The organism is Pseudomonas sp. RIT-PI-AD (genome assembly GCF_025642785.1).
In the GTDB taxonomy this organism is placed as follows: domain Bacteria; phylum Pseudomonadota; class Gammaproteobacteria; order Pseudomonadales; family Pseudomonadaceae; genus Pseudomonas_T.
In genome coordinates, this window is the sequence record NZ_JANZKU010000002.1 from 1 (window position 1) to 57,671 (window position 57,671).

At 65.5% G+C, this 57,671-nt stretch carries 42 protein-coding genes (1 of these 42 running past the window's edge); 31 read left to right on the forward strand and 11 right to left on the reverse strand.

Annotation, left to right across the window (positions count from 1 at the left end; all coding sequences use genetic code 11):
- Positions 1-110: 110 nt before the first annotated feature.
- Positions 111-1,046, reverse strand: coding sequence for a hypothetical protein (locus OGL92_RS01905; protein WP_263139604.1), 936 nt, complete (start codon positions 1,044-1,046; stop codon positions 111-113).
- 314 nt (positions 1,047-1,360) lie between these two features.
- Here OGL92_RS01905 and OGL92_RS01910 point away from each other — a divergent pair, with 314 nt between their 5' ends.
- From OGL92_RS01910 to OGL92_RS01965, 12 genes are all read left to right on the forward strand, one after another.
- Positions 1,361-2,308, forward strand: a complete 948-nt coding sequence (locus tag OGL92_RS01910; RefSeq protein ID WP_263139606.1) for a sugar ABC transporter substrate-binding protein — start codon at positions 1,361-1,363, stop codon at positions 2,306-2,308.
- A 70-nt stretch (positions 2,309-2,378) separates the two neighbouring features.
- Entirely contained in the window at positions 2,379-3,923 is a 1,545-nt protein-coding gene (locus OGL92_RS01915; RefSeq protein WP_263139608.1) for a sugar ABC transporter ATP-binding protein, read from the forward strand.
- Between the two features lie 14 nt (positions 3,924-3,937).
- Complete coding sequence (locus tag OGL92_RS01920) at positions 3,938-4,921, forward strand: ABC transporter permease (protein WP_263139610.1); 984 nt, start codon at positions 3,938-3,940, stop codon at positions 4,919-4,921.
- 3 nt (positions 4,922-4,924) lie between these two features.
- On the forward strand, positions 4,925-5,968 hold the full coding sequence (locus OGL92_RS01925; protein WP_263139611.1) for a LacI family DNA-binding transcriptional regulator: 1,044 nt from the start codon (positions 4,925-4,927) through the stop codon (positions 5,966-5,968).
- 2 nt (positions 5,969-5,970) lie between these two features.
- The gene (gene rbsK / locus OGL92_RS01930; protein ID WP_263139613.1) at positions 5,971-6,900 is read left to right on the forward strand and encodes a ribokinase; all 930 of its coding nucleotides are present in this window, start codon (positions 5,971-5,973) and stop codon (positions 6,898-6,900) included.
- Complete coding sequence (gene rbsD, locus OGL92_RS01935) at positions 6,897-7,301, forward strand: D-ribose pyranase (protein ID WP_263139615.1); 405 nt, start codon at positions 6,897-6,899, stop codon at positions 7,299-7,301. Before rbsK ends, rbsD begins: the two co-directional genes overlap by 4 nt.
- Positions 7,302-7,415: 114 nt before the next feature.
- Complete coding sequence (locus tag OGL92_RS01940; protein ID WP_263139617.1) at positions 7,416-8,441, forward strand: nucleoside hydrolase; 1,026 nt, start codon at positions 7,416-7,418, stop codon at positions 8,439-8,441.
- A 243-nt stretch (positions 8,442-8,684) separates the two neighbouring features.
- Positions 8,685-9,302: a LysE family translocator gene (locus OGL92_RS01945; protein ID WP_263139618.1), complete on the forward strand. Its 618-nt coding sequence runs from the start codon at positions 8,685-8,687 to the stop codon at positions 9,300-9,302.
- 92 nt (positions 9,303-9,394) lie between these two features.
- On the forward strand, positions 9,395-13,186 hold the full coding sequence (locus OGL92_RS01950) for an amino acid adenylation domain-containing protein (protein ID WP_263139619.1): 3,792 nt from the start codon (positions 9,395-9,397) through the stop codon (positions 13,184-13,186).
- 43 nt (positions 13,187-13,229) lie between these two features.
- On the forward strand, positions 13,230-14,318 hold the full coding sequence (locus OGL92_RS01955) for a TauD/TfdA family dioxygenase (RefSeq protein WP_263139623.1): 1,089 nt from the start codon (positions 13,230-13,232) through the stop codon (positions 14,316-14,318).
- Positions 14,315-15,358, forward strand: coding sequence for a TauD/TfdA family dioxygenase (locus tag OGL92_RS01960; RefSeq protein ID WP_263139628.1), 1,044 nt, complete (start codon positions 14,315-14,317; stop codon positions 15,356-15,358). The genes OGL92_RS01955 and OGL92_RS01960 overlap by 4 nt, the downstream gene beginning before the upstream one ends.
- A gap of 2 nt (positions 15,359-15,360) precedes the next feature.
- Positions 15,361-21,765, forward strand: a complete 6,405-nt coding sequence (locus OGL92_RS01965) for a non-ribosomal peptide synthetase (RefSeq protein WP_263139632.1) — start codon at positions 15,361-15,363, stop codon at positions 21,763-21,765.
- Between the two features lie 299 nt (positions 21,766-22,064).
- On the opposite strand, the gene OGL92_RS01970 is transcribed toward OGL92_RS01965, so the two are convergent.
- Both OGL92_RS01970 and OGL92_RS01975 read right to left on the reverse strand, forming a co-directional pair.
- Positions 22,065-22,298 (reverse strand): DUF2498 family protein, encoded by a 234-nt coding sequence (locus tag OGL92_RS01970; protein ID WP_263139634.1) that lies wholly within the window; start codon positions 22,296-22,298, stop codon positions 22,065-22,067.
- 814 nt (positions 22,299-23,112) lie between these two features.
- Positions 23,113-23,607, reverse strand: a complete 495-nt coding sequence (locus OGL92_RS01975) for a hypothetical protein (protein WP_263139636.1) — start codon at positions 23,605-23,607, stop codon at positions 23,113-23,115.
- Between the two features lie 714 nt (positions 23,608-24,321).
- Here OGL92_RS01975 and OGL92_RS01980 point away from each other — a divergent pair.
- Entirely contained in the window at positions 24,322-26,943 is a 2,622-nt protein-coding gene (locus OGL92_RS01980; protein ID WP_263139638.1) for an Ice nucleation protein, read from the forward strand.
- A 342-nt stretch (positions 26,944-27,285) separates the two neighbouring features.
- The gene (locus tag OGL92_RS01985) at positions 27,286-28,332 is read left to right on the forward strand and encodes an NAD(P)-dependent alcohol dehydrogenase (protein WP_263139640.1); all 1,047 of its coding nucleotides are present in this window, start codon (positions 27,286-27,288) and stop codon (positions 28,330-28,332) included.
- 547 nt (positions 28,333-28,879) lie between these two features.
- On the opposite strand, the gene OGL92_RS01990 is transcribed toward OGL92_RS01985, so the two are convergent.
- Positions 28,880-30,295: a cytosine permease gene (locus OGL92_RS01990; protein WP_263139643.1), complete on the reverse strand. Its 1,416-nt coding sequence runs from the start codon at positions 30,293-30,295 to the stop codon at positions 28,880-28,882.
- A 404-nt stretch (positions 30,296-30,699) separates the two neighbouring features.
- Between OGL92_RS01990 and OGL92_RS01995 the strand changes: the two genes are divergently transcribed.
- A complete protein-coding gene (locus tag OGL92_RS01995) occupies positions 30,700-31,611 on the forward strand; it encodes a LysR family transcriptional regulator (protein ID WP_263139645.1) in 912 nt (303 codons plus the stop codon).
- A gap of 36 nt (positions 31,612-31,647) precedes the next feature.
- Here the strand turns inward: OGL92_RS01995 and OGL92_RS02000 are convergent, their stop codons facing one another.
- Complete coding sequence (locus OGL92_RS02000; protein WP_263139647.1) at positions 31,648-32,607, reverse strand: AraC family transcriptional regulator; 960 nt, start codon at positions 32,605-32,607, stop codon at positions 31,648-31,650.
- 133 nt (positions 32,608-32,740) lie between these two features.
- Here OGL92_RS02000 and OGL92_RS02005 point away from each other — a divergent pair, with 133 nt between their 5' ends.
- Positions 32,741-33,625 (forward strand): NAD(P)H-binding protein, encoded by an 885-nt coding sequence (locus tag OGL92_RS02005; protein WP_263139650.1) that lies wholly within the window; start codon positions 32,741-32,743, stop codon positions 33,623-33,625.
- 386 nt (positions 33,626-34,011) lie between these two features.
- On the opposite strand, the gene argE is transcribed toward OGL92_RS02005, so the two are convergent.
- From argE to OGL92_RS02025, 4 genes are read right to left on the reverse strand one after another with little or no spacing between them, the layout of a single operon-like run.
- Positions 34,012-35,181 carry an acetylornithine deacetylase gene (gene argE, locus OGL92_RS02010; protein WP_263139659.1) on the reverse strand — a complete coding sequence of 390 codons (1,170 nt, stop codon included), beginning with the start codon at positions 35,179-35,181 and terminating at the stop codon, positions 34,012-34,014.
- Positions 35,174-35,848: a DUF1028 domain-containing protein gene (locus tag OGL92_RS02015; protein WP_263139665.1), complete on the reverse strand. Its 675-nt coding sequence runs from the start codon at positions 35,846-35,848 to the stop codon at positions 35,174-35,176. Before OGL92_RS02015 ends, argE begins: the two co-directional genes overlap by 8 nt.
- 10 nt (positions 35,849-35,858) lie before the next feature.
- On the reverse strand, positions 35,859-36,269 hold the full coding sequence (locus tag OGL92_RS02020) for a RidA family protein (RefSeq protein WP_003182257.1): 411 nt from the start codon (positions 36,267-36,269) through the stop codon (positions 35,859-35,861).
- The gene (locus tag OGL92_RS02025) at positions 36,269-37,615 is read right to left on the reverse strand and encodes an NAD(P)/FAD-dependent oxidoreductase (RefSeq protein ID WP_263139678.1); all 1,347 of its coding nucleotides are present in this window, start codon (positions 37,613-37,615) and stop codon (positions 36,269-36,271) included. Before OGL92_RS02025 ends, OGL92_RS02020 begins: the two co-directional genes overlap by 1 nt.
- Before the next feature lie 622 nt (positions 37,616-38,237).
- On the opposite strand from OGL92_RS02025, the gene OGL92_RS02030 reads away from it, so the two are divergent.
- From OGL92_RS02030 to OGL92_RS02060, 7 genes are all read left to right on the forward strand, one after another.
- Positions 38,238-39,392: an efflux RND transporter periplasmic adaptor subunit gene (locus OGL92_RS02030; RefSeq protein ID WP_263139680.1), complete on the forward strand. Its 1,155-nt coding sequence runs from the start codon at positions 38,238-38,240 to the stop codon at positions 39,390-39,392.
- A 10-nt stretch (positions 39,393-39,402) separates the two neighbouring features.
- Positions 39,403-42,555: an efflux RND transporter permease subunit gene (locus tag OGL92_RS02035; RefSeq protein ID WP_263139683.1), complete on the forward strand. Its 3,153-nt coding sequence runs from the start codon at positions 39,403-39,405 to the stop codon at positions 42,553-42,555.
- Entirely contained in the window at positions 42,552-43,967 is a 1,416-nt protein-coding gene (gene adeC / locus OGL92_RS02040; protein ID WP_263139689.1) for an AdeC/AdeK/OprM family multidrug efflux complex outer membrane factor, read from the forward strand. The genes OGL92_RS02035 and adeC overlap by 4 nt, the downstream gene beginning before the upstream one ends.
- A 212-nt stretch (positions 43,968-44,179) precedes the next feature.
- Complete coding sequence (tcyJ, locus tag OGL92_RS02045; protein ID WP_263139693.1) at positions 44,180-44,977, forward strand: cystine ABC transporter substrate-binding protein; 798 nt, start codon at positions 44,180-44,182, stop codon at positions 44,975-44,977.
- Positions 44,974-45,642 carry a cystine ABC transporter permease gene (tcyL, locus tag OGL92_RS02050; protein ID WP_263139695.1) on the forward strand — a complete coding sequence of 223 codons (669 nt, stop codon included), beginning with the start codon at positions 44,974-44,976 and terminating at the stop codon, positions 45,640-45,642. Before tcyJ ends, tcyL begins: the two co-directional genes overlap by 4 nt.
- Before the next feature lie 5 nt (positions 45,643-45,647).
- A complete protein-coding gene (gene tcyN, locus OGL92_RS02055; RefSeq protein ID WP_263139696.1) occupies positions 45,648-46,430 on the forward strand; it encodes an L-cystine ABC transporter ATP-binding protein TcyN in 783 nt (260 codons plus the stop codon).
- Between the two features lie 226 nt (positions 46,431-46,656).
- Positions 46,657-47,055 (forward strand): hypothetical protein, encoded by a 399-nt coding sequence (locus OGL92_RS02060; RefSeq protein WP_263139698.1) that lies wholly within the window; start codon positions 46,657-46,659, stop codon positions 47,053-47,055.
- 135 nt (positions 47,056-47,190) lie between these two features.
- Here the strand turns inward: OGL92_RS02060 and OGL92_RS02065 are convergent, their stop codons facing one another.
- Positions 47,191-48,819, reverse strand: coding sequence for a methyl-accepting chemotaxis protein (locus tag OGL92_RS02065; protein WP_263139699.1), 1,629 nt, complete (start codon positions 48,817-48,819; stop codon positions 47,191-47,193).
- Between the two features lie 380 nt (positions 48,820-49,199).
- On the opposite strand from OGL92_RS02065, the gene OGL92_RS02070 reads away from it, so the two are divergent.
- The 6 genes from OGL92_RS02070 (at position 49,200) to OGL92_RS02095 (ending at position 55,741) form a co-directional block, all read left to right on the forward strand.
- Positions 49,200-50,108, forward strand: coding sequence for a glutamate/aspartate ABC transporter substrate-binding protein (locus OGL92_RS02070; protein ID WP_263139701.1), 909 nt, complete (start codon positions 49,200-49,202; stop codon positions 50,106-50,108).
- 198 nt (positions 50,109-50,306) lie between these two features.
- Positions 50,307-51,053, forward strand: coding sequence for an amino acid ABC transporter permease (locus OGL92_RS02075; RefSeq protein ID WP_263139703.1), 747 nt, complete (start codon positions 50,307-50,309; stop codon positions 51,051-51,053).
- Positions 51,050-51,718 carry an ABC transporter permease subunit gene (locus OGL92_RS02080; RefSeq protein WP_263139706.1) on the forward strand — a complete coding sequence of 223 codons (669 nt, stop codon included), beginning with the start codon at positions 51,050-51,052 and terminating at the stop codon, positions 51,716-51,718. Before OGL92_RS02075 ends, OGL92_RS02080 begins: the two co-directional genes overlap by 4 nt.
- On the forward strand, positions 51,715-52,449 hold the full coding sequence (locus OGL92_RS02085) for an amino acid ABC transporter ATP-binding protein (protein ID WP_263139713.1): 735 nt from the start codon (positions 51,715-51,717) through the stop codon (positions 52,447-52,449). Before OGL92_RS02080 ends, OGL92_RS02085 begins: the two co-directional genes overlap by 4 nt.
- 59 nt (positions 52,450-52,508) lie before the next feature.
- Entirely contained in the window at positions 52,509-54,422 is a 1,914-nt protein-coding gene (locus OGL92_RS02090) for a sensor histidine kinase (RefSeq protein WP_263139721.1), read from the forward strand.
- On the forward strand, positions 54,419-55,741 hold the full coding sequence (locus OGL92_RS02095; RefSeq protein WP_263139726.1) for a sigma-54 dependent transcriptional regulator: 1,323 nt from the start codon (positions 54,419-54,421) through the stop codon (positions 55,739-55,741). Before OGL92_RS02090 ends, OGL92_RS02095 begins: the two co-directional genes overlap by 4 nt.
- An 18-nt stretch (positions 55,742-55,759) precedes the next feature.
- Here the strand turns inward: OGL92_RS02095 and OGL92_RS02100 are convergent, their stop codons facing one another.
- The gene (locus tag OGL92_RS02100) at positions 55,760-56,659 is read right to left on the reverse strand and encodes a LysR family transcriptional regulator (protein WP_263139729.1); all 900 of its coding nucleotides are present in this window, start codon (positions 56,657-56,659) and stop codon (positions 55,760-55,762) included.
- Positions 56,660-56,767: 108 nt separating this feature from the next.
- Between OGL92_RS02100 and OGL92_RS02105 the strand changes: the two genes are divergently transcribed.
- Together OGL92_RS02105 and OGL92_RS02110 are read left to right on the forward strand one after the other, a co-directional pair.
- Positions 56,768-57,631, forward strand: coding sequence for an MBL fold metallo-hydrolase (locus OGL92_RS02105; RefSeq protein ID WP_263140257.1), 864 nt, complete (start codon positions 56,768-56,770; stop codon positions 57,629-57,631).
- 33 nt (positions 57,632-57,664) lie between these two features.
- Positions 57,665-57,671, forward strand: the start of a protein-coding gene (locus OGL92_RS02110; protein ID WP_263139732.1) for an SDR family oxidoreductase. It continues 683 nt past the right edge of the window; 7 of the gene's 690 nt are visible here — the first part of the coding sequence; it begins with the start codon at positions 57,665-57,667; the stop codon falls past the right edge of the window.

The following is a 57,671-nucleotide window of genomic DNA, read 5'->3' on the forward strand; positions in this document are numbered from 1 at the left end:
AGCCGCGCGCCTCAAGCAATTGGTGGACAGCTTCCGCATCTGAGGCGGTAAGCGCCAGGCGGCGACGCCCGGCCGGCCAAGGACCGGGCCGGACGCGCCGCGCAATCAGCCTAGTCGAATATCTTTCGATCCGGCTCGCGCGCCGGATCGCCGCAGGATTCCCGCGGCAGCAGGGTAGGCGGCGGGCACTGGCGCAGGTCGCCGACCAGCGCATCGGTGCGCTGCCGGTAATGCGCGGCGCTTTCACCCTCGGACGGCTCGCCCAGGGCGGTGACGAAGCGATATTCGATTTCCCGCAGCTTTCCGTTGGCGCTGAAGGTGCTCTGGTACTGGACGACCAGCCGCCGCGCCTGGAGATCGACGCTGACCAAGACCGGCCGCATGGGCACCGGAATCACCGCGCCGGACTTATACCTCAGCATCAGAAAGGGTTGGTCCGGCGACGGCAGCGCCAGGGTCTGGATGCGCCCATCCTCGGCTTTCAGGCGCAGGCGGGCACCGTCCGGCAAGTAGCTGTCCAGGCGATGGCCCTGGTCCACCCGGTGCGCGCCGACGCAGGGGACGAAGGTGTATTCCGGTTCCCGTGCGTGGGGGCCGGCGTACTTCATGCGCCCCTCGCTATCGGCGCTCAGGCTGCGCAGGGGCCGCGCGGCACCCCGGGCATCCTTGACCGCCAGCACCTCGCCGCCGCGGACGAACAGGCCGGTATAGGGGAACCAGGAGGTTCGCTGGTTCTCGCCGCCGCCATGGGGCTGGCAACTGCGGTCCTGGGCCGGATCGTCGCTCGCCTTCAGCGGCGGCTCGCCCACGTCGGCCAGGGTCAAGGTGCCGTCGGCGTCGATGTCGTAGGTGAGCTTGGTGAACGTCGACCAATAGCTGCCGGAGCTGTCCTGGGCCTGTAGCAGCACGAAGGCGAAGGGCGTGTAGTTGGTCTGCTCCGGCGCGGTCTGCGGGTCCTTGAGCGACGCGCAGGCCCCGAGCAGGGCCAGGGCGCAAAGCATCGCGGTCTGCCGAACAGGGGCGAGAGCGGGAAGGCGGGCGGTCATCGACGAAATCCTCATTCGGGAAAGGCATCTGGACAGGCGCGGGGATCGCTAGCAGCTCGATCGCCAGGAACGAAACGCTGCAGACTTCGGCCCCGAGGAGCCACCAAACGTTCCCTCCGGCGTGCACCCTGAATCGCGCGATGCGACCCGCCGGGTGAAGGGAAGGTCATGAAGAGGCGATTCTCGCCGATGGAAAAGCTGCCGGCCAGCATTTCGCCTGCGTTGACAAACCGCGGACAGCCCTCACATAGTTTCGCCACGCAAACGTTTGCCCCACGTTATTTCCCATAAGAACGACAAGAATGGAGTTCTCCATGAAACTGCCCGTCCCGGCGCGCCTTCTCGCCCTCGCTGTCCTCGCCACCCTGCCGTTTTCCCCGGCCCACGCCGAAGCGCCCGCCAAGCCGAAGGTCGCCCTGGTGATGAAATCCCTGGCCAACGAATTCTTCCTGACCATGGAAGACGGCGCCAAGGCCTACCAGAAAGAACATGCCGAGCAATTCGACCTGGTCTCCAACGGGATCAAGGACGAGTCGGATACCGCCAACCAGATTCGCATCGTCGAGCAGATGATCGTGTCCAGGGTCGATGCGCTGGTGATCGCGCCGGCGGACTCCAAAGCCCTGGTGCCGGTGGTCAAGAAGGCCATGGATGCCGGCATCCGGGTGGTCAACATCGACAACCGCCTGGACGCCGAGGTGCTCAAGAGCAAAGGCATCCAGGTACCCTTCGTCGGCCCGGACAATCGCAAGGGGGCGCGCCTGGTCGGCGAGTACCTGGCCAAGCGCCTGCAACCCGGCGACCAGGTCGGCATCATTGAGGGCGTATCCACCACCACCAACGCCCAACAGCGCACCGCTGGCTTCAAGGATGCGATGGAAGGAGCCGGCATGAAGATCGTCTCGGTGCAATCCGGAGCCTGGGAAATCGACAAGGGCAACGCGGTGGCCTCCGCCATGCTCAACGAGTACCCCGACCTCAAGGCGCTGCTGGCCGGTAACGACAGCATGGCGCTGGGTGCGGTCTCGGCGATCCGCGCGGCGGGCAAGGCCGGCAAGGTGCAGGTGGTCGGCTACGACAACATCAAGGCGATCAAGCCGATGCTGAAGGACGGACGGGTCCTGGCGACCGCCGACCAGTTCGCCGCCAAGCAGGCGGTGTTCGGCATCGAAGCGGCGCTGAAGGCGCTCAAGGGCGAAGCGTCCCAGGGCGACGCCGAGGGCGTCATCGAAACCCCGGTCGAGCTGGTCACCCAACCCTAATCAGAGCGCTTCGCGGACCGCCGCGCGGGCATCGCCCCGCGCGGCGTCTTGGCGAGCGCGGAGACCCGCCATGACGGCACGAGATCCCTTACTCAGGGTCAGCGGTATCGGCAAGCACTACGCGCAGCCGGTACTCGCCGATATCGACTTGACCCTGATGCGTGGCGAGGTGCTCGCGCTGACCGGCGAGAACGGCGCCGGCAAGAGCACCCTGTCGAAGATCATCGGCGGCCTGGTGCATCCCAGCACCGGCGACATGCAGTTCGAGGGCCGGCCCTATGCGCCGGCCAGCCGCGCCGACGCGGAGCGCCTCGGGGTGCGCATGGTGATGCAGGAGTTGAACCTGCTGCCGACCCTGAGCATCGCGGAGAACCTGTTCCTGGATAACCTGCCCAGCCGCGGCGGCTGGATCTCGCGCAAGCGCCTGCGCGAAGCGGCTACGCGCGCCATGGCCCAGGTCGGCCTGGAGGCGCTGGACCCGGACACGCCGGTCGGCGAACTGGGCATCGGCCATCAGCAAATGGTCGAGATCGCCCGCAACCTGATCGGCGACTGCCACCTGCTGATTCTCGACGAACCCACCGCGATGCTCACCGCCCGGGAGGTCGATCTGCTGTTCGAGCAGATCGCCCGGCTGCGCGAGCGCGGCGTGGCGATCGTCTACATTTCCCACCGCCTGGAAGAGCTGGCGCAGGTCGCCCAGCGCGTCGCGGTACTGCGCGACGGCCGCCTGGTGGCGGTGGAACCGATGCCGGAGAACGACAGCCAGCATCTGGTGAACCTGATGGTCGGCCGCGAGCTGGGCGAGCACATCGACCTGGGCCCGCGGCGGATAGGCGCGCCGCTGCTCAGCGTGCGCGGCCTGGGCCGCGCGGACAAGGTCCGCGACGTCTCCTTCGAGGTCCGCAGTGGCGAGATCTTCGGCATTTCCGGGCTGATCGGCGCCGGCCGCACTGAGCTGCTGCGCCTGATCTATGGCGCCGACCCCGCCGACAGCGGCAGCCTGGCCCTGGGCACGCCGCCGCGGGAGGTACGCATCGCCTCGCCGGCGGACGCGGTGAAGCAGGGCATCGCCCTGATCACCGAGGATCGCAAGGGCGAAGGCCTGCTGTTGCCGCACTCCATCAGCGCCAACATCGCCCTCGGCAACCTCGCGGAACTGTCCCGTCACGGCATCATCGACCACAAGGCCGAGACCGCCCTGGCCCAGCGCCAGATGGACGCCATGCGCATCCGCTGCTCGGGGCCGGGCCAGGCGGTGGGCGAGCTGTCCGGCGGCAACCAGCAGAAAGTGGTGATCGGCCGCTGGCTGGAAAGGGACTGCCAGGTGCTGCTGTTCGACGAGCCGACCCGCGGCATAGACGTCGGCGCCAAGTTCGACATCTATGCGCTGTTCGGCGAGCTGACCCGCCAGGGCAAGGCCCTGGTGGTGGTCTCCAGCGACCTGCGCGAGCTGATGCTGATCTGCGATCGCATCGGCGTGTTGTCCGCGGGGCGCCTGATCGACACCTTCGACCGCGACGACTGGAGCCAGGACGAGCTGCTGGCCGCCGCGTTCGCCGGCTACAACACCCGTGACGCGCTGCTCAGCGAACCCGCGGCACCCACCCCATGAGCCAGGATCCCCCGATGAAAACGACTTCCGCGACCGTCCCGGGCAAGCGCAGCGCCGCCTACCTCGGCCTCGGCACCTACCTCGGACTGGCCGGCGCATTGCTGGCGATGATCGTGCTGTTCTCCTGCCTGAGCAGCCACTTCCTTTCCTACGACACCTTCACCACCCTGGCCAATCAGATTCCCGACCTGATGGTGCTGGCGGTGGGCATGACTTTCGTCCTGATCATCGGCGGCATCGACCTGTCGGTGGGCTCGGTACTGGCGCTGGCGGCGTCGGCGGTGAGCGTGGCGATGCTCGGCTGGGGCTGGGGCGTACTGCCCTCGGCGCTGCTGGGCATGGTCTGCGCCGCGGCGGCCGGCACCCTGACCGGTTCGATCACCGTGGCCTGGCGCATCCCGTCGTTCATCGTCTCGCTCGGGGTCCTGGAAATGGCCCGCGGGGTCGCCTATCAACTGACCGACTCCCGCACCGCCTACATCGGCGATGCCTTCGCCTGGCTCTCCAACCCGCTGGCGCTGGGCATCGCGCCGTCCTTCCTGATCGCCCTGGCGGTGATCCTGGTGGCCCAGGCGGTGCTGACCCGCACGGTATTCGGCCGTTACCTGATCGGCATCGGCACCAACGAGGAAGCCGTGCGCCTCGCCGGCATCAACCCCAAGCCCTACAAGATCCTGGTATTCAGCCTGATGGGCCTGCTCGCCGGACTCGCCGCGCTGTTCCAGATTTCCCGCCTGGAGGCGGCCGATCCCAATGCCGGCTCCGGCCTGGAGCTGCAGGTGATCGCCGCGGTGGTGATCGGGGGCACCAGCCTGATGGGCGGTCGCGGCTCGGTCATCAGCACCTTCTTCGGCGTTCTGATCATTTCGGTGCTGGCGGCGGGCCTGGCACAGATCGGTGCCAGCGAGCCGACCAAACGCATCATCACCGGCGCGGTGATCGTCATCGCGGTGGTGCTGGACACTTACCGCAGCCATCGCGCCAGCCGTCGCGGCTAGCCCATGGCCACCCTCAAAGACGTCGCGGCCCTGGCGGGGATTTCCTACACCACGGTGTCCCACGTGATCAACAACACCCGCCCGGTGAGCCCCGCCGTGCGGGTCAAGGTGGAAGCCGCGATAGCCCGGCTCAACTACGTGCCCAGCGGCGTGGCGCGCTCGCTCAAGGCCCGGGCCACCTCCACCATTGGCCTGTTGGTGCCGAACGGCATCAACCCCTATTTCGCCGAACTGGCCAGGGGCATCGAGGATTACTGCGAGCGCAACGGCTACAGCGTGATCCTGTGCAATTCCGACGACGATCCGACCAAGCAGCGTAATTACTTGCGGATATTGCTGGAGAAGCGCATCGACGGACTGATCCTCGCCTCCGGCGGCGAGGACGCCGGTTTCGCGCAAGCCCTGGGTGCGGTGCGCATCCCCCGGGTGGTGGTCGACCGCGGACTGGACGGAGTGGAGGCCGACACCCTGCGCATCGACCACGAACTGGGCGGCTACCTAGCCACCCGCCACCTGATCGAACTGGGTCATCGCGCCATCGCCTGCATCTGCGGACCTGCCCACACCGGCGTGGCGAAGCTAAGGGTGCGGGGCTATCGCCGCGCCCTGGACGAGATCGGCCTGGCGCCGCCCGCCGACTATCTCCTGGAAACCGATTTCAGCAGCCCCGGTGGCTACCGCGCCGCCGCGCAACTCCTGGACGGCGCTGCGATGCCCAGTGCGATCTTCGCCGGCAACGACATGATCGGCATCGGCGTCCTGCGCGCCGCCGCCGAGCGGGGCCTGCGCGTGCCCGAGCAACTGTCGGTGATCGGCTTCGACGACATCCAGATGAGCCGCTACGTCTACCCCGCGCTCAGCACGGTCGGGCAGTCGATCCTGCGGCTCGGCGAAATGGCCGCCGAACGGCTGCTGGCCCTCATCGCCGCGCCGAGGGCGGATGCGAAAGGGCATACCCATATCGTCGCGCCGGCCCTGGTCCTGCGCGAATCCACCGCGCCACCGGCTGGCGCGGACCCCACCAACAGGCACGGAGGAGGGCGCTGAACATGCAAGCGCAGGTAGTGGTGATCGGCAGCCTCAACATGGACTTGGTGGCGCGCGCACCTCGTCTGCCACGGGCCGGGGAAACCCTGGCCGGCGAGTCCTTCGTCACCTTGCCCGGCGGCAAGGGCGCGAATCAGGCCGTGGCCGCGGCGCGGCTGGGCGCGCGGGTGGCGATGGTCGGCTGTATCGGCGACGACGCCCACGGGCAGCAATTGCGCGACGGCCTGTTGGCCGAGGGCATCGAATGCTCGGCATTGACCCGGATCGAGCGCTGCTCCAGCGGCACCGCCTTGATCGTGGTGGACGACAGCAGCCAGAACGCCATCGTCATCGTCGCCGGGGCCAATGCCGAGTTGAGCCCACAGCGGGTAAGCGACTGCGAGGGGTTGCTGGAAGCGGCGCAGGTGGTGATCTGCCAATTGGAAGTGCCGACGGAAACCGTGGCCCATGCCCTGGAGCGCGGTCGCGCCCTGGGCAAAACGGTCATCCTCAACCCGGCGCCGGCCAGCGAAGCGCTGCCGGCGCATTGGTATCCCTGGATCGATTACCTGATTCCCAACGAGAGCGAAGCGGCCTTGCTCAGCGGCTTGCCGGTGGACTCGCTGGAAAGCGCCCTGGCCGCCGCCGAGCACCTGCGCAAGGCCGGCGCGGCGAAGGTGATCCTGACCCTCGGCGCGCGTGGCGCGCTGTTCGTCGATGCCGATGGCCACCGGCACTTCCCCGCGCCGAGCGTGCGCGCGGTGGACACCACGGCCGCTGGCGATACCTTCGTCGGGGCGTTCGCCGCGGCTCTCTCGCGGGGCTGCAGCGAGGCCCGGGCGATCCGTTTCGGGCAGAGCGCCGCCGCGCTTTCGGTCACCCGTGCCGGCGCGCAGCCCTCGATTCCCTACCTGGCGGAAGTGGAAGCTTCCGAAATGGGGAGCGATGCATGAAGAAAACCCCTTTGCTCAATATCGCCCTGTCCCGGGTCATCGCCGGGCTGGGACACGGCGACATCCTGGTGATCGGCGATGCCGGCCTCCCGCTGCCGCCCGGCGTGGAACTGATCGACCTGGCGCTCACCCGTGGCATGGTCGATTTCGTCAGCGCGTTGGAAGCGATCCTCAGCGAGATGCAGGTGGAACGCCACCTGCTCGCCAGCGAAACGCTGGCCGAGGCGCCACCGGCGCTGGCGGCCATCGAGCGCTTGCACGAAGGGGGCGCCCTGGGCGAGCGGCGCACGCTCGACCACGCGGCATTCAAGACCCTCAGCCGCGAGGCGCGGGTATTGGTGCGAACGGGCGAATGCCAGCCCTACAGCAACATCGCCCTGGTGGCCGGCGTAGTCTTCTGAGGCACGCGCGCCGGTGGCCGCACCAAGGGCGCGGCGCCAGGCCGGCAGGATGCAGCATTTCGATCGGCGGGCACGTCATCAGGACGGATTCCGCCTCACACTGACGAGGGAACGATGAAGACCGTTATCCACTATCTACGCACTATCTTGGGGAGTCTGCTGCTCTTGAGCCTGACCGCTACCGCCAGTTGGGCCCAGGAGGGCCGGCGCGACCTGATCATCGACACCGACCCCGGCGCCGACGACCTCATCGCCCTGTTGTTCGCCCTGGCCTCGCCGGAGGAGCTGAACATTCGCGCCATCACCACCGTGGCCGGCAACGTGCGCCTGGACAAGACCTCGCGCAACGCCCGGCTGGCCCGCGAATGGGCCGGTCGCGAGGAAATCCCGGTGTACGCCGGGGCGCCCACGCCGTTGGTGCGCGCGCCCATCTACGCGGCGGATGTCCATGGCGCCGAAGGCCTGCCGGTACCGGTTCACGAACCGAAGAAGGGCCTGGAGCCAACGAATGCCGTCACCTACCTGATCGACACCCTGCGCGCGGCCCCGCCGAAGAGCATCACCCTCGCCATGCTGGGTCCGCAGACCAACCTGGCGCTGGCGCTGATCCAGGCGCCGGATATCGTCGCCGGGCTCAAGGAAGTGGTGATCATGGGCGGCGCCCACTTCAACGGCGGCAACATCACACCGGTGGCCGAATTCAATCTGTACGCCGACCCCCACGCGGCCCAGGTGGTGCTCGCCAGCGGCGTGCCGCTCACCTACATCCCCCTGGACGTGACCCACAAGATCCTGACCAGCCAGGCACGCATCGGCAAACTCGAGGCCCTGGGCAACAACGCCGGCAAACTGTCCGCGGACATCCTCAACGAATACGTGAAGCGCGACATGGACCACTACGGCTTGCCGGGCGGGCCGATCCACGACGCCAGCGTGATCGCCTACCTGCTGCGTCCGGAGCTGTTCTCCGGCAAGTCGATCCACATGGAGATCGACAGCCGCGAAGGGCCGACCTTCGGCCAGACCATCGCCGACTGGTACAACAGCCTGCAACGCCCGAAGAACGTGATCTGGATCGAGGAGGGCGACGCCGAGGGCTTCTTCGAGCTGCTCACCGAGCGCCTGGCCCGGCTGCACTGAGCCGCTGCATGCGCCTCCTGACATCCCGCTCCCGGCCTGCGTCGATACTTCTGCCGGACCGGGAACGCAGCCTCGCGTTCTGGGCGGCGTGCGGTTAGACGGCGGGCGCTTTTCGCGGGACGGGGAGGGCGGCGGACACCGACAAGCGGGGAGTGTTACGTCGTTTTTTTTGCCAACTGTTGCGCACCCCGGGGGAAAAGAGGCGTAGTGTTTGCCACGCGCTCGCACTCAAGGGAATGAATGATGCTGCTTTCCGCCGACTTGTTGATGGGCTTCGCGCTCTTCGCCTTCGTCACCTCGGTCACCCCCGGTCCCAACAACACCATGCTCCTGGCGTCGGGCGTGAACTACGGCTTCGCCCGCTCCATTCCCCATATCCTCGGCATCAGTTGCGGCTTTTTCGTCATGGTGCTCGCCGTCGGGCTCGGCCTGGGCGCGCTCTTCAAGGCCTATCCGGTGCTCTACAGCGTGCTGCGCTACGTCGGCGCCGCCTATCTGCTCTACCTGGCGTGGAAGATCGCCACCTCCGGCCCGGCCTCGAACGACCCCGAAAGCGAGGGGAAACCGCTGGGCTACTGGGCCGCCGCGGCGTTCCAGTGGGTCAACCCCAAGGCCTGGGTGATGGCGGTGGGCGCCATCAGCACCTACACGCCCATGCAGGGCTACTTCATCAATGTCCTGATCATTTCCGCCCTGTTCGCCCTGATCAACGCCCCCAGCGTCGGGGTCTGGGCCGGTTTCGGCAGCCTGTTGCGCGATGTCCTGCGCGATCCGCGCTGGCTGCGCCTGTTCAACGTCACCATGGCGCTCCTGCTGGTAGCGTCGCTCTATCCGATCCTGATCGAGGACTTTTCCTCGTAGCCAAGCCTTCCGCTGAGCGCCGTCGTATCCGCTCGTATTCATAGCGGTCATGAAGAGTTCCGTCATTGCCCTGGACATGGAGGAGAGGCGCGATGCAAGAACGCCATGGTTTACCGCTGAGAAGCTTCGCCGCCGGCAAGCTGGCGGCCTCGCGCGTCGTACCCTCGTCCGGCGAGAACTGGACGGCGCGCGGCGAAGCCTACCTGCGCGGCGCGCCCCTGGGCATCGAGCTGCCCGTGGAGGACCCGCAGCGATCCTCCGACGATTGGCGCAGAGTCGAGGTTCCCGCGCGACTGGAGGTTGCCGACCGCCGATCGGGGCACCGGCTCTGGCTGGCGGCTTATCTGGTCCTGTTGGGCCGCTACGGCAGCGAGGAAGTCTGCCTGGGGTTCGCCGGGGATGCTCCGTTCGATGCGTTGGCGGTGCTGCGCTCGGCCTACGCCGCCGAGGAATCCGCAGGCGAGAGGCTCGCCAGGCTCGACCGGGAGTTGCAGGAAGCCCGGCACGCGCTGTTCGGCGACGGACCTGCGCCGCCGTATTCCGACACATGGGGGTTGGCCGAACGGTGCAGCGCCTGGGTGGTCGGCTCGCGCGACGCATTGACGGATTCGGGCTGGCTGGCCTTGGTGCTTTCGCCGGAGGGGACTCGGGCCCACCTCGCTCTGCGGGGCGGAAATCCCGCCGAGCTGGAGCGCATGGCCGGCCACCTGGGCCGGCTGGCCCGCGGCATGCTGCGGAGCGACACGCCGGTGGGGCGCCTCGACTGGCTGAGCCCCGCTGAGAAAGCCGAATTGCTGGCGCTGCGGGGGGATCCGGCGGAGGCGCCGCCGCGGGGCCTGGTGCACCGACTGTTCGAGGAGCAGGCCGCCAGGACGCCCGATGCTTGCGCCCTGCGCGCCGCCGACCGAAGCCTGACCTATGCCGAACTGGATCGAGCCAGCGCCGCGCTGGCCTCGCACCTGCGGGCCAAGGGGGTCGGCCCGGAGCAGCGGGTCGGCGTCTGTCTGCAACGCAACAGCACCTTGCTGATCGGACTGCTCGCGGTCCTGCGCGCCGGCGGCTGTTACGTGCCGCTCGACCCGGCGTACCCCGACGAGCGCATCGCCTACATGCTGGCCGATTCCGATTGCCTCCTGGTACTGGTGGACGACGTGACCCGGCAGCGGGTCGACGAACTGGGCTATGCCACCCTGTCGAACCGGACCGAGTCCCCGAGTGAGGCGGTGCCGCTGTCGCCCGCGCGGATCGACGCCGCCAGCCTCGCCTACATCATCTACACCTCCGGTTCCACCGGTCGGCCCAAGGGCGTGGCCATCGAGCACGGCAGCGCCCATGCCTTCCTCCTCTGGGTGCGCGCGACCTTTGCCGCGGAAGAGTGGCGGGGCGTACTGGCGACCACCTCGGTGTGCTTCGACCTGTCCATCTATGAGCTCTTCGGCACCCTGGCCTGCGGCGGCACCGTGCATCTGCTGGAAAATCTCTTCGCCCTGGCCGATTACCCGCGCCGCGAGGACATCACCCTGATCAACAGCGTGCCGTCCGTATGCGCGGCACTGCTGGCGCTGATGCCGCTGCCTCGCAGCGTGCGCACGGTGAACCTGGCCGGCGAGCCGCTGCCGGGCTACCTGGTGGGACGCATCCGCCGCTTCGAGCAGGTGAAGCGGCTGCTCAACCTCTACGGTCCCAGCGAAGACACCACCTATTCCACCTATTACGAGCTGCCGGAGGCTGGCGCGGAGGGGCAGGGTGGCGAAACCGAGCCTTCCATCGGCCGGCCCTTGCCGGGAACCACCGTGCAAGTGCTCGACGCCTTCGGCGCGCCGGTCCCCCTGGGGGTTCCGGGGGAGCTTTACCTGGGCGGTGTCGGGCTGGCGCGCGGATATTTCGGCAAGCCCGAGCAGACCCGGGAACGCTTCGCGTGGCGCGAGGTGTTCCCCGGGCATGGGGAGCGCCTGTATCGCACGGGCGACCGGGTGAAAATGCGTGCCAGTGGCTTGCTGGAGCACCTGGGACGCCTCGACGACCAGGTCAAGTTCAACGGGTTTCGCATCGAGCTCGGGGAGATCGCTTCGCGGCTGGTCGGCTATCCCGACGTTGGCGAAGCCATCGCGGTGCTGACCCAGGATGCCGCGGGCCTGCGCCGCCTGGTGGCCTACTTCGTCGCCGATCGCCAACTGGACAGCCGCCAGCTGAGCGCGCACCTGTCGGCGGCCTTGCCCCACTACATGTTGCCGTCGCTGTTCGTCCAGTTGCCCAGCCTGCCCAAGACCCTCAACGGCAAGGTGGACAGGAAATCCCTGCCGGTGCCTGCCGCGTCCCTCTCCGCGCCTCCATCAGGGCAGGTCGGTTCCGCCGATCCGGTCGAACGCGAGGTCCGCGACGCCTGGGAAGCGGTCCTGGGAAGCCCGCCCAATCCCGGGCAAGGTTTCTATGCCGCGGGAGGGGATTCGCTGCGCGCGGTCCATCTCCTGGCGCGGCTGCGCCACCGGCTGCGTCGGGTGATCCCGCTGCACGCTTTCGCAACCGGGGAGGCCAGCGTGGAAGCCCTCTCGGCCCTGGCGAGAACCGCGCCGGAGGAGACCCGGGCCGAGCCCGAGCGCACGCCGGAGCCGCGCCTCAGCCTGGCCGAGCAACGGCTCTGGATCGCCCAGCAACTGGCACCGACGGACACCTCCTATAACCTCCAGGCACGCCTGCAGGTAAGGGGCTCGACCCTGGATAGCCTGCGGGGCGCCTTGGCGAGGTTGCTGGAGCGGCACACGGCCTTGCGCCGGCGGGTGGAGATGACCGGCAGCGGGCCGCGCACCTGGGTCATGCCGGTGGACGCGGTTCCGGTCGAGACCCTGGCCGCCCAGCCTTCGACGATGGCCGATGCGCTATTCCAGTCGCTGGCGGAGCGCGCCGCGACCCTACCCTTCGATCTCGGTCGCGAGGCGCCGACCCGAATCACGCTGCTGCCGAGGCAGGACAGCGCGACGCTCGACATCCTGCTGAGCGTGCATCACTACGCCTTCGACGACCTTTCTCTGGTCATCCTGTCGCGGGACTTGCTGACCCTGCTCGAAGGCGGAAGCTTGCCCGCTCCCCTGGCCACCCCGGAGAGCGTGGCCGCCTGGGAGGCCACGGAACGCGAGTCGGGCCGTCTCGATGCGGTCGCCGAACGCTGGGCGCGGGCGTTGGCACCGGCGCTCGGACACCTGCGCGCCAGATCGCATCCCGCCCACACGGCAGAACGCGCACGGGCCGGCCGCAGCCTGGCGCTTCCGGTGTCACGGCACGCCTTCGAGGCCTGTCAGCGGGTCGCCGAGCGAACGTCCAGTAGCCTGTTCAGCACTGCGCTCGCCGCCTTCGGCCATGCCCTGGCGGAAGACGAGGGCGTGGACGAGGTGCTGGTCGGCGTGGCCCTCGCCGGCCGCCCGCGCCTCGAAATGCAGGGGTTGGTCGCCTGCTGCGTCAACCTGCTACCGCTGCTCGTGCGCCTGGACCCGCAGCAAACCGGACTGCAGGCGATCCGCGACGTCAGCGATGGCCTGTTGGACCTGCTCGCGCATCAGGACGTGCCCCTGGAGGCGTTGAACGATGCCCTCCGGCGTGCCGACCCTAGCCGTCAGGGCGTACCGATCCGGGTCGCCTGCGGTGCGCATAACGGGCGCCTGGGCAGCCTGGCCGGCGCGCGCTGCCATATCGACGCCGGCTTCATTCCCTCGCCGACCGCGCGGCTCGACCTGACGCTGTGGCTGGAGGACGGCCCACACGGCTGGACGGCCGCTTGGACCTACGCCTGCGATCGCTTCGAGGAGGCCAGGGTGCGGCAGGTGCATGAACGCTGGGAGCAACGCCTCCTGGCCAACGCCCAGCAAACCCAGGAGAGGGTGCGGGCCTGAGCGCCCCGACCTGGAACGAGACTCACGGAAAGGGAGCACTGCGATGGAACGACCCTCTTTCAACTTGGCCGAGCGGGGCTTCAAGCGCCCCCAGGGGCTGAAGCCCCGCGGCAGCGAGGCACTGGTCAAACGCTGGCACGCGGAAACCGACCAGTTGCCCACACGCATAGAGGCCCAGGTGCCCGGCCTTTCGCTGGCGGAGTGGATCGCCGAGCAGCGCGACGCCCTGCACGAAGCGCTGCGGTGCAGCGGCGGGTTGCTGTTCCGCGGCTTCGAGGTCGCCGCCGCCGAGGGCTTCCGGGCGGCCGCCCATGCCTTCGCCCCGGACCTGCTGAACTACAAGGAACGCTCTTCGCCACGCAACCAGGTCAGCGGCGAGGTCTACACCTCCACCGAACACCCGGTCGACCAGCCGATCTTCCTGCACAACGAACAGTCCTACACCGTCGATTGGCCGCAATTCATCATGTTCTATTGCGAGACGCCGGCCGCCGTCGGCGGCGCCACGCCCATCGCCGCGAACCGGCGGATCGTGCGGCATTTGCCGGCGAGTCTGCTGGAGCGCTTCGACCGGCTCGGCATTCTCTACGTCCGCAACTACGTCTCCGGGCTGGGCCTGTCCTGGCGCGAGGCATTCCAGACCGACAGGCGCGAAGAGGTCGAGGCCTTCTGCGCCGAGCACAGCATCGCCCATGCCTGGCTGGGCGACGACCACCTGCGCACCTGGCAACGCCGCGCGGCGTTCCAGCGTCACCCCCACAGCGGCGAGCGCCTATGGTTCAACCACGGCACCTTCTTCCATGCCACCAGCCTCGAACCCGGCCTGCGCGACGCCCTGCTCAGCAGCGTCTCGCCCGAGGACCTGCCTTACCAGACCTACTACGGCGACGGCAGCCCTCTCGAAGTCGAGGCGCTGGAACTGATCCGCGCCGCGATCGACCGGGAAACCCAGCGCTTCGATTGGAAGGCCGGCGACGTGCTGATCCTCGACAACATGCTCGCCCAGCACGGTCGCGATCCCTTCAGCGGCCAACGACGAGTCCTGACCATCATGTCGACGCCCTATAGCATCCACGCCCAGGCGGACATCCCCGATACGCCCCCGACGCTCGTACTGGAGGCCTCCCGGTGAGCACGTCCTTTACCGCCGGCCGGCTGCGGCCGCGCCAACTGAACAGCGCCGATTGGGTCGAGGAAAGCCTGCTCGACAGCGAGGGCGACTACCTGCGCATCTTCGAAGCCCGCCAGCCCGGCCTCGACCTGCGCGAGTGGATTCTGCACAACCGCGAGCGGGTCGATAGCAGTCTCCTGCGCCACGGCGGAATCCTGTTCCGCGGGTTCGCGGTGAGCGGCCCCGAGCGGTTCTCCCAGGCGGTGCAGGCGGTTTCCCCGCATCTTCTGGATTACCTGGAGCGCGCGGCGGCCCGCCAGGAAGTGGCGCATCGGGTATTCACCTCCACCGAGTTCTCGCCCGATGGCTGGATTCCGCTGCACCATGAAATGTCCTACTCGCACAATTGGCCCACCCGCATCCACTTCTATTGCGAGGTGGCGCCGGCGGAGCAGGGCCGTACGCCCTTGGCCGACGAGCGTCGGGTCACCGCGCTCATCCCGGAGGCCATCAAGCAGCGCTTCCTCGCCGACGGCGTGTGTTACGTGCGCAACTACGGTCCGGAAATCGACCTGACTTGGCAGGAGGGTTTCCAGACCCAGAGCCGCGACGAGGTGGAAACCTACTGCCGCCAGACCGGAACCCAGTGGACCTGGGTCGACGACCAGCACCTCAACACGCGCCAGGTCCGCCAGGCGATGGTGCGGCATCCGCAGACCGGCGAGGGGCTCTGGTTCAACCATGCCCACATGTTCCACATCTCGAACATGCCGCCGCACCTGGCCGAGGCCCTGCTCGGCGAAGTGGGCGAGCAGGGCCTGCCGCGCAATGCCTACTACGGCGATGGAAGCCCCATCGACACCGAGGTGCTCGAGGTGATCCGGGCGGCCTACCGCAGCCAGACCCGCTCCTTCGAATGGCGACGAGGCGATGTCCTGATGCTCGACAACTTCATCAGCGTCCATGGCCGCGAGCCCTATTCCGGGGAGCGTCGGATCCTGGTCGCCATGACCGACCTGCACGTCCACCAGTCCGAACAAAAACATACGCGCGAGGGATAGCCATGAGTTCGCAAGAAAACCCGCAGACCGAACCCGCCACTGGCGAACAATTGGAAGGATTTCCGCTGTCGCCTCTGCAGACCCTGGCGTGGCGACGCTATGCGGAGCGTCCGCTCAACCGGGTCCTGACCGTGGAACTGGCGGACGCCTGGGCCGCGGATGCGCTGGTGGAGCGGCTGGAGCACGCCTGCCGCGAGGAATCCCAACTGCGGGTGGCCTACCGAACCATGCCGGGCATGAGCCTTCCGGTCCAGGTCCTCGAAGGGCGCGATCGAGACCTGCTGGCCTGGCAGGTCCTCTCCGCCGGCCGGCAATGGCAGGCCGCGCTGGCGGGGGAGGCGGCACGCCTCGCGGCTTCGCCGCTGGGACGGGGAGCGGAACCGGTGGTCGCGGCAAGCCTGGTCGGCGGCGAAAGCCGTGACCGTGTCCTGGCCATCCTGCTCGCCGTCCCGCCTTTCGTCGCGGACGAGAGCAGCCTATTGCGCCTGCTGCAACGCGCGCTGAACGACACGCCGGAGGCGGCCGCGACGGAGGACGAAGAGCCCTTGCTGTTCCAACACTTCTCCGAGTGGGCCAATGAAGCCCTGGGCGGGGAAGCCGGGGAGACGGCCCGTGGCTACTGGCAAGCGCGGAGCGCGACCGATGCCACCGCCGCGCTGTCACTCCCCGAAGCGCGCGAGGAGGGGACACGGCAAGCCGGCAGGCAGCTTCCCCAGGAACTGTTGGACGAGCTCTCCCGGGTCGGCCTCCCGGAAGCCTGTGCCTTGCTCGCCTGGACCCAGGTGGCCGGGCAGTTCCTGGCCAACGAAGAGGCGCCGGTAGCCCTCGACCGCTTGGTGTCAGGCCGGGTTTTCAACGAGTTCGCGGACCTGGTGGGGCCTTTCTCCGCGCGCTGCCCGTTGCAGCTCGCGCGCCTGGGAGAGGATTCGGTCCGGCAACGGGTGAACGCCATCGAAGAGGCGATCCTGGCCCAGGAAGAATCCGCGGTTTTGCTCGACCCCTTCGGCACCGCGCTGGACCCTTCCAGGGCGAACCTGGCCTTTTCCTGGATTGCCGGCGCCGTATCGCCGCAGGTCGCGGCCCGTGTGCAATTCCACATGCCGGACGTGGCGCGCTTCCTCGAACTGGCGATTGAACCTCATTCCGAGGGGCGCTACGCCCGCGTGACCCTGCATCGGGCCTGGGATCGGGAGGCTGCCGATCGCCTGGCCGACGCCTGGCTACACTGCCTGCAACGGATCGCCGAGCATCCAGACGAGCCGGTCGGCCGCCTGCCGCTGATCGGTGCCGCCGAACAGGCGCAGTTGCGCCACCTGCAAGGCGAGCCGCTGAACGAGCCACAACCGGCCTCGCTGGTCGAGGCCTTCGAGCGCATCGCCGGGCTTCGCCCCACGGCGACCGCCGTGGTCGACGAACAGGGCAGCCTGAGCTTCGCCGAATTGCAGGCGCGCAGCGAGAGCCTGGCCAGGGCGTTGCTCGCGCGCGGCATCCAGCGGGGCCAGGCGGTCGCCGCCATGACCGGTCGCTCCCGCGAGGCGATCGTCGCGCTGCTGGGGATCATACGCGCCGGCGCGGTCTACGCGCCGATCAACCCGGACTTCCCGCGCGCGCGCATGGAACGCATGCGCGACGCGGCGGACATCCGCCTCGCGGTCGCCGATGCCGAGCATCGCCCACGCCTGGAAGGGCTGTTCGGGCTGTTGGACGTAAGCGAGGGCGACGGCGGCGAGGACTCACCGGCGCTGCCACTGCTCGATGCCCATGACGCGGCCTACATGATCTTCACCTCGGGCACGACCGGGCAGCCGAAAGGCGTGATCGTCGAGCACCGCAGTGCGCTGAACCTGGCGCATGCCCTGCGCCACAGTCTCTACCAGACCCCGTCCGGCGGGTCGCAGCCGGAGTTGCGGGTGACGGTGAACGCGCCGTTCTCCTTCGACTCCTCGATCAAACAGATCCTGCAACTGCTCTCCGGGCATACCCTGTACCCGGTGCCGCAGCAGGTGCGGACCGACCCGCAGCGCATGCTGGAATTCCTCGGTCAACAGCGCATCGACGTTCTCGACTGCACCCCCTCGCTGTTCCGCCTGCTCATCCAGGCCGGCCTGGACGATACGCATCCGGCCTTGCCGGGGCGGATACTGGTCGGCGGCGAGGCCTTCGACGACGCCACGTGGCAGCTGGCTTCGAAATGGTCGCGTTGCGAAGTCTTCAACCTGTACGGGCCCACCGAGGCGACGGTCAACGCCACCCTGGCGCGCGTGCGCGATCACGCCTCGCCGACCCTGGGCAAGCCCCTGCCGAACGTCGCGGTTCACATCGTCGACCCGTTGGGCCGCCTGAAGAGCCAGGGCGCCGCCGGGGAGATCTGGATCGGCGGCCGTGGTGTGGCCCGCGGCTATGCCGGAGACCCGGTGCTCAGCGCCGAGCGCTTCCGGGCCGAGCCCTGGCCCGGCGCCGGCCGGGTGTACCGCTCCGGAGACCTGGCCAGGTGGCGTAGCGAGGGCGGCCTGGAGTTCCTCGGGCGGATCGACGAGCAGGTGAAGGTCAACGGATATCGCATCGAGCTGGGTGAAATCCGTAGCGCGCTGCTGGAACACCCGGGCGTGCGCGAGGCTGCGGCAGTCACCGACAATGACGGACAGGGCAACCCGCAGGACGGCCGGCGCATCGCGGCGTTCGTCACGCCACGGCAGTCCCCCCGCGACAGCCAATGGCTGGAGGTGGACTTGCCCAGCGGGCATCGGGTCGCCGGGCTCAACCTCAACGAGACCGAGTACGTCTTCAACGAAATCTTCGTCGACGCGGTATACAGCCGGGAGGGCATCGCACTGCCGGCGGACGCCGTAGTGCTCGACGTGGGCGCCAATATCGGTCTGTTCTCGCTGTACATCGCGTCCTGCGCACCCGCCGCGCGAATCCTCGCCTTCGAACCCCTGGAGCCGATCCGCCGGCGCCTGCTGGCCAACCTCGAACGCTATGCGCCACAGGTGCAGATCTACGGGGTCGGGCTCTCGGATTCCGAACGGGACGAAACCTTCACCTATTACCCGGGCTATTCCACCTTTTCCGGGCAGGCCGACTACGCCGACGCCAGCGGCGAGCGTGAGGTGATTCGCCGTTACCTGGGCAACCAGGGGGAGGGCAGCGCCAACCTGCTGCTGGATAACATCGACGAAATCCTCGACGACCGATTGCGCGCCGAAGAGCACCTCTGCCACCTGAAACGCCTCGACCAGGTGATCCGCGAGCTGGGCCTCACCCGCATCGACCTGCTCAAGATCGACGTGCAGCGGGCGGAAATGGACGTGCTGCTCGGGCTGGACAGGGAGGTGTTCGCCAGGATTTCGCAGATCGTCCTGGAGGTGCACGACAAGCGCGACAGCGCCACCGCGGGACGTGTCGAGCAATTAAGCGCCCTGCTGCGCGAGCAGGGTTTCGAGGTCACCGTGAGGCAGGACGCCTTGCTCGAAGGCACCGACCGCTACAACTGCTATGCCGTCCGCCCCGGCTATGCCGATGCCCTGGAGAACCCGATCGACTGGCGCGCCAGGCATGTCCCGCCCGTCGCCATCGAAACCTTCGACACCCCCCAGGCTCTGGAGGCGTCCTTGCAAGCGTTCCTCGAAACGCGCCTGCCGGCCTATATGCTGCCGAGCCGTATCGGCGTCGTCGCGAGCCTACCCCTGACCCTCGAGGGCAAGCTGGATCGCAAGGCGCTGCTGGCCCTCCAGGCGCAGGCCGATCGGCAGCGCAGTGTCGAGGCGCCGACCGACGCGGTGGAGGCCGCCCTGGCGGACATCTGGTCCAGCGTGCTCAAGCGTCCCTCGGTCGGCGTGACCGATAACTTCTTCCAAATCGGCGGCGACTCCATTCGGCTGATTCAGATGCAGGTCATGGCCCGGGAAGCCGGGCTCGGATTCACCTTGCGCGACGTGTTCAGCCATCAGAGCATTCGCGAGCTGGCGAAAATGCTGAAAGCCCGAGGCAAGGCTGTGGAGGAGGGGGCGGGAGCCCCGCCAGTGGAGCCCGCACGCCAGGAGCCTTTTGCCCAACTGGCGCCCCGCGACCGCAAGATCCTGCCCGAAGGGCTCGACGACGCCTATCCGATGACGCGTCTGCAACTGGGCATGGTGATGCAGACCGAAATCGCCGGCGACCCGCGGGTGCTGCACAACGTGGTCTTGCATCGGATTCGCGGCCGGCTCGACGCCCAGGTCCTGACGCGCGCCTGGGCACTGCTGATCGCGCGACACCCGATCCTGCGCACCGGCTATGACCTGGAGGGCTACAGCGAGCCGCTGCAACTGGTCCACGAGGCCACGCGGGTTCCCGCCGACGTGGCCGTACACGACCTGAGCGGCCTGGACGCCTCGGAGCAGTCCGAGCGCCTGCGGTGCTTCATCGAAACCGAACACCGTACCCCGTTCCAGTGGGCGCAACCGCCCCTGGTCCGTGTGGCCGCGCTGCGGCTGGCGGAGGACCGCTTCGCCTTGAGCGTCGCCGAGCACCACAGCGCCCTCGACGGCTGGAGCCTGCAGCGGCTAGTGAACGAATTGGTCGATCTCTATGACGGCCTGTCGAGTGGAGCGGAGCCGCCACGGGAAGAGGGGCCGGACGTCGGTTTCGGCGATTACGTGGCCCTTGACCGCCAGGCCGAGCAGGATGCCCGGTCGGCCCTGTTCTGGCTGGACTACCTGGCCGGCGCCCGACCCGCTCCGTTGCCCACGTCGCAGAATGCCCCAGGGGGAGCGCGCCGGGTCGCGGCGAAGCAGGTCGAACTGCCCGAGGATGCCTTGCCCGCTCTGCGCCGCCTGGGCGAGCGCACCGGCTTGCCACTGCGGTCGTTGCTGCTGGCCGTGCACGCCCGGACACTGGGCACGCTCACCGGCTCGGCCGAGGCGCTCACCGGTTTCGTCACCCATGGCCGTCCCGAAGAACCGGGTGCGGACCGCGTGCTCGGACTGTTCCTCAATACCGTGCCCTGCCGTTTGCAAGTGGACGAGGGCAGGGCGCTGGTCGAGATCGCCCAGCAGGCCTTCGAATTCGAGAAGCGCATGCTGGAACATCGCCGTCATCCACTGGCAGCGATTCGCCGGCGGAGCAGGGCGGCCCTGTTCGACAGCCTGTTCAATTTCGTCGACTTCCACCAGGGCGACGAGGCGCCCGACGCTTCCGCCCGGCGCGTAGTCGCCGACGGCGTCATCGACCAGGTCGTGGTGGATGTCGACGTGCCGCTGGCGGTGGATTTCGAGGTGGAGGGCGAGCGTCTGAAACTGGGCTTCCAGTACGATGCAAGGCGCTTCGACGAAGCTCAGGCGAACGCTTTCGCACGCGCCTACCGGCATACGCTTGACGCGTTGCTGGCCTGGCAATTCGAGGAACCGCGGGCCGATCTCACCAGCATCGCGAAAGGCGATGCCTACTTGGGCAGCGTGATTGACTGCTTTGGCCGCGCCCTGGGGCGGCCGGTGACGGAGGAGGAGGGTTTTCTCGATGCGGGCGGGCATTCCCTGCTCGCCGTGCGCATCATCGCCGAGTTGCGCCAGGCAACCGGGCGACACCTGGGGCTCGACCTGCTGCACGGCAATCCGACCGCCCTGGAGGTCGCCCGGCGCTGCCAGGAAGCCCCCAGGAACACCTCGTCGCGCCTTTCAAATCCGGTGCGATCGCTCTGGCTGCATCGCCAGGGCGACATGGAGGCGCCCCTGCGGCTCTTCGCCTTTCCGCCCGCGGGCGGAAACGCCGGGACCTACGGCGGCTGGCGGTCCCATCTGCCGGCGGACGTCGAGCTGGTGGCCATCCAGTATCCGGGGCGCCAGGGGCGCCAGGACGAACCCTTCGTGACCGACTTCGAACGGATGGTCGGCCTCATCATCGACGCCATGCTGCCCCTGCTGGATCGTCCTTTCGTTCTGGCGGGCGCCAGCCTGGGAGGCGTCCTGGCCTTCGAGGTGGCGAATCGCCTGCGCGTCGAACATGGCATTCGGCCCGAGCGCCTGTTCGTGGTCAGCAGTCGCGCGCCCGCACCGGGACTGAGCTATCCGCCTTTCCATGCGATGGGCGACGCGACCCTGACCCGTCTCTTGCAGGACTACGAGGCCCTGCCAGCGGAAGTGATTGAGGATTCCGAATCGCTGGCAATCGCCCTGGCCACCCTGCGAGCCGATTCGCGGCTGAGCGCGGACTACCGGTATCGCCCGCAAGAAGCCCTCGACTTTCCCATCACGGTGGTGCTCGGGGAACAAGACAAGGGCGTCTCCCGGACACATGTCGAAGGCTGGAAAACCCTCAGCGTCCACGGCCAGGACCTGGAAACCCTGGCGGGAGGTCACGGCATCGTTGTCACCGCCGCCGAGGCGATCTGCAAAATCCTGAGACAGCGCTTGAAAATACCCAGTGCTTGAACAGGCAGGACAGACCCGTTGGCTGACACGTGCAGCCAACGGGTTTCCGAAGCATTTCATTCCAGCGCTCGCTTAATTTCTTGGGGAATTGGCAGAAAGGATCGCCAGTGGTGATGAGATAGAGTGCGGACGAATTAATTGAATCTGACTCATGCCGGGATTGACCAAGAGCGCAGTTTCACCCGTGCCGCAACCAAGTATTCTCGCCGGAGCCCCCGGAGGGGCTTTTCTCGTTCTTCCTGCTTTGTCGGCTGTTCGGCTGTTTTCGCGGGCGCGAAAATCGCTCGGCGAGGTTGGTACTACTCGATCAGGGTGTAACGCTTGCTGAACCAGTCGACAAAGGAATTGAAGACTTCGGCTGTGTCAGCGTGAAATCCACCTTCTTTTGAGATTATTCCGTCGCCGTACAGCACTAGCACGTGGTCTTTCATTTCCGCATTGGTTATGCGCATACCTTCTTTGTAGCCAGCTCTAGCTTTCAGCTCCTGATTGGCGATTGCGATTAGCTCCACTTTTCTGAGTGCAATTTTCATTGTGCAACTCCTTGCTGACTGGTTTGGCGGAGCGGGGTGTTGTTACCCCCATTTTACTGAAGACTCCTTCGGACAGTGCGTCAAACCGAAGATACCTTCGCTTTTCTGTCCAGGACGTAGATATCTTCGGCCATAGGCTCTTAACGCACCAGTGGCAGCGTAACGGAAGCGGAACGTTCCGGCTCAGTTGCTTACGACCCCGTGAGCAACTGCGGCAGGATTGTTTGAGCGTAGAGAATTTGAGCATAGAGAAAAAGCATCGAGACAGTTGCTGAGATTCTGTTGCTAGGGCTCTATCACAGCTAACGCTATGGCCCTGGCCTTTGCTGGTCCAGACTTAACTTCGCATAATGTATATTATGTTAAATAACGTATTAAACGTATTATCTGTCTGCGTATGTCGCTGCCTATCCATTTCACTAACCTTCAGTCGCTTTGCACCCCAAAACAGAAGCTTAACGCCCCCCTTACACAGTCACTAGCGGCCTAATGCGAACCAAGCTCGCAGGAAACATCCAAGTCTCCACTTTCCTGAATGAAGGCTACGTGTTGCATCAGATACTCGGGTCAAGCTCATGGTACTCGCTACGGGACCCATGGGCGTTGAGGGGAATAACATGAAGCCGAGGGCATGAGCACTTACATGAGCTCAGCCCTTGCCCCATAGTCCCATTTACACCAAGAAGCCGGAATTAACGCCGGTTTGGCTGATCCTTGTGGTTGTTGAGCGGTCGTTCCTCGGAGCGTCTTTGATACTCAGTGGTCGGTGGTGGCGGCGTCTTATTTTCCTGGCTCTTGGGTTTTTGGTCGTTGCTCATGCAAGTAGCTCCTCGCCGATACTCATGACTGCCAGCAGCGACAACGCCCATGCGGCGTAGACCATCTCACTGTAGGCAAAGTCGAGAGACTTTGATTTTGCGTCGGTGGCTGACTTCAATTTTTCCAACGTATCTATGTAACAGTTGTATATATGCTGCTGATAAGCTGAGGCGTCAACCTGCTTCAGCCATTCCATTGTCTGTCGACTGGATGGCAACGTTGGACAATCCCTTATCCTCAGAGCGCTCAGGGCGTGTCCCCAGGAGCAGACAACGCAGATAGCTGCAGCGAGAAAACAGCCCAATGCGATAACGCCCGAAGGGTTGTTGAGGTTAAAGAGCGCCCTTCCCTTGGCGCTGACGAGCGTTGTCAAAGCGGCGATCACGATCGAGACAGCGGTTAAAAACCTGGCACATTTATTCTCGAAGTGATCATATCGCGCTTGCTCGTCCTTATAGCGATCTTTCAGGTAGGCTAGGGTTTCGTCCATAAGATATCCCTCTGTCCGGCCTTGCTTTGAAGGCCGGCGTGTCTGAAAACTAGTGGTCAAGTAAGTATCCATAAGACAAGCTTCCATCCATAACGCCATGGAACCGAGGGATGAATCAGCGGCAAATTATGGTGGAGCTGCTCGTAAGGTCGCAGCGGAAGTAAACTGGATCCAGTTTGCGTCGACTGCCAGGACAAAGCAACAGCAGGCTCAACGGTATGATGCCCAGAGAGTTAAGGCCGAGACAGACGCCACGAAAATCTTCACGGAGATTAACTACGTGAGTGAATATTATTCCCGGCCCATCCGACGGACTCCCGTGCATCTTCAGGTCGAGACTGCAGGTGTGTTTAAGTTTTCCTTTGGTGGTGGTCAGATTGACCTAATGATGGCGGTGTTGAGGGCCTCAAGCGGTACTCCTTGCTGAGCCATGATGTGCTCGGCGGTGACCCGCAATCGGACAGCCAGGAACCGAAATTCCAGAAAAATCATGGCTGCCCTCCTCTCCTATTTGACGGCCCTTCGGACATATTTTTTTATTTACGGCAGTAATTCTTGGTTGCTCTATATTGAAGAATGCATATAGATGCAGGCAGTGTCGTGCGCAGGTGGTAGTGCCGATCGAACATTCAAGAATAAGGACTCAGTAAACCAGGCGCTTCTCCAGACGCACAATGCAGGTTCTCAGCGGCTTGTCGTTGTGAGGATGTCGAGATGGATGACGTTAACGCTTTAGTTCTACGGACTTGCGCCAATAACATGTCCGATCACTGTGGCCTCATCTGGCCTACTTCTGGAATCGTGGAATGCAAGTACTGGGCTCCAACGAGGAAGCTCGAAAATGGTCTTGTCGGTCTATTATGGGGAAAAGGTGGAACTGCGCATTTGAATATGCAGGCGGATGCCAGATGGGTCGTTTGCGAGGTGGCGGTTGATGACATCATATATCTCGATGCCGAAGGTGTAGTCAAGTTTCCCCGTGCCAAGGTCGTTCATGTTGGAACGCGCAATAGCGCGATGGAATATATTCAGTCGAATAGTTCCAACTATTCGTCTTCAGCAAAGGATTTGATCGAGTCCTTTACCTTCCCCGAGGGGCCAGCGGATACGAACGGACATCTGGCCAATTCGCCCACGCCTGGCAGCGTTATCAGCCGACGCGCCACGACTCAAGGCCCACAAAACCTCGAGACGGCCGATTACGGCAGCACGCTTACGGGGAACGATCAAAGTCAGCTCATCGCGGGTTATGGCAGCACCGAAACCGCCGGTGACCGCAGCACTCTGATTGCCGGATACGGCAGTACAGGGACCTCGGGTTCGGACAGTTCGCTTGTCGCTGGCTATGGCAGTACCCAAACCGCCGGGGAGGAAAGCACCCTGACGGCGGGTTATGGCAGCACGCAAACGGCTCAAGAGAACAGTGACCTCACCGCCGGCTATGGCAGCACAGGCACTGCGGGATCCGACAGCTCGTTGATCGCCGGCTACGGCAGCACCCAAACCGCTGGGGAGAAAAGCTCCCTGACGGCGGGTTATGGCAGCACGCAAACGACCCAGGAGAACAGCGATCTCACCGCTGGCTATGGAAGTACCGGCACCGCCGGGCCCGATAGCTCGCTGATCGCGGGCTATGGCAGCACGCAAACGGCCGGACATGGAAGCAGGTTGATCGCAGGTTATGGCAGCACTCAAACCGCAGGGTATGAAAGTGATCTGACCGCGGGCTATGGCAGCACTCAGACCACCCAGGAAAGCAGCAACCTCATTGCCGGCTACGGCAGCACCGGAACGAGTGGATACGACAGTTCGTTGATCGCAGGGTATGGCAGCACCCAGACTGCCAGTTACGGGAGTGTGCTCACCGCGGGCTATGGCAGCACGCAAACGGCTCGGGAAAACAGCTCGCTCACCGCCGGCTATGGCAGCACGTCCACAGCGGGCTATGACAGTTCGCTGATTGCCGGCTACGGCAGTACACAGACCGCCGGTTATAGAAGTGTCCTCGCCGCAGGATACGGCAGCACACAAACCGCTCAGGACAGCAGTTCGCTTACAGCCGGCTACGGCAGTACCTCCACAGCCGGCTATGACAGTTCGCTGATTGCCGGCTATGGCAGTACCCAGACCGCCGGTTATAGAAGTGTCCTCACTGCTGGGTATGGCAGTACGCAAACCGCTCAGGACAACAGCTCGCTCACCGCGGGTTACGGCAGCACGTCTACAGCGGGCTACCAAAGCTCGTTGATTGCCGGTTATGGCAGCACCCAGACGACGGGTTATGAAAGTACCCTTACCGCCGGGTATGGCAGTACGCAAACCGCGCAGGACAACAGCAGCCTGACCGCTGGATATGGCAGTACGTCCACCGCGGGCTATCAAAGTTCGCTGATCGCCGGATACGGCAGCACCCAGACGGCGGGCTATGAAAGCACCTTGACGGCGGGCTATGGCAGTACGCAAACGGCCCGGGAAGAAAGCTCGTTGATCGCGGGCTACGGCAGCACCCAGACCGCCGGCTATGAGAGTACGTTGACCGCCGGCTATGGCAGCACACAGACGGCGGAGCGCGACAGCACGCTAACCGCTGGTTATGGAAGTACCGGGACTGCGGGGCAGGACAGCTCGCTGATCGCGGGATACGGCAGCACCTTGACCAGCGGCATCCGCAGTTTCTTGACCGCAGGGTATGGCAGCACGTTGATCAGCGGCCTTCGCAGTGTGCTGACCGCGGGGTACGGCAGTAACCTGACATCGGGCATGCGCAGCAGCCTGACCGCCGGTTATGGCAGCAACCAGATCGCGAGTCACCGGAGTTCGTTGATCGCGGGCCACGACAGCACTCAAATAGCCGGCAATAAAAGCATGTTGATCGCCGGCAAAGGCAGTTCGCAAACCGCCGGTTACCGTAGCACGTTGATATCCGGAGCCAGCAGCATCCAGATGGCGGGCGATCGCAGCAAGCTGATCGCCGGGGCCGACAGCACCCAAACGGCGGGCGACCGTAGCAAGTTACTGGCGGGCAGCAACAGCTACCTCACCGCGGGCGATCGCAGCAAACTCAACGCTGGAAACGACTGTGTCCTCATGGCGGGAGACCGAAGCAGACTGACCGCGGGGAAGAACTGCGTGCTCATCGCCGGCGCCAACAGTCGCCTCATAGGAAGCCTCGGTTCCACCCTGACGGGTGGAGAAAACTCGACCCTGATTTTCAGAAGTTGGGACGGCAAGCGCTACGTCAATGTGGTGGCCAAAACCGGCAAGGGCGGCATAGAGGCCGATACCCCCTACCAGGTCGACGAGGAGAAAAACATCGTGAACAAGCCCGACGAATGAGGGCGATGACGGCAGGGATGCCGCGAGAAGGTCGGATGAGTTGCTTCCGGATGCCGGTCCTAGAGCCTTCGAGCCGAATCCATCGAACGCCGCCGTCACGGGGCCATCGCCCGGTGCCGGCGACCTGCTCAGCGGTTGGCCTGATGGGCTGCATCCTCGCTCGTTCGAGGCCGGGGCTCGATCACCATGCCTGGCTGGGGTTATTCCCGAGTTCAGGCTCGATCGAGCGACTTCGGCGCCTTTCCTCGCAGGATCATGCAAGAAATCCAGCGAAATGGTCTAACCGGCCCATCGCGCAAGGGGCGAGAATGTCGTCCGTCCATGACTAGAGGAGACGACCCCATGTTCGTAAGAGCCTATGGTGCACTTGCCAGCGACAAGCCTCTTGAGTCTCTGCAAATCCAGAGGCGCGAAACCGGTGCTCACGATGTCCAGATCGACATCGCCTTCTGCGGGGTCTGCCATTCCGACCTGCACCAAGTCCGTTCGGAATGGGCCGGCACCCAATTCCCCTGCGTGCCCGGGCACGAGATCGTCGGTCGGGTGACGTCCGTAGGTGCCCATGTAACCGGCTTCGCCCTGGGCGACCTGGTCGGCGTGGGCTGTATCGTGGACAGCTGCAAGCATTGTGAGGACTGCCAGGAGGGGCTGGAGAACTACTGCGATGGCATGGTCGGCACCTACAACTTCCCGACAGCGGACGAGCCCGGTTGGACACTCGGCGGCTATTCCCAGAAGATCGTGGTCCACGAACGCTACGTGCTGCGGATCAAGCACCCTGAAGATCAGCTCGCCGCCGTGGCGCCGCTCCTCTGCGCGGGCATCACCACCTACTCTCCGCTGCGCCATTGGAATGTCGGCCCCGGCAAGAAGGTTGGCGTCGTCGGCATCGGCGGTCTCGGCCATATGGGGATCAAGCTGGCCCACGCGATGGGCGCGCACGTGGTGGCGTTCACCACCTCGGAGTCCAAGCGCGAGGCCGCCCGGCAGCTCGGAGCCGACGAAGTCGTGGTGTCCCGCAATGAACAGGAACTGGCCCAGCACGGGAAGAGCTTCGACTTCATCCTCAATACAGTGGCGGCGCCCCATGACCTGGACGCCTTGCTCCTGTTGCTGAAGCGGGACGGCACGATGGCACTGGTCGGGGCGCCCGCGTCGCCGCACCCTTCGCCGAATGTCTTCAACTTCATCATGAAACGCCGCTCGCTCGCCGGCTCGATGATCGGCGGGATTCCCGAGACCCAGGAAATGCTCGACTTCTGCGCCGAGCACGGAATCGTGGCGGATATCGAGCTGATCCGCGCCAACGAAATCAACGACGCCTACGAGCGCATGCTCAAGGGCGATGTGAAGTACCGGTTCGTGATCGACAACGCCTCCTTGCAATGAGCGGGCGCCCAGGACACCCGTCCTGATCGCTCGATGCCGCAGGATGTGCTTCACCGCCATGCAAGCGTTCGCTTCCAGGAGGTCTTGTAGGCGAACGCCGGCCTGTGGGTGGGCGGAGCCCCTTGGATGGGGTCACTCCGCCCTCCTCGCTCCACTGTCCCCCTCGGTGGACGTCGCTCGTCGCGCTCGGCCGTCGGGGCGATGCGCAAGCGGGCGCGCCCGCATTCACTTGGGAAACCCACCGCCCCCATGACGCGGACCATTCGAACGATCCGCGGGTGATCCCTTGCGGACACGGTGGGCACGCTGGACAGCGAGCCGATCGGCTCCGGCAACCCTATTCCCCGAAACGCCGCGTGGCGTCACGATCCTGTTCGTAGCGCGCGACGGCTGCCGGACGCCTGGGCCCACGCCCGGAACCACGGACAGTAGTGCCAGGAAAACGCGCTGCCAGCACCTCGCGATCCGGCACATGAGGCGCCCCGCCAAAACGCAAAGCCCGGCGCATCGCTGACGGACACGCCGGGCAAGAGTCGCTAGCCTCGCGTCAGCCGTGGCTGGAGGCCAGGGGGGTGGCCACCTGGCGTCGACGGTAGGCGGTGTCGCGGCTGGCCAGCCAGTAGTACAGCGGCGCGGTGACGATCAACCCGACCAGCCACGACAGGTCCGCACCGTCGATATGCGCCGCCACCGGGCCCGTGTAGATCGGGGTGTTCATGAACGGGATCTGCACCAGGATGCCGATCACGTAGGCCAGCAGGGCCTGCGGGTTGAAGCGGCCGTAGACTCCGCCGTCGACGCGGAAGATCGAAGCGATGTCGTATTCGCCCTTGTGGATCGCGTAGAAGTCGATGAGGTTGATCGCCGTCCACGGCACCAGCACCACCAGCAGGGCCAGTACCAGGTCGACGAAATGACCGATGAAGTCCGCCGAGGCACCGATGGCTGCCACGCAGCAACCGACCAGGATGATCAGCGACAGGACCGCCCTGCTCCGCGCGGTCGGAATCCAACGGTAGGCGAAGGTCTGAAGCAAGGTGATCACCGAGAGCACCGCGCCATACAGGTTCAGCGCGTTGTGGCTGATCACGCTCAACAGGAACAGCACCAACATCAGGGGGCCGATGGCGCCGGTCGCCAGTTTCACCGCATCCATGGTGTCCATACCCGCCGGGGTGGCCAGCACCGCCACGGCGCCGAACACGAACGAAAGGATGGAGCCCAGGGTAGAACCCAGGTACGTCGCCCAGAAAGTCGAGCCGACCGCGACATCCTTGGGCAGGTAGCGCGAATAGTCGGATACGTAGGGCGCGAAGGCGATTTGCCAGAGCGCGGCCAGGGAAACCGTGGCCAGCCAGCCGGAGACGTTGAAGCCACCGCGGGTGAGGAAGTCGTCGGTCTGCACGTGGGTGAGGATGTAGCCGAAGCCCAGGACGATACCGATGCCCAGCACCCAGGTGCCGATGCGATTGAGCACATGGATGAAGCGATAGCCGATGATGCCGATGATCCCCGAGCCCAGCGCCCCGACGACGATGCCCACCGGCACCGGCACGCTTTCCACCACGCCATGCAGGGACTTGCCCGCCAGGACGATGTTGGATGCGAAGAAGCCGACGTACATCACCCCGGCGATCACCACGACCAGCAGCGCGCCCAGGGAGCCGAACTGGGCGCGGCTCTGGATCATCTGCGGGATGCCCATCTGCGGGCCCTGGGCCGAATGCAGGGCCATCAGCACCCCGCCCACTAGGTGGCCGACGACGATGGCGACGATGCCCCAGAGCAGGTTCAGGTGGAACAGCTGCACGCCCAGGGCGCCCGTGACGATCGGCAAGGGGGCGATGTTGCCGCCGAACCACAGGGTGAACAGATCCTTGACCTTTCCGTGGCGGTCCTCGGGAGGGACATATCCGATGGTGTGTTTCTCGATGAGGGGCGTCGTTGTTGCGGTGGTGGACATGACGGACTCCAAGGCAAGGGTGAGTACGTGGACGTACTTCGGTACGCGCCGACGAGCCGGCGCATTTCTTGTTGGGAGCGATCATGGGCAAAGAGCCGAAGCAGGCAAATTACTAAAAATGTTTCTTCAAACCTTAAAAAATGTTCCTGCGCCTTTACAGCGTCGCACGCGGGCACCCGCCGTTGCGCGAGGGTTCGACCTCTCCCCGGGCGGCGCCAGGACAGCGAACGTCGAGAGGGCGCGCGGCGCCGCGGTACGGCGGGCCGGAAAGGTCTGCCCCGCCGCAATGGCTGCGACGAGCCAGGCAAAATGTTCCCAATGCCCAGCAAAATCCGTTGCAGTGCCCGGCCATGGCATGCGTCGGGCGGGGTAAGGTAGGCGAAACCTTCGCCCGAGGTGCCGCCGTGGCCTCCTATACCCTGCGTCAGTTGAAGTACTTCGTCACCACCGTCGAATGCGGCAGCGTGGCCGAGGCCTCGCGCAAGCTGTACATCGCCCAACCCTCGATCTCGACGGCGGTCAAGGGCCTGGAGGACAGCTTCGGCGTGCAACTGCTCATTCGCCATCACGCCCAGGGCGTGTCGTTGACGCCGTCCGGCGCGCGCTTCTACCGCAAGGCCCAGAAACTGCTGCGGATGGCATGGGAGTTCGAGCAGAACGCGCTGGCCGACAACGACATGGTCAGCGGACAGGTCGACATCGGCTGCTTCGAAACCGTCGCCCCGCTCTACCTGCCACGCCTGATCGCCGGTTTCCGCCAGCGCTTTCCAGGCGTGGAGATCCGCCTGCAGGACGGCGAGCAACAGGAGTTGGTGCAAGGCCTGACCAGCGGACGTTTCGACCTGGCGATCTTCTATGAGCACGACCTGGACAGCACCATCGAGACGGAAGCGTTGATGGCGCCGCGGCGGCCTTATGTCTTGCTGCCGGCGGGACATCGGTTCGCCGACCAGGCCCAGGTGTCGCTGCGCGACCTGGCGCTGGAACCCATGATCCTGCTGGACGTGCAGCCGAGCCGGACCTACTTCGTGAGCATCTTCGAGGAGCTGGGGTTGAGCCCGAACATCGCCTTCAGCTCGCCGTCGATCGAAATGGTGCGCGGCATGGTGGGCCAGGGGTTCGGCTTCGCGGTGCTGGTGACGCGGCCCCACTCCAGCATCACCTACGATGGCCAACGCCTGGTGTGCGTGGAGATCGCCGAGGAGGTGTCCGGCTCGGCGCTGGTCGCCGGCTGGCTCAAGCGCACGCAACTGACCAAGCCCGCCCAGGCGTTCATGGGCTATTGCAAGGAACGCTTCGGGGAATGGCTGGCCTAGCGCCGGTCAACGCGATGACTCCGGCCCGCTTCCCATTCACAGCCCTTCGTGCCGCGCGGTGTCGAGGGCGCTCCAGCTTGCAGGGGCCGCCAAGGCCGCCTTGTATTGCTGCGGAGACTGGCCCAGGACACGCTTGAACGCGGTGGAAAACGCGCTGATCGATTCGTAACCCAGGGACGACGCCAGCCGGGTGATGGATTCCGCCGAATGCTCGAGCCGGTCGCAGGCCAGCACCATGCGCCAGCGCGTCAGGTACTGCATTGGCGTCTCGCCCATGACTGCGCGGAACCGGGTGGCGAAAACCGTTCTCGACATGCCCGCTTGCACGCCCAGCGCCTGCACGGTCCACCGCCGTGCCGGTTCGGCGTGGAGGCTCTGCAGCGCACGCCGCAGACGTCGATCCGCGAGCGCAGCGAGCCAGCCCGTTTCCGCGTGGGACGCGTCGGCCAGGTGGGCGCGCAACGCCTGCACCAGCATCATGTGGGCCAGATCCTGCGCCAGCAGGCGTGCGCCAGGCATCGCGTCGCGCATCTCCTGCATCATCCGTTCGACGGCCCAGCGCAGCGCGGCCTGCTCCCCCTGCCCGCTCAGGTGCACCACGGGCGGCAAAAGGCCAAGGAGCATGTCCGCATGACTGCCCGTGACGGCGAAGCGGGCGCCCGCCAGGGAAAACGTCGCTCCCGTTCCCAGCACGACCGTACCGCCCTGGCTGGCCGGCGGAAACAGCCTGGCGGCATCCTGCGCGGGCAACGACAGGTCGCTGGCCAGTCGAAACGACCGGCCGCGCGGGAGCACGAAAGCATTGTCCCGTTCGAGGCGTATCGGCCGCTCCACCCCGTCGACCGCCATCCAGCAGCCTCCGGAAAGAATGGAGTAGCACTTGATCTGCCCGTGCTGGCCGGCGAAGTCGATCGACCAGTCGCCACCCGCCCTGAAGCCCGACGAGAGGGTCGCCGCGGGACGCAAGAGGGAGAGCAGGTCGGAGAGCGGGTCCATGGGAAACGAACGCTCGATAAAATTATGCGCACCATAAAGAATGCAGCGTTCTCGTCGCAAGCGCTAAGGTAACCACTGAACCGCGACCAACGCGCTGAATCCCTTGACGCGCACTTTCATCAGGAGAGCCTCGATGCTCGTCGTGACCGCCCCGACCAGCCAGATTGGCAGCCAGCTGCTTCCCCACTTGCTCGCGACGGAGACACCGCTCCGGGTCATCGTGCGCGACGCCTCGAAGCTTCCGCCCGCGGTACGCGACCGCGTCGAGGTCGTGGAGGGAAGCCATGCGGATGCGGCAACGGTCGAGCGCGCCTTCGACGGCGCGCATGGCCTGTTCTGGCTCGTTCCCGCCAACCCGAAGGCCGCCAGTGTCGCCCAGGCCTACGTGGACTTCAGCCGCCCTGCCGCCGCGGCGCTCGCCACCGGCAGCATCACCCGGGTGGTGGAGATCACGGCCCTGGGCCGCGGCACCGTCCAGGCTCTGGACGCGGGTTACGTGACCGGCTCACTGGCCATGGACGATCTCATCGCCGCCACCGGCGTGCACCAGCGTGCGCTCGCCATGCCTTCGTTCATGGACAACATCCTGATGCAATTGCGGGTGTTGCGTGAGACAGGGGCGTTCTTCCTGCCGATACCCGGCGATCTGCAGCTGCCTTCCTGCTCGACGGGCGACATCGCCGCCGTGGCCGCGCGCTGGTTGCTGGATGGCGATTGGGTGGGGCAGCAGGACGTGCCGGTGCTCGGCCCGGAGAACATTTCCTTCAACCAGATGGCGAGGATCATGAGCGAAGTCCTGGGCCGCGATATCGCCTACCAGCAGATTTCCCTCGACGCCTACAAGGCCCAGTTCCTGGGCTTCGGTTTTTCCGATGCCATGGCCGAGGGCATGACCGCCATGGCCCGCGCGAAGAGCGAGGGGCTCGATCTGGGCGTCACCAGGAGTCCCGAGAGCACCACGCCCACCCACTTCCGTCAGTGGTGCGAGAGCATCCTCAGGCCGGCCTTTCTGGCTTGAGCGGCGACGGGGTTCGATGGAGTGTCCGGCGGTCCCCGCCTCGTCGCTGCCGGCACGAGCGCGCAGTGGCCGAGGCGTGATCGGAGTCATCGGCGCCGGCCGCCGGGCGCCCTGGCAAGGGTGCCGCGGGCGGAGGACTCGAACTCACCCCGTCGACCGATGACGCAGGGATCTCGTCCAAGACGGGCCACACCGGCGAGACGGATTGTTCCGCCACGCGCAGCAGCCTTGAGCACATCCCGGGGACACCGCCCCCCGAACCTGTCGTACCGGGAACGGTTCCCCAGCGGGTGCCGGGCAGCAGCTTTCGAAACAACCGGGCTCCGCGGAATCGCCCCATGCCCCGCCGCTCGATTTTTGCCCGTCGAGCGGCTGCTCGCAGGCTTTCAAGGAGCCTCTGGCTCGCTCAAATAGGCCGCCAGGCGGTCCATCAGCCGGTCGCAGGCCGCCAGTTGCTCGACGCTGACGTATTCGTCGGGCTTATGCCCCTGGTCCATGCTGCCGGGTCCGCAGACCACCGTGGGAATGCCAGCCTGGTCGAACAGGCCACCTTCCGTACCGAAGGCCACGGTGCCGAAGGCCTCGCTGCCGCAGAGCCGTGCGATCAGGCGCGCGGCGGCGCTGTCCGCCGGCGTCGCCAGGCCCGGATAGGCCGACAGGGTTTCGAAGCGAATCCCGGTATCGGGCTTCACCGCGCGCATCGCCGGCAGCAGCGTCCGTTCGGCGTAATCCTGCAATTGCTCGACCACCTCCTGGGGCGCGAAGGCGGGCAACGCGCGTACTTCGAAATCGAAACGGCAGTCGGCCGGGACGATATTCAATGCCGTACCGCCCTGGATCACACCGACCTGCACGGTGGAATACGCCGGATCGAAGCGTGGGTCGTGCCGCTGCGGCTCGGCCAGACGCGCGCCGATCTCCCCCAGCCGGCCGATCAACCGCGCCGCCTGCTCGATGGCATTCACCCCATAGGGCGCATAGGCCGAATGGCAGGCGGCACCATGCACATGGCAACGCATCGCCAGCTTGCCCTTGTGGCCGAGCACCGGTTTCAGCCCGGTCGGCTCGCCGATCAGGCACAGCGCAGGCCGGGGGATGCGTTGCGGCAGGACTTCGAGCAGGCCGCGCACGCCCAGGCATCCGACCTCTTCGTCGTAGGAAAACGCCAGGTGCACCGGGCGACGCAACGGATGCGCGAGGAAGATCGGCACGGCCGCCAGCACCGAGGCCAGGTAGCCTTTCATATCGGCCGTGCCGCGCCCGAACAGCTTGCCGCCCTCCTCGCTCAGGCAAAAAGGGTTCACCGTCCAGGCCTGACCGTCCACCGGCACCACGTCGGTATGCCCGGACAGCACGATGCCGCCGGCCACCCTGGGCCCGAGGGTGGCGAGGAGATTGGCCTTGGTCCGTTCGGCGTTGTAGATCAGTTCGCAGTCGACGCCCAACCCCCGCAGGTAGTCGCGCACGAACTCGATCAGTTCCAGGTTCGAGTCGCGACTGACCGTCGCGAAAGCCACCAACTGCGCGAGCAGGGCGCGGCTGCGCGGTTCACTCATCGCCGGGCACCCCGTAACGCGGAGCCTGGGTCGGATCGAGGGCGCGGGTCAGGTAGTCCTGCAACTGCGGCTGGTAGGCCTCCCAGAGCCTGCCCAGTTCGCCGATGGGATTTTCCTCGGCCCAGTCCACCCGCAGGTCGACGATCGGCCAGGTCAGTTCGCCGACCACCGACAGCGCCGCCGAATGCACCGCCCCGGCTTCGCCGCCGACGTCCTGGCCGGCCTGCAAGGCCTGCACCAAACGCGCGGCGAGACAGCCCTCGCTGCGTTCGAAAGCCGCGACCATGGCTTCGATCACCGCGCGGTTGGCCAGGAGATTGCCGGCCGCCACGCACTGCTCGCCGACCAGCGCGTTGTGGGTGCCGAGCGTGTGGCTGCCGCTGAAAGCCGCGGCACGACCCTGGGCGTCGAGCACCGCCACCTGGCGGTACTGGCCGTACCCGTTGCTGTTCAGGCAACGGTCAAGGGCCTGCGACGGTGCCGATCCGCCCGCCAGTTCGTCGAGGATCTGCGGGCCGAGGGCCGGCAGGGTGATGTTCTGGCTCGACACCGCGCCGACCCCGGCCCTCAGCCAGGGGCAGCGCGCGCCCACGGCGATGCTCGAAGAACTGATGGCGATACCCAATTGACCGGTTTCGGCGCAGCGGCCGACGATGGAAAAGGTCATGTCCGCTTCCTCATTCGGGGATCACCGCGATCACGTCGATTTCCATCAGCCACTGTGGCTGGCCGAGGGCACTTACCACCAGTCCGGTGGAAATCGGGAATACGCCCTTGAGCCATTTGCCGACCTCCTGATACACCGGCTCGCGGTAGCGCGGATCGATCAGGTAAGTGGTGGTCTTGACGATATGGCTGAGGTCGCTGCCCGCTTCCTCGAGCAACTGCTTGACGTTGCGCATCGCCTGTTCGGCCTGCGCCCGTGGATCGCCGAGCCCCACCAACTGGCCGTCGAAGTCGGTGCCCACCTGGCCGCGGACATAGACGGTGTTACCCGCCCGCACGGCCTGGCACAGGTCGTTGTCGAGGGTCTGGTTCGGGTAGGTGTCCTTGGTGTTGAACATGCGGATGCGGGTATGAGTGGGCATCAACGTACTCCCGTGAGGCTGGCTTGTTGGAGGTGCGAGGCGCTCGGGGCGGCCGTGTCGTGCTGCGGAGCGGCCTCCGCGCGGCGTTGCGAAGCGTCCCGATAGGCGAGGTAGGCGCGCTGCTTGGCAATGTGATCGGCGATGTGCTTGGCGTCGTGCCAGACGCCCCAGATGAACGCGGAGCCGCGACGCGACAGCCAAGGAAGCCCTACGAAATACACGCCGGGCTCGGCCGAGACGCCGCGCTGATGCCGTGGCCTGCCGTTGGCATTGAAGGCGTCGACCTTCAGCCAGCTGTAATCCACCGAATAACCGGTCGCCCAGATGATCGAGGTAATGCCCGCCTCGGCCAGGTCCAGTTCGAGGATGGGCCGGGTCACGCATTCGGGGTCCGGAAGCATGGCGCGGGCCTCGGGCTCCTCGGGGAGGTCGAGACCATTGCGGGCGATGTAGGCATCGGCCGCGTCGAGCAGCGCCAGGTAGTTCTCGTCGCCGCGCGCGAGGTTGTCGGCCAGGTTCGCCTGGAAGCGCGCCACGCCATGCTCGAACGCTTGGGTCAGGCCGACCAGGGTGATTCCCTGCTGCGCGAGCCGGCGGAAATCGACCGTGTGGCCGCCACGGGCCCCGCTCACGGCGATGGTGACGTGTTCCTTGCCCGGCTGGACCGACTCCGCGTCCCATTCGCCGAGCACCCCCAGCCACCAGCAGAAGTCGCGGTTGCGATAGGCCCGCGGCGGCCGGTCATGGGCACCCACGGACAGGTAGACCTGCCGGCCGGCACGTTGCAGTTCATCGGCGATCTGCACCCCGGAGGAACCGGCGCCCACCACCAGCACGGCGCCTTCGGGCAGTTGCCCTGGGTTGCGGTATTCGGCGGAGTGGATCTGGGTGAGGGATGTATCTTCCGGGGCGATCGGCGGGATGACCGGCTGCTGGAAGGGGCCGGTCGCGACCACCACCTGATTGGCCTCGATGACGCCCTCGGAGGTTTCGACGGTGAAGCCCGGACGGTCGAGGTTGCGTTCCACCCGCCTCACCTCCACGCCGGTGCGGATGGGTGCGTTGAATTTTCTGGCATAGGCTTCGAAGTACGCCGCCACTCGATCCTTCGGCGCGAAGGCATCGGGGTCCAGGCCCTCGAACTCCAGGCCTGGGAAGCGATCGTGCCAGGCCGGGCCGTTGGCGACCAGGGAGTCCCAGCGGCCGGTGCGCCAGGCTTCGGCGATCCGATTGCGCTCCAGGACGAGATGGGGCACGCCGAGTCGGCTCAGGTGTTCACTCATGGCCACGCCGGCCTGGCCGGCACCCACAACAAGCGTATCTATTTGTATTTTTTCAACTGTCATGTTTGTGCGCTTCTGAAAGTTGGCTTGTCTAGGGCGGTCATGGCTGCCGCCCTGATTCGGAGGGTCGTCGTGTATCTGTGGAGGGTGTTGGCGCATTCTGTTCGGCGCCGGGGGTTTGCGAAATTATGTTTTTTGTAGTCGCTGGCGAGGAAAAAGCTGGCAGTGCGGACAACTCGGAAGATCCGCCCGGCGGAAGGTCTGCGGAGGTGGCGGGCCGTCCGGGGCTCGTCGCAGACAGCGCACTGAAAGGGTCGAGAGAAAGGGTCGCGGGCCGGCATTGCCGACGCAGTCACCGGTTGCGGTCGGACGGGGTTACCCTGCCTGGGCTCACTCGCTTCCCCATTCGGGATTCCGCGCCTAAGGTTCTTCTCGCCGTGGAGGATGTTGTCATCCGGTGCGATCAGAATCGGACCTGGCGCTGCTTTTCACCCTTTGGGGTGGCCCAGGCCCCGCTGCAACCGGCAGCGGAAACTGGCCATACACCGGTGTTGAGAAGCGTTACAAAACGAAACACTTGCAAACATTCATACGTGTACGTTTAATGCTTCGCATGCTAATAATTCGTCCGCGCGTTCTCCCGTAGTTCGACGAGCCCTGCCTGCGCTTCTAGAAAGAGGTTCCTATGCATTTCAAACCTGCTCTTGCCGCCCTGCTTGGCGCGGTCGGTGTGGCGATCCTGACGCTCGGCGGTTGCAGCAAACCTGCTGCGGAAGCCCCCAGCAAGCAAACGCCCGAAGTGAGTGTCGTCACCCTCAAGGCCCAGCCCTTCAACCTCACCACTGAGCTTCCCGGACGGACCTCCGCCTACCGCATCGCCGAAGTCCGTCCCCAGGTGAGCGGGATCATCCAGAAGCGCCTGTTCACCGAAGGCGGTCAAGTCAAGGCGGGCGACCAGCTCTACCTGATCGACCCGTCGAGTTACCAGGCCACTGCCAAGAGCGCCCAGGCGACCCTGGCCTCGGCCAAGTCCCTCGCCGATCGCTACAAGCAACTGGTGGTCGACCAGGCGGTGAGCAAGCAGGAGTTCGACGAGGCCCAGGCCGCCCGCCTGCAAGCGGAAGCCGCCCTGGAACGGGCCAATATCGACGTGCGTTACACCAAGGTGAACGCGCCGATTTCCGGGCGCATAGGTCGTTCCAGCGTCACCGAGGGGGCGCTGGTCAGCAACGGGCAGAGCCAGGCGCTGGCCACCATCCAGCAACTCGATCCCATCTACGTCGACGTCACCCAGCCCTCCAAGGACTTGCTGCGCCTGCGCCGGGATTTCGCCGGCGGCAAATTGCAGAAGGCCGGCGAAAACGCCGCCCGGGTGCAACTGACCCTGGAAGACGGCACGCCCTACGGCCACGAAGGCACCCTGGCCTTCTCCGAGGTCTCGGTGGACGAAGGAACCGGGTCGGTGACCCTGCGCGCGGTGTTCCCCAACCCCGAGAACGAATTGCTCCCCGGCATGTTCGTCCACGCGCTACTGGTCGCCGGCGTGCGCCAGGATGCGATCCTCGCGCCTCAGCGCGGCATCACCCGCAACCTCAAGGGCGAGGCCACCGCGCTGGTGGTCAACGCACAGAACAAGGTGGAGTTGCGCCAGCTCAAGACCGACCGCACCGTCGGCGATCAGTGGCTGGTCAACGAAGGCCTGGCGGCGGGCGATCGCCTGATCGTCGACGGCTTGCAATTCATCCAGCCAGGAATGGAAGTCCGGGCCGTCGAGGTCGCTGAACAGCAACCCGCCACCGAACCCGCGCCGTCCAGCCAAGCCACGGGCAGCCAGGGCTGAGGAATCAACGATGTCCAAATTCTTTATCGATCGCCCCATTTTCGCCTGGGTGATCGCCCTGGTGATCATGCTGGCCGGCGGTCTGTCGATCCTCAAGCTGCCGATCAACCAATACCCGAGCATCGCCGCGCCGGCGGTGGGTATCGCGGTGAACTACCCCGGGGCCTCCGCGCAGACCGTGCAGGACACCGTGGTCCAGGTCATCGAGCAGCAGCTCAACGGGATCGATAACCTTCGCTACATCTCCTCGGAGAGCAACTCCGACGGCAGCATGAGCATCACCGCGACCTTCGAACAGGGCACCAACGCGGATATCGCCCAGGTCCAGGTGCAGAACAAATTACAGCTCGCCACGCCCCTGCTCCCCCAGGAAGTGCAGCAGCAAGGCATCCGGGTCACCAAAGCGGTGAAGAACTTCCTGCTGGTGGTGGGGCTCGTCTCCGAAGACGGCAGCATGGACAAGAACGACCTGGCCAACTACATCGTGGCCAACATCCAGGACCCGATTTCGCGGACCAAGGGTGTCGGCGACTTCCAGGTCTTCGGTTCGCAATACGCCATGCGCATCTGGCTGGACCCCGCGCGACTGAACAATTTCCAACTGACCCCGGTGGACGTGAAGAGCGCCATCCAGGCGCAGAACGTCCAGGTGTCGTCCGGACAATTCGGCGGCCTGCCGGCCGTGCCCGGCCAGCAACTCAACGCCACCATCGTCGGCAAGACCCGCCTGCAGACCGCCGAGCAGTTCGGCGCGATCCTCCTCAAGGTCAACCGGGACGGTTCCCAGGTGCGCCTGCGGGACGTGGCCAAGGTGGAGCTGGGTGGGGAAAACTACGCCATCAGTGCCGAATACAACGGCAAGGCGGCCTCCGGCCTGGCGATCAAGCTGGCCACCGGCGCCAACGCACTGGAAACCGCGACCGCGGTACGCGCCACCATCGCCGAGCTGGAACCCTTCTTTCCGCCGGGCATGAAAGTGGTTTTCCCCTACGACACCACCCCGGTGGTGTCGGCGTCGATTTCCGGCGTGGTGCACACCCTGGGCGAGGCCATCGTCCTGGTGTTCCTGGTGATGTTCCTGTTCCTGCAGAACTTCCGCGCCACGCTGATCCCGACCTTGGCGGTGCCGGTGGTGCTGCTCGGCACCTTCGGCGTGCTGGCCGCGTTCGGTTTCACCATCAACACCCTGACCATGTTCGCCATGGTGCTGGCCATCGGCCTGCTGGTGGACGATGCCATCGTAGTGGTGGAGAACGTCGAGCGGGTGATGGATGAAGAAGGCCTGCCGCCTCTCGAAGCCACGCGCAAGTCGATGGGGCAGATCCAGGGCGCGCTGGTGGGGATCGCCCTGGTGCTGTCCGCGGTGTTCGTGCCCATGGCCTTCTTCGGCGGTTCGACCGGGGTCATCTACCGGCAGTTTTCCATCACCATCGTCTCGGCCATGGCCCTGTCGGTGCTGGTGGCATTGGTGTTCACCCCGGCGCTCTGCGCCACCCTGCTCAAGCCCGGAAAGACCGGGGGGCACGGGCAGAAGCGCGGCTTCTTCGGGTGGTTCAACCGTGGCTTCGATCGCAGCGTGAGAAGCTACGAACGGGGCGTTACCCATGTGCTCAAGCGCAAGGCGCCCTACCTGCTGATATATGCGGTGTTGATCGGCGGCATGGTCTGGCTGTTCACCCAGATTCCCTCGGCGTTCCTGCCCGACGAGGACCAGGGCGTGCTTTTCGCCCAGATCCAGACGCCGCCCGGCGCCACCGCGCAGCGTACCCAGCAGGTGGTCGGGCAGATGCGCGACTACCTGCTGGAGGACGAGAAGGAAACCGTGAACTCGATCTTCACCGTGACCGGCTTCAACTTCGCGGGCCGCGGCCAGAGCTCCGGCATGGCGTTCATCATGTTGAAACCCTGGGCCCAACGCAGCGGCAAGGAGCACAGCGTCTTCGCCCTGGCCGAGCGCGCCCAGCAGCACTTCTTCAGTTTCCGCGATGCCATGGTCTTCGCCTTCGCGCCACCGGCGGTCATGGAGCTGGGTAACGCCACCGGCTTCGACCTGTTCCTCCAAGACCGCGCGGGTGTCGGCCACGAGGCGCTCGTCGAGGCCGGCAACAAGTTCCTCGCCCTGGCCAGCAAGGACCCGACGCTCGCCAGTGTGCGGATGAACGGTCTGCGGGACGAACCCCAGTATCAATTGCTGATCGACGACGAGCGGGTCCGCGCCTTGGGCGTGTCCCTTTCCGATGTGAACGACACCGTTTCCATCGCCTGGGGCGCCAACTACGTCAACGACTTCATCGACCATGGCCGGGTGAAGAAGGTCTACCTCCAGGGTCAGCCCGAGGCGCGCATGAAGCCCGAGGATTTCGCCAAGTGGTTCGTCCGCAACGGCGAGGGCCAGATGGTGCCGTTCAGCGCCTTCGCCAGCGGCAAGTGGGTCTACGGGTCGCCGAAGCTCACCCGCTATAACGGCGTGCCCGCCATCGAGATGCTCGGGGCCCCGGCGCCCGGCCACAGCTCCGGCGAGGCCATGGCCGCGGTGGAGCGGATCGCCGCGCAACTCCCCGCCGGCGTCGGCTACTCCTGGACCGGCCTTTCCTACGAGGAACGACTCTCGGGCGCCCAGGCCCCGGCGCTGTACGCGTTGTCGCTGCTGGTGGTGTTCCTCTGCCTGGCCGCGCTCTACGAGAGTTGGTCGATTCCCTTCTCGGTGATGCTGATCGTCCCCCTCGGCGTGGTCGGCGCGCTGCTCTTCACCTATGGACGAGGCCTGTCCAACGACGTGTTCTTCCAGGTGGGCCTGCTGACCACCATCGGCCTGGCGGCGAAGAACGCCATCCTCATCGTCGAGTTCGCCAAGGAACTGCAGGAGCAAGGCAAGGGCTTGGTGGAGGCTGCGGTGGAAGCCTGCCGCATGCGCCTGCGCCCGATCATCATGACCTCGCTGGCATTCATCCTCGGCGTGGTGCCCCTGGCGATTTCCAGCGGTGCCGGTTCGGGCAGCCAGCACGCCATCGGCACCGGGGTGATCGGCGGCATGCTCACCGCCACCCTGCTGGCGATCTTCTGGGTACCCTTGTTCTTCGTACTGGTCAGCTCCATCGCCAAACGCAAGAAGCCCGTGGCGAACGCCGATACCCGCGTGACTGACGAGGAGACTCTGCTGTGAAGACGTCCCTGATTCCCCTGGCACTGGTCGCGGCTCTCGCCGGGTGCTCGCTGAACCCGGAGTACCGGCGCCCGGACGCGCCGGTCGCCGCCCAATGGCCCCAGGGCGAAGGCTATGCCACGCCGGCCTCGACCCAGGCGTCCGCCGAGGAGCTGGGCTGGCGTGAGTTCTTCCGCGATCCCGCGCTGCGCCAATTGGTCGAGACGGCGCTGGACAACAACCGCGACCTGCGGGTCGCGGCGTTGAACATCGAGGCTTATCGGGCCCAGTACCGGATCCAACGGTCCGAGCTGTACCCGGCGATCAACGCGGGCGTCGGCGGGAGCAGGCAACGCCTGCCGGCCGACGTGTCGCGCAGCGGCGAGTCGATGATCAGCAGCGAATACAGCGCCACGCTGGGCGTCAATGCCTGGGAGCTGGACTTTTTCGGGCGTCTGCGCAGCCTGCGCGATCAGGCGTTGGAGCAGTACCTGGCCAGCGAGGAGGCGCGCCGCAGCACCCAGATCAGCCTGGTGGCCAACGTCGCCACTGCGTACCTCACCTGGCAGGCCGACCGCACCCTGCTCGACCTGACCCGCGACACCCTGAAAGCCTACGAACAGAGCTACTCGCTGACCCAGCGCAGCTTCGACGTCGGGATAGGTTCCGCCCTCGAACTGCGCCAGGCCCGTACCACGGTGGAAAGCGCCCGCGTCAGCCTCGCGCAGTACACCCGGCGCGTGGCGCAGGACCAGAACGCCCTGGTGCTGCTGCTCGGGCGCGGTCTGCCGGAGCGGATGGCGCCCAGCGACGACCTGGCGGCTGACGTGCTCGCCGAGATTCCCGCCGGCCTGCCTTCCGATCTCTTGCAACGTCGCCCGGATATTCTCCAGGCCGAACACGCGCTGAAAGGCGCCAACGCCAATATCGGCGCGGCGCGCGCGGCGTTCTTCCCGAGCATCAGCCTGACCGCCAACGCCGGCAGCCTCAGCACCAGCCTGTCGGGACTTTTCGATGGCGGCTCCGGCACCTGGTTGTTCCAGCCCCAGATCAGCCTGCCGATCTTCAATGCCGGCCGCCTGCGGGCCAACCTCGACTATGCCGAGGTGCAGAAGAACATCCAGGTGGCCCAGTACGAGAAAGCCATCCAGACCGCCTTCAAGGAAGTCGCCGATGGCCTCAGCGCCCAGGCCACCTATAGCCAGCAACTGGAGGCGCAGCGTGACCTGGTCAAGGCCACCGAGGATTACTACCGGCTGGCCGAGCAGCGTTACCGCACCGGGATCGATAACTACCTGACCCTGCTGGATGCGCAGCGCCAGTTGTTCAGCGTACGCCAGCAATTGATAGGCGATCGGCTCAACCAGTTGACCAGCGAAGTCGAGCTGTACAAGGCGCTGGGAGGCGGCTGGCGCGAAAAGGGCCGGACCTGACCTGCGAGCGGGGCGGCAAGCGCCACCCCGCTTTCTTCCCGTAGCCGCTCGCTTGGAGCTTTGTGGTTACCTGCTATAAAGGCCTGGGGCAATCCCCAGAACCGGCTCTTTTATTCCTTTAAATATAAAAATAATAATTTTATATTATTTAATTGAATAACCTTTCATCGCCTATAGTTGTTGCCTCTCCCCTGGAAAACCTGGACCTCAAGATGAAATCCTTCTCCCTGCATCGCCGTTTTCTGTCGGGCAGCCTGGCCCTGCTGTTGGCCGGCTTCCTCGCGCCGAGCTTCGCGTCCGAGAACCTGCTCCAGCAGATCGAGCAACGCGGCACGCTGCGCATCGGCCTGGAAGGCACCTACCCGCCCTTCAACTTCCAGGACGAGACAGGCCAACTCACCGGTTTCGAGGTGGAGATCGCCAACGCGGTGGCGAAAGAGCTGGGCGTGAAGCCCGACTTCCAGCCGAGCAAGTGGGACGGCATCCTCGCCGCCCTGGAGTCCAAGCGGCTGGACGTGGTGATCAACCAGGTGACCATTTCCGAAGAGCGTAAGAAGAAGTACGACTTCAGCGTGCCCTATACGGTCTCCGGTATTCAGGTGCTGACCCGCAAGGGCGAGGAGTCGAAGTTCGGCAAGTTGTCGGATCTCGACGGCAAGAAGATCGGGGTGGTCCTGGGGACCAATTACGAGGACTGGCTGAAGCAGAACGCGCCCAAGGCCGACATCCGCACCTACGACGACGACCCCACGCGCAACCAGGACCTGCGGGTCGGCCGTCTGGATGCCATTCTCGGCGATCGCCTGGCGGCCTTCGAGCTGATCAAGAAGACCGGTGATACCCTGGCCGTCGCCGGCGAGCCTTTCGCCCGTCAGGAAGCCGGGATCGCGCTGCGCAAGGACAACCCGGAACTGCGCGATGCCCTCGACAAAGCGCTGGAGAAGCTGCGCAAGGACGGCACCCTGGCGAAGATCTCGCAGAAATGGTTCAAGGCTGACGTGACCCAATGATCGAAGCGAGTCTGCAGTTGGCCTTGGACTCGGCGCCCTTCCTGCTGAAGGGCGCGCTCTACACCGTGGTACTCAGCCTGGGAGGCATGTTCTTCGGCCTTCTGCTGGGCTTCGCCCTGGCCCTGATGCGCCTGTCGCGCATCGGGGCGCTGACTTGGTTGTCCCGGCTCTACGTTTCTTTCGTGCGCGGCACGCCATTGCTGGTGCAGCTGTTCATGATCTATTACGGCCTGCCGCAACTGGGCATCCAACTGGATCCGCTGCCCGCCGCGCTGATCGGCTTCTCGCTGAACATGGCGGCCTACATCTCGGAAATCCTTCGCGCCGCCATCGCCTCCATCGACCGCGGCCAATGGGAAGCCGCCGCCAGCATCGGCATGACCCGGACGCAGACACTCTACAGGGCGATCCTGCCACAGGCGGCCCGCACCGCCCTGCCGCCCCTGGGCAACAGCTTCATCTCGCTGGTCAAGGACACCTCCCTGGCGGCGACCATCCAGGTGCCCGAGCTGTTCCGGCAGGCACAGTTGATCACGGCGCGCACCTTCGAAATCTTCACGATGTACCTGGCTGCCGCCCTCCTCTACTGGATACTCGCCAGCCTGCTCGCCCACGTTCAGCACCGTCTCGAAGCGCGGGTCAACCGCCAAGACCAGGAAACCTGAGCCGCATGATCCACGTTCGTAATCTGCGCAAGTCGTTCAAGGGCCACGAGGTTCTCAAGGGCATAGACCTCGAGGTCGAACCGGGCGAAGTGGTGGCGATCATCGGACCCAGCGGCTCCGGCAAGACCACCCTGCTGCGCTGCCTGAACCTGCTGGAGGAGCCGAGTGGCGGCAGCATTCGCGTCGGCGACATCGAAATCGACGGCGGCCGCCCGCTCGCCGCCCAGCAAGGGCGGGTGCGCAAGTTGCGCCAGCAGGTGGGTTTCGTGTTCCAGAACTTCAACCTGTTCCCCCACCGCACCGCGCTGGAAAACGTCATCGAAGGCCCGCTGATCGTGAAGAAAGAGCCCCGTGCGTCGGCCATCGAGCGGGGCCGCGCGCTCCTCGCCAAGGTTGGTCTGGCCGGCAAGGAGGACGCCTACCCGAAGCGCCTCTCCGGCGGCCAGCAGCAACGCGTGGCCATCGCCCGGGCCCTGGCGATGGAGCCGGAAGTGATCCTCTTCGACGAGCCGACCTCGGCGCTGGACCCCGAACTGGTGGGCGAGGTGCTCGGCACCATCCGCGACCTGGCGCGGGAGAAACGCACCATGGTGATCGTCACCCACGAAATGGGATTCGCCCGCGACGTGGCCGACCGGGCGATCTTCATCGACCAGGGCGTGATCGTCGAACAGGGGCCGGCGCGTACGCTGTTCAGCCAGCCGAAGGAAGAACGTACCCAGCAGTTCCTCAGCAAGTTTCTGGCGCCCTCGCTGACGGAGCCGCTCGAGACACGCGGGCCTGCCTGACCCTCGCGCGGCCACCGGACGGCTCGAAGATGGCCACGCGCCATCCCGCGAAAACGTCGTCGAGACGGGCATTTCCCCTGCGGTTCCCTCTTTTTTTGCGTCCTGGCTCCCATTTACGTCAATTACACGCCTTCAATACCGGTAATGCGTCACGCTCCGCCGTGGCCTCATCTGGCTATGCTCGTCCCTCCAAACGGCCAAGTGGCCGACTGAAAGGGAGAATGCCATGGGTGCAGCCATCTATATCGTTCCTGAAAAACCGATTCCCGGACTGGACGACTTCGTGAACGGCACGGCGGTCGCGAAGATCGATGAAGTCGAGCTCGACGAACTCTGCAAACGCCTGAAGGTGACCTCGATCTGGGCCTTCGTCAGCCAGGACCCCGGTCAGTTCGCCGACTTCTTCGAAGACGGCGCCGAGGCGGCCAACGACCTGCCCGGCGAGGCCTGGTTCGACGCCAGCGAAGGGTTGCGTACCGTGCGCGCCCTGCACGGCCATCTGGCGGTGCACCCGCACGCGCTGAGCAACGCCGACGACTTCGTCGACGACCTGCAGGACTACGAGTGGGTGCTGTCGGCCCTGGAAGAACAACGGATCAAGTGGCACTTCGCCGTCGACTTCTGATTTCCTGTACCGAGCGCTCGGCAGCCAGTCGCCGGCTTTCCGGCGGAGATAATGGCCGAGCCGCCAGGAGCGCGTCCTGCGCTTCCATGCCACGGCCGGAGCCCTATCCTCCCTGCCCGGCTCGCGCCATCGACGCTACACCCTGAACAACGCCACCAGCCCCTTGAGCTCCACCGCCAGCCGTGACAGCTCGTTGCTCGCGGCCGTGGTCTGATGCGCGCCCGCCGCGCTCTGGGTCGACAGGTCGCGGATGTTCACCAGGTTCCTGTCCACCTCCCGGGCGACCGCGGCCTGTTCCTCGGCGGCGCTGGCGATGACCAGGTTGCGCTCGTTGATCTCGCCGATGGCGGTGAAGATGTCCTCCAGGCCGATGGCGGACGCCTGGGTGGTCCGCAGCGTGGTGTCCGCGCGCTGGTTGCTGGCCTGCATCGAGGCCACCGCGCTGTCGGTGCCGGCCCGGATGCCGTCGATCATCTGCTCGATCTCCTGGGTCGATGCCTGGGTCCGATGGGCCAGGGTGCGCACTTCGTCCGCCACCACCGCGAAACCACGACCGGCTTCCCCGGCACGCGCGGCCTCGATGGCGGCGTTCAACGCCAGCAGGTTGGTCTGCTCGGAGACCGCGCGGATCACGTCGAGCACCTTGCCGATGTCCCGCGCCTGGCCCGCCAGTTGCTGGATCTGCTGCGCCGAGCCTTGCACTTCCTGGCTCATGAAGGTGATCGCCTCGATGGTCTGGCGCACCTGCTCGCGACTCTCCTGCGCCAGGCGGTTCGAGGCTTCGGAGGCCTCCGAGGTCGAGGCGGCATTGCGCGCCACCTCCTCGACCGCCGTGGTCATTTCGTTGACCGCGGTGGCCGCCTGCTCCAGCTCCTGGGTTTGCTGATGCAGCCCGCGGGTGCTTTCCTCGGTGACCGCGTTCAGCTCGATGGCCGCCGACGCCAGTTGCTCCGCCGAGCCGGCTATCCGTTGAAGCGTTTCGCGCTGCCGCGCCTGCATGCGCTGGAGCGACTCCAGCAATTCGCCGATCTCGTTGCGTGCGTGCACCTCGATCCTGCCGGTCAGGTCGCCGCCCGCGATGCGCTTGAAGTGCTCCCCGGTCTCGCGCAACGGCCCCAGCACCCGACGCGAAATGAACAGGCCACAGCCCACCGCCAATAGGAGGGCGATCAACCCCAGGGCCACGGCCGAGGATTCCGCCAGATGCCTGCGGCCGGCGGCACCCTCCATGACGCCCTGGGTATGCCGCTCCACTTGCTCGGTGTAGGCATTGAAGGCCTCGTAGAAGACTCCGTTGGCATCCCGTGCCTTCAGGTTCGCGGCGATGTAGTCGTTCGCCGAACGGCCTTGCAGCGCCGCGCCCTGGGCACGCACGGCGCCGAGGTACGCGTCGAAGGATTCCAGCATGCGCGCGGCCAGGGGGCCCCACACGTCGGGGTGACGGGTCTGGGCGAACGCCGCGAAACGCTTGCGCGCCTCTTCGAGCAGCGCGACGGCGCGCTGTTGGCTCACCTGGGCCTTGGCTTCCTCTCCTTCCTGTTGCTCCAGGAACGCGCCGGCCAGGCCCACTCGCGCGCGCAACATCAGAATGAAGGCGTCGCTGACCATGCCGGGCTGCTGGATGCCGTTGAGGTGCAGGTCGCGGATTTGCTGATCGCTGCTGCGCGCGTTCTCCCAGGCGATGGAGACGGATATGAGCAGTACGCTGACGAAAGACACCAGTACGCAGAACAGACCGGTACGAATTTTCAAATGAATCAACACCTTTCGGTTTCCCCCTTGAATGAATTGAAGAGGTAAGGGAAGCCTCGGCCGGGGCTCAGGTCACTTAATTGGCGTCATTCTTCAGCCATTCATTCGTCCTTCGCTGAAGCGAACCCACCGCCTTCGTTCGGTTTCCCGAACGCTCCATCGGGTTTCATTCGGATAATCGAACCCAAAGAAATCACGGCGCCGAGATACTTATAGAAAACACTTTATTTTCATGTACTTATGTTTTGCCTATCGATACGCTTCAGGTGGCATGCATTCTGCTCCTGTAGATGTACGAGGCTGGAAAGTCTTCGTCCGTCGAGACGAATGCACCCGCTACAGCTATGGTTTTGCAGTCCCCCACTAAAACAACAATGCCGAGGAAAAGACCCATGCACATCCTTCCCCGTATTCTGAGCACCGCCATCGCGGCCGCCTTGATCTCCACACCGGTGGTCGCCGCCGAACTGACCGGCACCCTGAAGAAAATCAAGGAATCCGGCACCATCACCCTGGGTTATCGCGACGCCTCCATCCCCTTTTCCTACCTGGCCGACGACCCGAGCAAACCGGTCGGCTACTCCCACGACCTGCAACTGAAAGTCGTCGAAGCCATCAAGAAAGACCTGAACCTCCCCGACCTGAAGGTCCGTTACAACCTGGTCACTTCGCAGACCCGTATCCCGCTGGTGCAGAACGGCACCGTGGACATCGAGTGCGGTTCCACCACCAACAACCTGGAACGCCAGAAGCAGGTCGATTTCTCGGTGGGCATCTTCGAGGTCGGCACACGCCTGCTGGTCAAGAAAAGCTCCGGCATCGAGGATTTCGATGGCCTCAAGGGCAAGAACGTGGTCACCACCGCAGGCACCACGTCCGAGCGCCTGATCAAGTCGATGAACGCCGACAAGCAGATGGGCATGAACATCATCTCGGCCAAGGACCATGGCGAATCCTTCCTGATGCTGGAATCCGGCCGCGCGGTCGCGTTCATGATGGACGACGCCCTGCTCTACGGCGAAATGGCCAAGGCCAAGAAGCCGGACGACTGGGTCGTCACCGGCAAGCCGCAGTCTTTCGAGATCTATGGCTGCATGATGCGCAAGGACGATCCGGCCTTCAAAAAGGCCGTCGACGACGCCATCAGCGCGACCTTCGCCTCGGGCGAGATCAACGGCATCTATGAAAAATGGTTCATGCAGCCGGTGCCGCCGAAAAACCTCAACCTGAATTTCCCCATGAGCGAAGAGCTGAAGAAGCTGATCGCCAACCCGACCGACAAATCTGCAGAACAGATCTGAAGGTGATGCCCCCGCGCTTCCAAAAGGAGCGCGGGGTGCGGGGAACCGGAGAGGCCTGGTCCTCTCCATTCTTCTTCCTGTACGACGGACCGGGTCTCTCCGCACCCACGCGGAACGGGATACGCCTGCGCGTGTGCCGGCCCCGGCTTCCTGTTCTGGCCTGATGGCCGTATCGATCGACCCCGAGGGGAAACCCGCATGAATTACAACTGGGACTGGGGCGTCTTTTTAAGATCCACCGGCATTGGCGATGAAATCTACCTGGACTGGTTCGTCACCGGCCTGGGCTGGACCGTCGCCGTTTCCCTGGCCGGCTGGATCATCGCCCTGCTGCTGGGTTCGCTGCTCGGCGTGATGCGCACCGTGCCGAACCGCTGGATATCCACGATCGCCACCACCTATGTGGAGGTGTTCCGCAACGTACCGCTGCTGGTGCAACTGTTCCTCTGGTACTTCCTGATGCCGGACCTGCTGCCGGAATCGCTGCAAACCTGGTTCAAGCAGGACCTCAGCCCCGCCACGTCCGCCTACCTGAGCGTGGTGGTGTGCCTGGGCCTGTTCACGGCCGCCCGGGTCTGCGAGCAGGTGCGCACCGGCATCCAGGCGCTGCCCAAGGGACAGACCGCCGCGGCCTACGCCATGGGCTTCAAGCTGCCGCAGATTTACAGCAACGTGCTGCTGCCCCAGGCCTTCCGCATCATCATTCCGCCGCTGACCTCGGAATTCCTCAACATCTTCAAGAACTCCTCGGTGGCCTCGTTGATCGGCCTGATGGAACTGCTCGCGCAAACCAAGCAGACCGCCGAGTTCTCCGCCAACCTGTTCGAGGCGTTCACCTTGGCGACGCTGATCTATTTCACCCTGAACATGAGCCTGATGCTGATCATGCGCGCCATCGAGAAGAAGGTGATGGTGCCCGGGATGATCTCGGTGGGAGGTAAATGATGGACTTCAGTGTGATAGTCCCCGCCCTGCCGGGCCTCGGCCAGGGCATGTTGATGACCCTGCAATTGATGGTCCTCGGCGTGCTCGGTGGCGTGGTGCTCGGCACCCTGCTGGCGATGATGCGCCTGTCGCACAACCTCCTGCTGGCCAAGCTGGCGGGGTTCTACGTCAACTACTTCCGCTCGATTCCGCTGTTGCTGGTGATCACCTGGTTCTACTTCGCGGTGCCCTTCATCCTGCGCTGGATCACCGGTGAAGATACGCCGGTGGGGGCCTTCACCTCCTGCCTGGTGGCCTTCGTGATGTTCGAGGCGGCGTATTTCTCGGAAATCGTCCGCGCCGGCATCCAGGCGATCCCCAGAGGGCAGATGGGCGCGGCCCAGGCGCTCGGCATGTCCTACGGGCAAATGATGCGTCTGATCATCCTGCCCCAGGCATTCCGCAAGATGACCCCGCTGCTGTTGCAACAGAGCATCATCCTGTTCCAGGACACCTCACTGGTCTACACCGTCGGCCTGATGGACTTCCTCAACGCCGCGCGCTCACGGGGCGATATCATCGGCCAGCCCCATGAGTTCCTGATCTTCGCCGGTCTGGTGTATTTCCTCATCAGCTTCACCGCCTCGCTGCTGGTCAAGCATCTGCAAAGAAGGTTAGCCGTATGATTTCGATCAAGAACGTCGACAAGTGGTATGGGGAATTCCAGGTGCTGACCAATTGCAGCACGGAAGTCAAAAAGGGCGAGGTGGTGGTGGTGTGCGGGCCGTCCGGCTCCGGCAAGTCCACCCTGATCAAGTGCGTCAACGCCTTGGAGCCGTTCCAGAAAGGCGACATCGTGGTCGACGGCACGTCCATCGGCGCGCCCAAGACCGACCTGCCGAAGCTGCGTTCCCGGGTCGGCATGGTGTTCCAGCATTTCGAGCTGTTCCCGCACCTGACTATCATCGAGAACCTGACCATCGCGCAGATCAAGGTGCTCGGCCGCAGCAAGCAGGAAGCCATCGACAAGGGTCTCGCGCTGCTCGAACGGGTCGGCTTGCAGGCCCACGCCGACAAGCACCCCGGACAGCTCTCCGGCGGCCAGCAGCAGCGCGTGGCGATCGCCCGCGCCCTGGCGATGGACCCGGTGGTGATGCTGTTCGACGAGCCCACTTCCGCCCTCGACCCGGAAATGGTCAACGAGGTGCTGGACGTGATGGTGCAGCTCGCCCACGAAGGCATGACCATGATGTGCGTCACCCACGAGATGGGCTTCGCCCGCAAGGTGGCCAACCGGGTGATCTTCATGGACCGCGGACAGATCGTCGAGGACTGCGAGAAGGAAGCCTTCTTCGGCGACGTCAGCGCGCGCTCGGAACGCGCCCAGCAGTTCCTGGCGAAAATCCTCCAGCACTGAGGAGGTTCCCGCGGCGGCCGCTCGCGGCCGCCGCACTGGCCAGCCCCTGGATGACTGTGATGGAATGCTCCTCCACCCGCTTTCGCGCCATCCCGCCAGACCTGACCGTGAAACCCCGTTCGATCCGTTATCTGCTGCTGCCGGCGCTGATGATCCTGCTGGTGCTCGGCTGCGGCTACGCCGGTTTCCACCTCAGCGAACGCGCCGGCATCCGCGCCCTGGCCGAGAACGGCGAGCGGCAACTGGAGCTCAACGCCCGTGCGGTCGAGAGCGAGATCAACAAATACACCTACCTTCCCAGCCTGTTGGAGCTGGAATCCAGCGTCGGCCGCCTGCTGCTGGCGCCCACCCCTTATCGCCGGCAACGGGTCAACGAATACCTGGAGGGTCTCAACCAGCGCAGCGGTAGCCTGGCGATCTACGTACTCGACACCCAGGGCCGGGTGCTGGCCACCAGCAATTGGCGGGAGGCCGGCAGCTACCTGGGCGAGGACCTGTCGTTCCGCGCTTATTTCCAGGATGCCGTACGCGGCGAGCCCGGCCGCTTCTATGGCATCGGCAGTACCCTCGGCGAGCCCGGCTATTACCTGGCCCACGGGTTGCGCGACGAAGGCCGGATCATCGGCGTGGCGGTGGTCAAGGTCCGCCTGGATGCCCTGGAGGAGCGCTGGCAGCGCGCCCGCCTGGAGGCCTACGTCAGTGACGAGAACGGTATCATCATCCTTTCCAGCGACCCCAGCCGCCGCCTCAAGGCGGTTCGTCCGCTGGACTCAGCGACTCGCGAGCGCCTGGCGCGCAGCCTCCAGTACTACTGGTGGGCGCTTGAAGAATTGCAGCCCCTCGGCCGCGAGGCGCTCGGCGCCGGCATCGAGCAGATCGGCTTTCCCGCCAAGGTGGAACCGGGCCAGGCCCCGGCGCGGATCAACTACCTGGCGCAGACCCGCCGCCTGAACGACACGCCCTGGCACCTCACCCTGCTCACCCCCTTGCAGGACCAGCGCCGCGAGGCCATCAGCCACGGCACCCTGGTCGCGGTGGCGTTCGCCCTGCTGGCGTTCCTGCTGATCGCCTGGAACGAGCGGCGCAAGGTGCTCGCCACCCGCCTCGCCGCCCGCGAGGCCCTGCAACAAGCCAACAACGAGCTGGAACGCAAGATCGCCGAGCGCACCGCCGACCTGCGTGCCAGCAACGACCGCCTCAAGGCGGAGATTCGCGAGCGCCGGCAAGCCGAGGACACCCTGCGCCGCGCCCAGGATGAACTGGTCCAGGCCGGCAAGCTGGCGGTGATCGGGCAGATGTCCACCAGCATCGCCCACGAACTCAACCAGCCGCTGGCCGCGCTGCGCACCCTGTCCGGCAACACCATTCGCTTCCTGCAACGCGGCGCCCTGGATACCGCCAGCGCCAACCTGAACACCATCAACGAACTGGTCGACCGCATGGGGCGCATCACCGCCAGCCTGCGGGCCTTCGCCCGGCGTTCCGACGACCGGGGCGAGGCCAGCCTGAACAAGGCGGTGGACGCCGCGCTGCTCCTGCTCCACCCGCGCCTGCAACGGACCCCGACGGCCCTGCACCGCGCCTGTCCCGAAGCCCGCCTGGCGATCGACCAGACCCGCCTCGAACAGATCCTGGTCAACCTGATCGTCAATGCCCTGGACGCCATGGGCGAACAAGCCGACCGTCACCTCTGGCTGGAAGGCCACGAGGCCGACGGCAAGTACCATCTGCGCGTGCGCGACAATGGCCCGGGGATCGCCCCCGCCGACCGGGTGCACCTGTTCGAGCCCTTCTTCACCACCAAGCCCGGCGAGCACGGCCTGGGGCTCGGCCTGACCCTGTCGGCGAGCCTCGCCACCGCCGCGGGCGGAACCCTCGGCGTCGAGCATCCCGAAGTGGGTGGCACCGCATTCGAACTCACCCTCACGCGGTTGCCGCCGCTCAACCCCAGCGAGGGAGCCTCCTGCCCATGAACGACCCCCTGAGTGTCCTGATCATCGAGGACGACCCCCACGTTCTGCTGGGTTGCCAACAGGCCCTGGCCCTGGAAGACATCGCCAGCGAGGGCGTGGGCAGCGCCGAGGAAGCCTTGCAACGCATCGGCGAGGATTTCGCCGGCATCGTCGTCAGCGACATTCGCCTGCCCGGCCTGGACGGCCTGCAACTGCTGGCCGAGCTCAAGGCCCGCGACCGCAGCCTGCCGGTGGTGCTGATCACCGGGCACGGCGATATCAGCATGGCGGTCCAGGCGATGCGCGACGGCGCCTACGACTTCATGGAGAAGCCCTTTTCCCCCGAGCGGCTGGTGGACGTCACCCGCCGCGCCCTGGAACAACGCGCGCTGGCCCGCGAGGTTTCGGCGCTGCGCCGCCAGCTCGCCGGGCGCCAGGCGCTGGAGGAACGGATCATCGGCCGCTCGCCGGCGATGCAGCGCCTGCGCGAGCTGATCGCCAACGTGGCCGATACCTCGGCCAACGTCCTGATCGAAGGCGAGACCGGCACCGGCAAGGAACTGGTCGCGCGCTGCCTGCACGACTTCAGCCGGCGCCAGCCCCAACAGTTCGTGGCGCTCAACTGCGGCGGCCTGCCGGAAAACCTTTTCGAGAGCGAGATCTTCGGCCACGAGGCCCATGCTTTCACCGGTGCCGGCAAGCGGCGCATCGGCAAGATCGAGCATGCCAACGGCGGCACGCTGTTCCTCGACGAAGTGGAAAGCATGCCGCTCAACCTGCAGATCAAGCTGCTGCGGGTGCTCCAGGAACACACCCTGGAACGCCTCGGCTCCAACCAGAGCGTGGCGGTGGACTGCCGGGTGATCGCCGCGACCAAGGCCGACCTGGCCGAGCAGGGCAAGGCCGGGCGCTTCCGCAGCGACCTGTACTACCGGCTCAACGTCGTCACCCTCGAGCTCCCGCCGCTGCGCGAACGGCGGGAAGACATCCTGCTGCTGTTCCAGCATTTCCTGCAGCAATCCTCGCTGCGCTTCGACAGGACGGTCCCGGAGCTGGACCGCGCCACCCTCTCCAGCCTGATGGCCCATGACTGGCCGGGTAACGTCCGCGAACTGCGTAACGTCGCCGAGCGCTTCGCCCTGGGGCTTCCGGTGTTCAAGCGCCGGGATGCGGCGGTGGAAAACGGCGGCCCGGGTTTCTCCGAGGCGGTCGAAGCCTTCGAGCGGCGCCTGCTCAGCGACGCCCTGGAGCGCCATGGCGGCAACCTCAGCCAGGCCAGTCTCGACCTGGGCATGGCCAAGACCACCCTGTTCGACAAGGTCAAGAAGTACGGCCTTTGAGGACCCGCCCAGCGGGCATCAGGCATCCCAGGCGCTGTCGCGCTCCAGGTGCAGCACCAGGAAGTCCAGCAGCCCGCGCAGGGCGGGCGGCATATGCCGGCGCGAACCGTACAAGGCGTGGATGCCCAGTTCCTGGGGGTGATAGTCGCCCAGCAGCGCGACCAGCCGGCCCTCGCGTAGCAGCTGAGACACGGAGTATCGCGGTTGCAGGCTGATGCCGACATCCGCCAGGGTCGCCTCCAGCAGCACCATCGATTCGTTGGCGCTGAGGTTGCCGCCCAGCGACACCGGCCAGCGCCGCTCGCCGTCGCGGAATTCCCAGACGCTGCGCCCGAAGTGCGAATAGCTCAGGCAGTTGTGCCGCAGCAGGTCGTCCGGATGCTGCGGGGTGCCATGGCGCTTCAGGTAGGCCGGCGTGGCGCACACCACCGAGCGGCACACGCCGAGCTTCCGGGCGATCAGATTGGGGTCGAGTTGGTTGGTGATCCGCAAGGCCAGGTCGATGCGTTCCTCCACCAGGTTCACCGACTCGCTGTTCACCAGCAGGTCGACCGTGACCTGGGGATGCAGGGCGATGAACTCGCTGACCCGATGCACCAGCCAGGCCTGGGTGAAGGATTGGCTACAGGTGATCCGCAGCGGTCCGCGCAAGGTGGCCTCGGCGTCCGCGTGCACGCGGGTCATGCTTTCCGCCAGGGCGAGCATCTCCCGGCATTGCGGCAGCAGTTCCGCGCCGGCCCCGGTGAGGCTGAGCTTGCGCGTGGTGCGGTGCAGCAGGCGCGCGCCCACCCATTCCTCCAACTCCATCAGGTAGCGCGAGACCATCGCCCGCGACATGTCGAGACTGTCCGCCGCGGCCGTCTGGCTACCCCGCTCCACCACTTCGACGAACACCCGCGTCGCTGTCAGTCGGTCCATTTGCTTCGTCTCGCGCAACAAACATGCGCAGATTATTGGGCTTTTTGCTCACCGGATTGCAATTAATATGGCGACGTTCCCACCCCAAGGATAACTTCCATGTGCTTCATGCCCTCCTTGCGCCAGCTCTTCGCCGGCGCCCTGCTCGCCGCTTCGGTCGGCGCGGCCTTCGCCCAGCCCCTCAGCCTGGACACCTACAACCCCGGCGACAAAGGCGTCTTCCCGGTGAGTTCCACCCTGATCGCGGGCGAACACGACCTGGTGCTGATCGATGCGCAGTTCTCCCCGGTACAGGCCGAGGAACTGGTCGCGCGCATCCGTGCCAGCGGCAAGACCCTGAAAACCATCTTCATCAGCCACGGCGATCCGGACTTCTACTTCGGCCTGGAAACCCTGGCCCAGGCCTTCCCCCAGGCGCAGATCCTCGCAACCCCGCGGACCCTGGCCTACATCGAAGCCACCCGCCAGCCGAAACTGGCCTATTGGGCACCGATCCTCAAGGACGCCGCGCCCAAGACCACCTTGGTGCCCAACGCCTTGAACGGCGACCGCCTGACCTTGGAAGGCGAGTCCATTCAGGTGATCGGCCAGGACCCGGCCCACACCACCCTCTGGATTCCCTCGCTGAAAACCGTGCTGGGCGGCGTATTGATCAGCGCCAACATGCACGTCTGGACCGCCGACGCCCAGACTCCGGAAGCGCGCAAGGCCTGGATCGCCGCGCTGGACCGCCTGGAAGCCTTGCAACCGGAGCGCGTGGTACCGGGCCATTACCTGGGCAAGCCGGCGTTCGACCTGGCCGATCTGCGCTTCACCCGCACCTACCTGCAAACCCTGGAAAGCGAACTGCCCAAGGCACGGGACTCGAAGGAGCTGGTGGCGGCGATGAAGCGTCACTACCCCGACCTGGCCGGCGAAGCCGACCTGGAACTGAGCGCCAAGGTGCTCAAGGGCGAAATGCAATGGCCTTGAATTCGAACTGATCCACTCCCGCGGAGGGCGAGCATGCGCA

Excerpts from the sequence above, each read along its gene's own strand:
- OGL92_RS02075 (WP_263139703.1), top strand. The coding sequence starts at position 50,307 with ATGAATTACAACTGGGACTGGGGCGTCTTTTTAAGATCCACCGGCATT.
- OGL92_RS02025 (WP_263139678.1), bottom strand. The coding sequence starts at position 37,615 with ATGACAGTTGAAAAAATACAAATAGATACGCTTGTTGTGGGTGCCGGC.
- OGL92_RS02100 (WP_263139729.1), bottom strand. The coding sequence starts at position 56,659 with ATGGACCGACTGACAGCGACGCGGGTGTTCGTCGAAGTGGTGGAGCGG.
- OGL92_RS02105 (WP_263140257.1), top strand. The coding sequence starts at position 56,768 with ATGCCCTCCTTGCGCCAGCTCTTCGCCGGCGCCCTGCTCGCCGCTTCG.
- OGL92_RS01940 (WP_263139617.1), top strand. The coding sequence starts at position 7,416 with ATGAAGACCGTTATCCACTATCTACGCACTATCTTGGGGAGTCTGCTG.
- tcyL (WP_263139695.1), top strand. The coding sequence starts at position 44,974 with ATGATCGAAGCGAGTCTGCAGTTGGCCTTGGACTCGGCGCCCTTCCTG.
- OGL92_RS02020 (WP_003182257.1), bottom strand. The coding sequence starts at position 36,269 with ATGCCCACTCATACCCGCATCCGCATGTTCAACACCAAGGACACCTAC.
- OGL92_RS02005 (WP_263139650.1), top strand. The coding sequence starts at position 32,741 with ATGCTCGTCGTGACCGCCCCGACCAGCCAGATTGGCAGCCAGCTGCTT.
- OGL92_RS01950 (WP_263139619.1), top strand. The coding sequence starts at position 9,395 with ATGCAAGAACGCCATGGTTTACCGCTGAGAAGCTTCGCCGCCGGCAAG.
- OGL92_RS01975 (WP_263139636.1), bottom strand. The coding sequence starts at position 23,607 with ATGGACGAAACCCTAGCCTACCTGAAAGATCGCTATAAGGACGAGCAA.
- OGL92_RS01925 (WP_263139611.1), top strand. The coding sequence starts at position 4,925 with ATGGCCACCCTCAAAGACGTCGCGGCCCTGGCGGGGATTTCCTACACC.
- OGL92_RS01910 (WP_263139606.1), top strand. The coding sequence starts at position 1,361 with ATGAAACTGCCCGTCCCGGCGCGCCTTCTCGCCCTCGCTGTCCTCGCC.
- OGL92_RS02030 (WP_263139680.1), top strand. The coding sequence starts at position 38,238 with ATGCATTTCAAACCTGCTCTTGCCGCCCTGCTTGGCGCGGTCGGTGTG.
- OGL92_RS01985 (WP_263139640.1), top strand. The coding sequence starts at position 27,286 with ATGTTCGTAAGAGCCTATGGTGCACTTGCCAGCGACAAGCCTCTTGAG.
- OGL92_RS01990 (WP_263139643.1), bottom strand. The coding sequence starts at position 30,295 with ATGTCCACCACCGCAACAACGACGCCCCTCATCGAGAAACACACCATC.
- OGL92_RS02015 (WP_263139665.1), bottom strand. The coding sequence starts at position 35,848 with ATGACCTTTTCCATCGTCGGCCGCTGCGCCGAAACCGGTCAATTGGGT.
- OGL92_RS01905 (WP_263139604.1), bottom strand. The coding sequence starts at position 1,046 with ATGACCGCCCGCCTTCCCGCTCTCGCCCCTGTTCGGCAGACCGCGATG.
- tcyJ (WP_263139693.1), top strand. The coding sequence starts at position 44,180 with ATGAAATCCTTCTCCCTGCATCGCCGTTTTCTGTCGGGCAGCCTGGCC.
- OGL92_RS02095 (WP_263139726.1), top strand. The coding sequence starts at position 54,419 with ATGAACGACCCCCTGAGTGTCCTGATCATCGAGGACGACCCCCACGTT.
- OGL92_RS01965 (WP_263139632.1), top strand. The coding sequence starts at position 15,361 with ATGAGTTCGCAAGAAAACCCGCAGACCGAACCCGCCACTGGCGAACAA.
- rbsK (WP_263139613.1), top strand. The coding sequence starts at position 5,971 with ATGCAAGCGCAGGTAGTGGTGATCGGCAGCCTCAACATGGACTTGGTG.
- OGL92_RS02080 (WP_263139706.1), top strand. The coding sequence starts at position 51,050 with ATGATGGACTTCAGTGTGATAGTCCCCGCCCTGCCGGGCCTCGGCCAG.
- rbsD (WP_263139615.1), top strand. The coding sequence starts at position 6,897 with ATGAAGAAAACCCCTTTGCTCAATATCGCCCTGTCCCGGGTCATCGCC.
- tcyN (WP_263139696.1), top strand. The coding sequence starts at position 45,648 with ATGATCCACGTTCGTAATCTGCGCAAGTCGTTCAAGGGCCACGAGGTT.
- OGL92_RS01915 (WP_263139608.1), top strand. The coding sequence starts at position 2,379 with ATGACGGCACGAGATCCCTTACTCAGGGTCAGCGGTATCGGCAAGCAC.
- OGL92_RS02090 (WP_263139721.1), top strand. The coding sequence starts at position 52,509 with ATGGAATGCTCCTCCACCCGCTTTCGCGCCATCCCGCCAGACCTGACC.
- OGL92_RS01970 (WP_263139634.1), bottom strand. The coding sequence starts at position 22,298 with ATGAAAATTGCACTCAGAAAAGTGGAGCTAATCGCAATCGCCAATCAG.
- OGL92_RS01955 (WP_263139623.1), top strand. The coding sequence starts at position 13,230 with ATGGAACGACCCTCTTTCAACTTGGCCGAGCGGGGCTTCAAGCGCCCC.
- OGL92_RS02070 (WP_263139701.1), top strand. The coding sequence starts at position 49,200 with ATGCACATCCTTCCCCGTATTCTGAGCACCGCCATCGCGGCCGCCTTG.
- OGL92_RS02085 (WP_263139713.1), top strand. The coding sequence starts at position 51,715 with ATGATTTCGATCAAGAACGTCGACAAGTGGTATGGGGAATTCCAGGTG.
- OGL92_RS01980 (WP_263139638.1), top strand. The coding sequence starts at position 24,322 with ATGGATGACGTTAACGCTTTAGTTCTACGGACTTGCGCCAATAACATG.
- OGL92_RS02035 (WP_263139683.1), top strand. The coding sequence starts at position 39,403 with ATGTCCAAATTCTTTATCGATCGCCCCATTTTCGCCTGGGTGATCGCC.
- OGL92_RS01945 (WP_263139618.1), top strand. The coding sequence starts at position 8,685 with ATGCTGCTTTCCGCCGACTTGTTGATGGGCTTCGCGCTCTTCGCCTTC.
- OGL92_RS02060 (WP_263139698.1), top strand. The coding sequence starts at position 46,657 with ATGGGTGCAGCCATCTATATCGTTCCTGAAAAACCGATTCCCGGACTG.
- OGL92_RS01920 (WP_263139610.1), top strand. The coding sequence starts at position 3,938 with ATGAAAACGACTTCCGCGACCGTCCCGGGCAAGCGCAGCGCCGCCTAC.
- OGL92_RS02000 (WP_263139647.1), bottom strand. The coding sequence starts at position 32,607 with ATGGACCCGCTCTCCGACCTGCTCTCCCTCTTGCGTCCCGCGGCGACC.
- argE (WP_263139659.1), bottom strand. The coding sequence starts at position 35,181 with ATGAGTGAACCGCGCAGCCGCGCCCTGCTCGCGCAGTTGGTGGCTTTC.